Annotated in this window: 53 protein-coding genes, 1 tRNA gene and 2 pseudogenes (1 of these 56 only partly in view); 31 read left to right on the plus strand and 25 right to left on the minus strand. The window is 70.8% G+C overall.

Annotated features, from left to right (window positions below; genetic code table 11):
* On the minus strand, positions 1-605 hold a 605-nt coding region (gene dcd, locus AC3ENQ_RS11550), incomplete at its 3' end, for a dCTP deaminase (RefSeq protein ID WP_431804743.1).
* Positions 606-1,043: 438 nt separating this feature from the next.
* On the minus strand, positions 1,044-1,676 hold the full coding sequence (locus tag AC3ENQ_RS11555) for an NADPH-dependent FMN reductase (protein WP_431804745.1): 633 nt from the start codon (positions 1,674-1,676) through the stop codon (positions 1,044-1,046).
* Between the two features lie 237 nt (positions 1,677-1,913).
* Between AC3ENQ_RS11555 and AC3ENQ_RS11560 the strand changes: the two genes are divergently transcribed.
* Positions 1,914-1,987: transfer RNA gene (locus AC3ENQ_RS11560), tRNA-Gly, on the plus strand.
* Between the two features lie 252 nt (positions 1,988-2,239).
* On the opposite strand, the gene AC3ENQ_RS11565 is transcribed toward AC3ENQ_RS11560, so the two are convergent.
* A complete protein-coding gene (locus tag AC3ENQ_RS11565; RefSeq protein WP_431804747.1) occupies positions 2,240-3,088 on the minus strand; it encodes a Fic family protein in 849 nt (282 codons plus the stop codon).
* A 132-nt stretch (positions 3,089-3,220) separates the two neighbouring features.
* Here AC3ENQ_RS11565 and AC3ENQ_RS11570 point away from each other — a divergent pair, with 132 nt between their 5' ends.
* The 3 genes and pseudogenes from AC3ENQ_RS11570 (at position 3,221) to AC3ENQ_RS11580 (ending at position 6,804) form a co-directional block, all read left to right on the plus strand.
* On the plus strand, positions 3,221-4,183 hold the full coding sequence (locus AC3ENQ_RS11570) for a PKD domain-containing protein (RefSeq protein WP_431804749.1): 963 nt from the start codon (positions 3,221-3,223) through the stop codon (positions 4,181-4,183).
* A 172-nt stretch (positions 4,184-4,355) separates the two neighbouring features.
* Positions 4,356-5,396: pseudogene (locus AC3ENQ_RS11575) on the plus strand (PQQ-dependent sugar dehydrogenase).
* A 79-nt stretch (positions 5,397-5,475) separates the two neighbouring features.
* The gene (locus AC3ENQ_RS11580) at positions 5,476-6,804 is read left to right on the plus strand and encodes an HNH endonuclease signature motif containing protein (RefSeq protein WP_431804751.1); all 1,329 of its coding nucleotides are present in this window, start codon (positions 5,476-5,478) and stop codon (positions 6,802-6,804) included.
* A 124-nt stretch (positions 6,805-6,928) separates the two neighbouring features.
* Here the strand turns inward: AC3ENQ_RS11580 and AC3ENQ_RS11585 are convergent, their stop codons facing one another.
* Together AC3ENQ_RS11585 and AC3ENQ_RS11590 are read right to left on the minus strand one after the other, a co-directional pair.
* Entirely contained in the window at positions 6,929-7,894 is a 966-nt protein-coding gene (locus tag AC3ENQ_RS11585; RefSeq protein ID WP_431804753.1) for a sugar kinase, read from the minus strand.
* Entirely contained in the window at positions 7,894-8,523 is a 630-nt protein-coding gene (locus tag AC3ENQ_RS11590; RefSeq protein ID WP_431804755.1) for a bifunctional 4-hydroxy-2-oxoglutarate aldolase/2-dehydro-3-deoxy-phosphogluconate aldolase, read from the minus strand. The genes AC3ENQ_RS11585 and AC3ENQ_RS11590 overlap by 1 nt, the downstream gene beginning before the upstream one ends.
* 135 nt (positions 8,524-8,658) lie before the next feature.
* Between AC3ENQ_RS11590 and AC3ENQ_RS11595 the strand changes: the two genes are divergently transcribed.
* Entirely contained in the window at positions 8,659-10,584 is a 1,926-nt protein-coding gene (locus AC3ENQ_RS11595; protein ID WP_431804757.1) for a heavy metal translocating P-type ATPase, read from the plus strand.
* A 19-nt stretch (positions 10,585-10,603) separates the two neighbouring features.
* Here the strand turns inward: AC3ENQ_RS11595 and AC3ENQ_RS11600 are convergent, their stop codons facing one another.
* Positions 10,604-10,957 carry a glycoside hydrolase family 2 protein gene (locus AC3ENQ_RS11600; protein WP_431804759.1) on the minus strand — a complete coding sequence of 118 codons (354 nt, stop codon included), beginning with the start codon at positions 10,955-10,957 and terminating at the stop codon, positions 10,604-10,606.
* Positions 10,958-10,969: 12 nt separating this feature from the next.
* On the opposite strand from AC3ENQ_RS11600, the gene AC3ENQ_RS11605 reads away from it, so the two are divergent.
* Positions 10,970-12,247: a putative Ig domain-containing protein gene (locus tag AC3ENQ_RS11605; RefSeq protein ID WP_431804761.1), complete on the plus strand. Its 1,278-nt coding sequence runs from the start codon at positions 10,970-10,972 to the stop codon at positions 12,245-12,247.
* Positions 12,248-12,319: 72 nt separating this feature from the next.
* Here AC3ENQ_RS11605 and AC3ENQ_RS11610 read toward each other — a convergent pair whose 3' ends face one another.
* Both AC3ENQ_RS11610 and AC3ENQ_RS11615 read right to left on the minus strand, forming a co-directional pair.
* Positions 12,320-13,207, minus strand: a complete 888-nt coding sequence (locus AC3ENQ_RS11610) for an EamA family transporter (protein WP_431804763.1) — start codon at positions 13,205-13,207, stop codon at positions 12,320-12,322.
* Entirely contained in the window at positions 13,204-14,460 is a 1,257-nt protein-coding gene (locus AC3ENQ_RS11615; protein ID WP_431804765.1) for a serine hydrolase domain-containing protein, read from the minus strand. The genes AC3ENQ_RS11610 and AC3ENQ_RS11615 overlap by 4 nt, the downstream gene beginning before the upstream one ends.
* A 122-nt stretch (positions 14,461-14,582) precedes the next feature.
* Here AC3ENQ_RS11615 and AC3ENQ_RS11620 point away from each other — a divergent pair, with 122 nt between their 5' ends.
* Both AC3ENQ_RS11620 and AC3ENQ_RS11625 read left to right on the plus strand, forming a co-directional pair.
* A complete protein-coding gene (locus tag AC3ENQ_RS11620) occupies positions 14,583-14,894 on the plus strand; it encodes a DUF2470 domain-containing protein (protein WP_431804767.1) in 312 nt (103 codons plus the stop codon).
* A gap of 143 nt (positions 14,895-15,037) precedes the next feature.
* Positions 15,038-15,688 carry a biliverdin-producing heme oxygenase gene (locus AC3ENQ_RS11625; RefSeq protein ID WP_431804769.1) on the plus strand — a complete coding sequence of 217 codons (651 nt, stop codon included), beginning with the start codon at positions 15,038-15,040 and terminating at the stop codon, positions 15,686-15,688.
* A 46-nt stretch (positions 15,689-15,734) separates the two neighbouring features.
* On the opposite strand, the gene AC3ENQ_RS11630 is transcribed toward AC3ENQ_RS11625, so the two are convergent.
* Positions 15,735-17,174 (minus strand): ATP-dependent DNA helicase, encoded by a 1,440-nt coding sequence (locus AC3ENQ_RS11630; RefSeq protein WP_431804771.1) that lies wholly within the window; start codon positions 17,172-17,174, stop codon positions 15,735-15,737.
* 43 nt (positions 17,175-17,217) lie between these two features.
* On the opposite strand from AC3ENQ_RS11630, the gene AC3ENQ_RS11635 reads away from it, so the two are divergent.
* Positions 17,218-18,369 (plus strand): hypothetical protein, encoded by a 1,152-nt coding sequence (locus AC3ENQ_RS11635; protein WP_431804773.1) that lies wholly within the window; start codon positions 17,218-17,220, stop codon positions 18,367-18,369.
* A gap of 3 nt (positions 18,370-18,372) precedes the next feature.
* Here the strand turns inward: AC3ENQ_RS11635 and AC3ENQ_RS11640 are convergent, their stop codons facing one another.
* Together AC3ENQ_RS11640 and AC3ENQ_RS11645 are read right to left on the minus strand one after the other, a co-directional pair.
* Entirely contained in the window at positions 18,373-20,346 is a 1,974-nt protein-coding gene (locus tag AC3ENQ_RS11640; protein WP_431804775.1) for a bifunctional copper resistance protein CopD/cytochrome c oxidase assembly protein, read from the minus strand.
* Between the two features lie 143 nt (positions 20,347-20,489).
* A complete protein-coding gene (locus AC3ENQ_RS11645; RefSeq protein ID WP_431804777.1) occupies positions 20,490-20,768 on the minus strand; it encodes an HU family DNA-binding protein in 279 nt (92 codons plus the stop codon).
* Positions 20,769-21,198: 430 nt separating this feature from the next.
* On the opposite strand from AC3ENQ_RS11645, the gene AC3ENQ_RS11650 reads away from it, so the two are divergent.
* The 19 genes and pseudogenes from AC3ENQ_RS11650 to AC3ENQ_RS11740 all read left to right on the plus strand — a co-directional run bounded on the left by AC3ENQ_RS11650 (position 21,199) and on the right by AC3ENQ_RS11740 (position 38,749).
* Positions 21,199-22,143, plus strand: a complete 945-nt coding sequence (locus tag AC3ENQ_RS11650; protein ID WP_431804779.1) for a bile acid:sodium symporter — start codon at positions 21,199-21,201, stop codon at positions 22,141-22,143.
* Positions 22,144-22,150: 7 nt separating this feature from the next.
* Positions 22,151-22,486 (plus strand): Cd(II)/Pb(II)-sensing metalloregulatory transcriptional regulator CmtR, encoded by a 336-nt coding sequence (gene cmtR / locus AC3ENQ_RS11655; protein WP_067165134.1) that lies wholly within the window; start codon positions 22,151-22,153, stop codon positions 22,484-22,486.
* Positions 22,483-22,827 (plus strand): hypothetical protein, encoded by a 345-nt coding sequence (locus tag AC3ENQ_RS11660; protein WP_048809235.1) that lies wholly within the window; start codon positions 22,483-22,485, stop codon positions 22,825-22,827. The genes cmtR and AC3ENQ_RS11660 overlap by 4 nt, the downstream gene beginning before the upstream one ends.
* On the plus strand, positions 22,824-24,929 hold the full coding sequence (locus tag AC3ENQ_RS11665) for a heavy metal translocating P-type ATPase (protein WP_048809234.1): 2,106 nt from the start codon (positions 22,824-22,826) through the stop codon (positions 24,927-24,929). The genes AC3ENQ_RS11660 and AC3ENQ_RS11665 overlap by 4 nt, the downstream gene beginning before the upstream one ends.
* A gap of 215 nt (positions 24,930-25,144) precedes the next feature.
* The gene (locus AC3ENQ_RS11670; RefSeq protein ID WP_431804781.1) at positions 25,145-25,597 is read left to right on the plus strand and encodes a hypothetical protein; all 453 of its coding nucleotides are present in this window, start codon (positions 25,145-25,147) and stop codon (positions 25,595-25,597) included.
* A gap of 90 nt (positions 25,598-25,687) precedes the next feature.
* Entirely contained in the window at positions 25,688-26,356 is a 669-nt protein-coding gene (locus tag AC3ENQ_RS11675) for a DsbA family protein (protein ID WP_431804783.1), read from the plus strand.
* Positions 26,356-27,375: a flavin-containing monooxygenase gene (locus AC3ENQ_RS11680; protein WP_431804785.1), complete on the plus strand. Its 1,020-nt coding sequence runs from the start codon at positions 26,356-26,358 to the stop codon at positions 27,373-27,375. Before AC3ENQ_RS11675 ends, AC3ENQ_RS11680 begins: the two co-directional genes overlap by 1 nt.
* 13 nt (positions 27,376-27,388) lie before the next feature.
* A complete protein-coding gene (locus AC3ENQ_RS11685; protein WP_431804787.1) occupies positions 27,389-28,099 on the plus strand; it encodes a copper resistance CopC family protein in 711 nt (236 codons plus the stop codon).
* Positions 28,096-28,371 (plus strand): TFIIB-type zinc ribbon-containing protein, encoded by a 276-nt coding sequence (locus AC3ENQ_RS11690; protein WP_431804789.1) that lies wholly within the window; start codon positions 28,096-28,098, stop codon positions 28,369-28,371. The genes AC3ENQ_RS11685 and AC3ENQ_RS11690 overlap by 4 nt, the downstream gene beginning before the upstream one ends.
* Positions 28,372-28,448: 77 nt before the next feature.
* Positions 28,449-28,982 carry a signal peptidase II gene (locus AC3ENQ_RS11695; RefSeq protein ID WP_431804791.1) on the plus strand — a complete coding sequence of 178 codons (534 nt, stop codon included), beginning with the start codon at positions 28,449-28,451 and terminating at the stop codon, positions 28,980-28,982.
* Positions 28,979-29,314 (plus strand): DUF6804 family protein, encoded by a 336-nt coding sequence (locus AC3ENQ_RS11700; RefSeq protein ID WP_054679000.1) that lies wholly within the window; start codon positions 28,979-28,981, stop codon positions 29,312-29,314. The genes AC3ENQ_RS11695 and AC3ENQ_RS11700 overlap by 4 nt, the downstream gene beginning before the upstream one ends.
* Positions 29,311-29,910 (plus strand): TlpA family protein disulfide reductase, encoded by a 600-nt coding sequence (locus tag AC3ENQ_RS11705; RefSeq protein WP_045246899.1) that lies wholly within the window; start codon positions 29,311-29,313, stop codon positions 29,908-29,910. The genes AC3ENQ_RS11700 and AC3ENQ_RS11705 overlap by 4 nt, the downstream gene beginning before the upstream one ends.
* The gene (locus AC3ENQ_RS11710; RefSeq protein ID WP_045246898.1) at positions 29,907-30,674 is read left to right on the plus strand and encodes a cytochrome c biogenesis CcdA family protein; all 768 of its coding nucleotides are present in this window, start codon (positions 29,907-29,909) and stop codon (positions 30,672-30,674) included. Before AC3ENQ_RS11705 ends, AC3ENQ_RS11710 begins: the two co-directional genes overlap by 4 nt.
* Complete coding sequence (resB, locus tag AC3ENQ_RS11715) at positions 30,655-32,343, plus strand: cytochrome c biogenesis protein ResB (protein ID WP_431804793.1); 1,689 nt, start codon at positions 30,655-30,657, stop codon at positions 32,341-32,343. The genes AC3ENQ_RS11710 and resB overlap by 20 nt, the downstream gene beginning before the upstream one ends.
* On the plus strand, positions 32,340-33,281 hold the full coding sequence (locus AC3ENQ_RS11720) for a cytochrome c oxidase assembly protein (RefSeq protein ID WP_431804795.1): 942 nt from the start codon (positions 32,340-32,342) through the stop codon (positions 33,279-33,281). Before resB ends, AC3ENQ_RS11720 begins: the two co-directional genes overlap by 4 nt.
* 3 nt (positions 33,282-33,284) lie before the next feature.
* On the plus strand, positions 33,285-34,904 hold the full coding sequence (lnt, locus tag AC3ENQ_RS11725; protein ID WP_431804797.1) for an apolipoprotein N-acyltransferase: 1,620 nt from the start codon (positions 33,285-33,287) through the stop codon (positions 34,902-34,904).
* Positions 34,905-35,217: 313 nt separating this feature from the next.
* Complete coding sequence (ccsB, locus tag AC3ENQ_RS11730) at positions 35,218-36,234, plus strand: c-type cytochrome biogenesis protein CcsB (RefSeq protein WP_431804799.1); 1,017 nt, start codon at positions 35,218-35,220, stop codon at positions 36,232-36,234.
* A gap of 129 nt (positions 36,235-36,363) precedes the next feature.
* Positions 36,364-38,343: pseudogene (locus AC3ENQ_RS11735) on the plus strand (bifunctional copper resistance protein CopD/cytochrome c oxidase assembly protein).
* 10 nt (positions 38,344-38,353) lie between these two features.
* Positions 38,354-38,749, plus strand: a complete 396-nt coding sequence (locus AC3ENQ_RS11740; RefSeq protein ID WP_431804801.1) for a DUF4307 domain-containing protein — start codon at positions 38,354-38,356, stop codon at positions 38,747-38,749.
* Between the two features lie 39 nt (positions 38,750-38,788).
* Here the strand turns inward: AC3ENQ_RS11740 and AC3ENQ_RS11745 are convergent, their stop codons facing one another.
* The gene (locus AC3ENQ_RS11745) at positions 38,789-40,825 is read right to left on the minus strand and encodes a heavy metal translocating P-type ATPase (protein ID WP_048809453.1); all 2,037 of its coding nucleotides are present in this window, start codon (positions 40,823-40,825) and stop codon (positions 38,789-38,791) included.
* Between the two features lie 78 nt (positions 40,826-40,903).
* Between AC3ENQ_RS11745 and AC3ENQ_RS11750 the strand changes: the two genes are divergently transcribed.
* Positions 40,904-41,236: an ArsR/SmtB family transcription factor gene (locus AC3ENQ_RS11750; protein WP_045246029.1), complete on the plus strand. Its 333-nt coding sequence runs from the start codon at positions 40,904-40,906 to the stop codon at positions 41,234-41,236.
* Between the two features lie 410 nt (positions 41,237-41,646).
* On the opposite strand, the gene AC3ENQ_RS11755 is transcribed toward AC3ENQ_RS11750, so the two are convergent.
* On the minus strand, positions 41,647-42,234 hold the full coding sequence (locus tag AC3ENQ_RS11755; protein ID WP_431804803.1) for a TetR/AcrR family transcriptional regulator: 588 nt from the start codon (positions 42,232-42,234) through the stop codon (positions 41,647-41,649).
* A 295-nt stretch (positions 42,235-42,529) separates the two neighbouring features.
* On the opposite strand from AC3ENQ_RS11755, the gene AC3ENQ_RS11760 reads away from it, so the two are divergent.
* Positions 42,530-43,117 (plus strand): alpha/beta fold hydrolase, encoded by a 588-nt coding sequence (locus AC3ENQ_RS11760; RefSeq protein WP_431804945.1) that lies wholly within the window; start codon positions 42,530-42,532, stop codon positions 43,115-43,117.
* Positions 43,118-43,148: 31 nt separating this feature from the next.
* Here AC3ENQ_RS11760 and AC3ENQ_RS11765 read toward each other — a convergent pair whose 3' ends face one another.
* From AC3ENQ_RS11765 to rpmB, 5 genes are all read right to left on the minus strand, one after another.
* A complete protein-coding gene (locus AC3ENQ_RS11765) occupies positions 43,149-43,709 on the minus strand; it encodes a hypothetical protein (protein ID WP_431804805.1) in 561 nt (186 codons plus the stop codon).
* Positions 43,710-44,639: a hypothetical protein gene (locus tag AC3ENQ_RS11770; protein ID WP_431804806.1), complete on the minus strand. Its 930-nt coding sequence runs from the start codon at positions 44,637-44,639 to the stop codon at positions 43,710-43,712.
* Positions 44,640-44,738: 99 nt separating this feature from the next.
* Complete coding sequence (rpsN, locus tag AC3ENQ_RS11775) at positions 44,739-45,044, minus strand: 30S ribosomal protein S14 (RefSeq protein WP_431804808.1); 306 nt, start codon at positions 45,042-45,044, stop codon at positions 44,739-44,741.
* Between the two features lie 4 nt (positions 45,045-45,048).
* A complete protein-coding gene (gene rpmG / locus AC3ENQ_RS11780; RefSeq protein WP_005051772.1) occupies positions 45,049-45,219 on the minus strand; it encodes a 50S ribosomal protein L33 in 171 nt (56 codons plus the stop codon).
* Positions 45,219-45,455, minus strand: coding sequence for a 50S ribosomal protein L28 (gene rpmB, locus AC3ENQ_RS11785; protein ID WP_039402457.1), 237 nt, complete (start codon positions 45,453-45,455; stop codon positions 45,219-45,221). Before rpmB ends, rpmG begins: the two co-directional genes overlap by 1 nt.
* A 262-nt stretch (positions 45,456-45,717) precedes the next feature.
* On the opposite strand from rpmB, the gene AC3ENQ_RS11790 reads away from it, so the two are divergent.
* Complete coding sequence (locus AC3ENQ_RS11790; protein WP_431804811.1) at positions 45,718-50,739, plus strand: SCO7613 C-terminal domain-containing membrane protein; 5,022 nt, start codon at positions 45,718-45,720, stop codon at positions 50,737-50,739.
* A 37-nt stretch (positions 50,740-50,776) separates the two neighbouring features.
* Here the strand turns inward: AC3ENQ_RS11790 and AC3ENQ_RS11795 are convergent, their stop codons facing one another.
* The 7 genes from AC3ENQ_RS11795 to AC3ENQ_RS11825 all read right to left on the minus strand — a co-directional run.
* A complete protein-coding gene (locus AC3ENQ_RS11795) occupies positions 50,777-51,490 on the minus strand; it encodes a DNA-3-methyladenine glycosylase (protein WP_431804813.1) in 714 nt (237 codons plus the stop codon).
* Positions 51,483-52,922 (minus strand): hypothetical protein, encoded by a 1,440-nt coding sequence (locus AC3ENQ_RS11800; RefSeq protein ID WP_431804815.1) that lies wholly within the window; start codon positions 52,920-52,922, stop codon positions 51,483-51,485. The genes AC3ENQ_RS11795 and AC3ENQ_RS11800 overlap by 8 nt, the downstream gene beginning before the upstream one ends.
* Entirely contained in the window at positions 52,912-53,718 is an 807-nt protein-coding gene (locus AC3ENQ_RS11805; RefSeq protein WP_431804817.1) for a TIGR03943 family putative permease subunit, read from the minus strand. The genes AC3ENQ_RS11800 and AC3ENQ_RS11805 overlap by 11 nt, the downstream gene beginning before the upstream one ends.
* Positions 53,711-54,640 carry a permease gene (locus tag AC3ENQ_RS11810; RefSeq protein ID WP_431804947.1) on the minus strand — a complete coding sequence of 310 codons (930 nt, stop codon included), beginning with the start codon at positions 54,638-54,640 and terminating at the stop codon, positions 53,711-53,713. The genes AC3ENQ_RS11805 and AC3ENQ_RS11810 overlap by 8 nt, the downstream gene beginning before the upstream one ends.
* A 97-nt stretch (positions 54,641-54,737) precedes the next feature.
* A complete protein-coding gene (locus tag AC3ENQ_RS11815; protein ID WP_431804819.1) occupies positions 54,738-55,190 on the minus strand; it encodes a Fur family transcriptional regulator in 453 nt (150 codons plus the stop codon).
* A 53-nt stretch (positions 55,191-55,243) separates the two neighbouring features.
* Entirely contained in the window at positions 55,244-56,149 is a 906-nt protein-coding gene (locus AC3ENQ_RS11820; RefSeq protein ID WP_431804821.1) for a metal ABC transporter permease, read from the minus strand.
* Positions 56,146-56,352: the 3' end of a metal ABC transporter ATP-binding protein gene (locus tag AC3ENQ_RS11825; RefSeq protein ID WP_431804823.1), read on the minus strand. Its footprint extends 666 nt past the window's final position; only the last 207 of its 873 coding nucleotides appear in the window; its start codon lies beyond the right edge, outside the window — the gene reads right to left on this strand; its stop codon occupies positions 56,146-56,148. The genes AC3ENQ_RS11820 and AC3ENQ_RS11825 overlap by 4 nt, the downstream gene beginning before the upstream one ends.

Genomic DNA, 56,352 nt, shown 5'->3' on the forward strand with positions numbered 1-56,352 from the left:
CAGTTGCCGCGTGCGCCCGCGTCGGTCGAGCCGACGTCGGTGCGGTGGAAATTCTGGAACGAACGGGATGCCGTCGGCCCCCGCTGGCCGTGGTACCGGTTCAAGTACGGGCCGGTGCCGTAGGGGTTCTCGGCGGCGGACGAGAGTCGGAAGAAGCAGAGCTGGCCGATCTTCATCCCGGGCCACAGCTTGATCGGGAGGGTCGCGACGTTCGAGAGCTCGAGCGTCACGTGCCCCGAGAAGCCCGGGTCGATGAACCCCGCGGTCGAGTGCGTGAGCAGGCCCAGGCGCCCCAGCGACGACTTGCCCTCGAGGCGCGCGGCGATGTCGTCGGGGAGGGTCACCTGCTCGAACGTCGAGCCGAGGACGAACTCGCCGGGGTGCAGGATGAACGGCTCGTCGGGCGCCACCTCGATGAGGTGCGTGAGGTCGGGCTGATCCTCGGCAGGGTCGATGAAGGGGTACTTGTGGTTGTCGAACAGCCGGAAGTACCGGTCGAGACGCACGTCGACGCTCGACGGCTGGACCATAGCCGGGTCCCACGGGTCGAGGCCGACCCGTCCGGTCGAGATCTCGGAGCGGATGTCACGGTCGCTGAGGAGCACGCCTTCAGCGTAGTGCGACCGCGTGCTGGCCCGTGCCCCCGCCGCCGCCGCCAGGCGCCGGCGCGCGCGGGGATGATCGCGGCGTCGCGCATGCGCGCGACGAACCGCTCCGCGATGAGGTCGAGGCCCTCCTGGTCGGGGTGGAGCCGGTCGTAGAGCAGCCCGGCATCCCCCTCGCCGAACAACTCGCGGCCGTCGATCACCGTGAGGGCCGGGTCGTCGCGGACGGCGGCGACGTCGGCGAGGATCTCGCGGGTGCGGTCAAGGTCAGCGCGCCGAGATCGCTCTCGAGATCGCGACGCGCGGCGTGCATCACGACCAGCACGGGAGGCACAAGCGAAGCAGGCGATGAAGGCGGAGGTCGCGTTCCTCCGGGAGGTCACGGGAGCGAAGATGCGCGAAGGCGTCTCGGACGGGTGGTGATCCGCTGGTGAAGGATCAGGCTGGGGCGACGACGGCTTCCTTCGCGGCATCCTGAACTCCTGCGGCATCCTGAGCGTTCGCGGCATCCTGGACCTTCGCGACGAGCTCGGCGGCCATCGCCTGGAGCGCCGGGGTGTCGCGGGCCACGACCGCGTCCGGGTCGCCCAGGTGCCAGTCGGGCGTGTAGTCCGTGCGCTCGATCACGAGCTGCGGCTGCGTCTCGGCGAGGTCGATGCCGATGAACTGCAGGACGCCGGTGAGCTGCGCCGCCGACAGAGGTCCGCCCTGGCCGCCGTAGCTGACGATCGCGCCGGGCCGCCCGCGCCATTCGGCGCCGAGGTAGTCGATAGCGTTCTTGAGCGATGCCGGGTAGCCGCCGTTGTACTGCGGGGTGAGGAAGACGACGGCATCCGTGTCGGCGATCTCCGCCGCCCAGCGCTTCGTGTGATCGTGCGCGTACTGGCCCAGGGCGGCCATGACCGGCTCGTCGAGCATGGGCAGGGCGATGTCGCGGAGGTCGAGCACGCGGATGTCGGCGTCCACCGCGTCATCGATGACAGCGGCGATCGAGGCGCCGAGCTGGTCGCCGATGCGGACGGGGCGGGCGCTGCCGACGATGACGGCGATGCGGGGACGGGGGTGCGACATGGGAGGTCCTTTCCTGAGGCGCCCGTGCTTCCGGGGCCGCGGAGTGGAACAGATATATGCAGACGCATATTCCCCGGGTGTGGGCGACGGATGCCATGGAGATCGGCATCTGACCGAACCTCAGAGTCGAGGTCTCGGTGTGGACGACCGAGATCGCGCAGGACCGCGAGCGCCCGACTATGCTGGAGGAACCGAGCAGTGCGCACGGCGTGAGACGCAGGTGCATCGCGAGGCCTCGGGGCTGTAGTTCAATGGCAGAACTTCTGCTTCCCAAGCAGACAGCGCGGGTTCGATTCCCGTCAGCCCCTCCACCATAGAAGACCCCTGGTCGAACGCCTTTCAACGCGTGGCTTGCAGGTTCGCGCAACGGTGCCCCGGCGTCCCCGCTGCACCGCCCCGACGGTATTGGCAACGGCCGATTTCGAGGCGCTACCGCACGGGCCACCGCAATGGCCTGGGCTACACGGCCGGCCGGCCGGCACCCCTTTGCTACGTCGTGAGCGAATGGGTGTCGCGTCCGCGATGAGTTCATCGTGGTGTGCGCGGGACCCTCGACTGATGACTCAGCGATGTTTCATGCGCGCGGCGATGCGACCGTCGAGTGCGGTGAGCTCTCCCATGAGGTCCGTCGCCGCCCACACGCGATTGCGTTTGCGTCCGGTGATCTCCTGGACGATCCCGTCGGCTTCCAGACGAGCGAGCGCGGTGTACACGGACTGGGCGGCGGTGCCGACGATCTGCTCCACCTCGTCGGCGTTCATCACCGGGTTGTCGAAGAACGCGGGCAGGAGCGCGGCGGCCGTCGACCCGCGGCGAGCGCCAGTGCGCTCGGCCCAGTCGGCCGGAAGCTCCTTGATGCGCTGGACGGAGACGCGTCCCTCTTCGGCTGCCACGGTAGCGGAGGTGAGCATCACGGAGAGCAGCGGGGTCAGGTTGCCTTCGCGGTAGTCGCCGAGGGCGTCGAAGTAGCCGTCTCGTCGGGCGAGGAGGCCGCTCGCGACCGGGACGACGGTGTTCGTCGTGACACCGCGGCGGCGAAGGATGGCGCCGATGAGCGCGCGCCCGATGCGTCCGTTTCCGTCTCCGAACGGGTGGATGGATTCGAACTGGGCGTGCGCGACGGTCGCCTGGAGCAGTGTGGGCAGGTCGTCTCTGTTCGCGAAAGCGATGAGGTCGTCCAGCAGTTCGTCGAGGAGGTCTGCGGGCGGGGGAACGTAGATCGCTCCGAGGGGGCTATGGTCACTCCCGCCGATCCAGTTCTGGTCTTCTCGGACCGTCCCTGCGTAGGGGCCCTCGTCGGGGTCGTCCCTCATGAGGGCGGCGTGCGCGCGCACGAGGTCGGAACGTTCGATGCGGCCACTCTGACCGGCGGATTCGACGAGAGCGTTCAGCGCCGCGGCACCAGCGACCATGCTGACTGCCGAGGCATTTGACCTGTTCCCGGCAATCGCGCGTGCGAAATCGTCGACGGATGCCGAGACCCGTTCGATCTTCGATGAGGCGACGGACTCGCTGCGGATCAGAAACCTGGCGAAGGCGCGTGGTTGGCCGGTCGCTTCCGCATCCATCGCTCCGAGCGCACCGAGCGCTCGTTCGTTTGCGGCGATCAGATCCGCAGGGAGCGTGAAGGCTCGCTTCGAAATCTTTGGGGGGACTCGGGTCTCCACCTCGCGGAGCATCCGATCTGCCTTGCTGCCGCCGCGGATCGCCTGCTGCCACGAGACGGTGGGCCGGCCGTGCGGTGGCAGTTCGCCCGCGGGCTCAGACGTCCACCTATCCATGACCAGCCCATTCTTTATTCTGTGTTACGCACTCTAACTCAGATTAGGGATGCCGGTACTCCAACTTTCGGGCGATCTGTCGCAGCGACCATGGGCAACCGCGCGCAGCGGTTCGCGGTGGTGGGTGACCCGGGCGCGCTGCGGCTCGGTTCAGCGGAGACGGTCGAGAGCGCGACGTCGATCGCGATCGCGAACGCGGCACCGGAGGCTGCCGTGACGGGACCGCTCGCCGCCACGGTGAACGTCCCATTCACGGTCGAGGTTTCTGCCGATGATCCCTCATCAGCTGACCTCGCCTCAGAATTCCAGTACCACGTCGACTGGGGCGACGGCTCACCCGTCCAGGTGGTGATCGGCGCAGCCGACCCGCCGATCACCCACACGTACCGTACGCCGGGATCCTTCACCGCGTCGGTCACCGCGACGGACAAGGATGGCAGCACTGGGAAACCCGCGACCGTGACCGTGGTCTCCCGTGCCGCGCCTGCGCTCGGCGGAGGCGCGTCGATGCCGCCCGCGGTCGGCGGAGGCGCGTCGATGCCGCCCGCGGTCGGCTCACAGAGCGGCGGATCAGGCTCTCGGGATACCCCGCCCGGGAACGCGGACAGGACGTTGCCCCGCACAGGATCGACAGCTCCGTCGGCGGTGCTCCTCGGGGCGTTGACTCTGCTGGCAGGCGGATCCGTCGCCCTGGCGTCGTTCCGTCGCCGTACTCGCCGCCGCTGACGGGTGTGCGCTCCGTGCCGCGCCGCAACCCCTTGGACCCCATCGCCTCCCCGGGTGAGGCTGGTGGTCGACGCCCTCTCCGGCGCCGCGGTCGACGAAAGGATCCGCCGTGACCACCCGACGAGCCGCCCTCTCGCTTCTCGCCGCTGCGGCGCTCGTCCTGTCGGCCTGCGTGAGCACGGCGCCCGTCGACCCCGCGCCGAACGGTACTGCGCCCCGCACGGAGGCATCCGCTTCTCCGCCGACGCCACCCCTCTCGGCCGGCGAACCGACGACCGTCGTCGACGGCCTCGACGCGCCGTGGTCGATCGCATTCCGCGGCGACGCGGCGCTGATCAGCGAACGCGACACAGGCGCCGTGCGCGAGGTGGTCGGCGACGGATCGCGCGTCATCGGCACCGTCGACGACGTCGTCCACGGCGGCGAGGGCGGACTTCTCGGGCTCGCGGTCGACGACGACGGACGCCTCTACGCGTATTCGACGGGCCCGTCCGGCAATCGCGTGCAGCGGTTCACCGTGACGGGCGAGCCGGGATCGCTGCGCCTCGGCGCTGCGGAGACGATCATCGACGGCATCCCCTCCGCCCGCACACACAACGGCGGGCGCATCGCCTTCGGACCCGACGGCATGCTGTATGTGACAACAGGGGATGCCGGTGACCGCGGCGCCGCGCAGGATGCTGGCAGCCTTGCGGGGAAGATACTGCGGATGACACCCGATGGCGATGCGCCGGCAGACAACCCTTTCGCCGGGTCGTTCGTCTAGAGTCTCGGCCACCGCAATCCGCAGGGCATCGGCTGGATGACCGACGGCACGATGCTCGCGAGCGAGTTCGGCCAGAACACCTGGGACGAGCTCAATGTCATCACGTCCGGCGGCAACTACGGCTGGCCGGACGTCGAGGGCACGGGCGGGGGCGATCGCTTCATCGACCCGGTGCAGCAGTGGCCCACGGATGCCGCGAGCCCGAGCGGCCTCGCGATCACCCGGGGCGCGGTCGTGATCGCGAACCTCCGGGGCGAGCGCCTGCGCAGCGTGCCGGTCGACGACCTCGGTGGGGCGAGCGAACTGCTCGGCGGGGAGTACGGACGCCTTCGTGACGTGACGGTGGCTCCCGACGGATCGCTGTGGATGCTGACCAACAACACCGACGGGCGCGGATCGCCGCGGGACGGCGACGATCGCGTGTTGCGGGCGGTGGCGGGGTCTTAGGTTCTAGGTTTTAGATTCTCAGGGCCTTCCTGCTTCTCTTCGAGGGTCAATGTCGGAGGGTACCGCTAGTGTCGTATATATGAACGATTTCGAGATGGTCCCGACTGGTGATGGCGACCTCGCCGCGCTGGCGGAGATCGTCGCGGGCGTCGAGAACGTCGACGCGGCGCTGCGTGCGGCGGAGGTCGGTCAGACGAGGCTGCTCGCCCGGGCGGGGCAGCTCGCGGCGGCGCAGGCGTCCGGGTCGCGCGAGTCGGTGCGGGTGCACGAGATGGCGCTGCGATCGATCGCGGCAGAGCTCGGCGGAGTCATGCGGATCACCGACCGGACCGTGCAGCGGCGGATCGACGAGGCTCGCACGATCGTGGAGGACTACCCCGCGACGCTCGCCGCGTGGGAAGAGGGCCGCATCACGCGCGGGCACGTCCGCGTGATCGTGGATGCCGGCTGCGTCGTACCCGCAGACCGGCGTCACGCGTTCGAGGTCGACGCGATCTCCCGGTGCGAACAGGACACCCCGAATCGGGTCAAGCCGGGGCTCGACATCCTCGCCGAGCGATACGCGGAACGCTCCTTCACGGAGCGCCACCGCGACGCCGCCGCGCAGCGATGCGTGCGGTTGGTGCCGGGGCTCGACGGGGTGTGCGAGGTGATCGCGACGGTCCCGACCGTGATCGGCGACGGCATCCTCGACCGCCTCACCCAGCAGGCCCACGCCGTCATCGACTCCCGCGAGAAGGACGACGGCGACACCCGCAAGATCGACGAGGTCCGCACGGACGTGTTCGCCGACCTCCTTCTCACCGGCGCCCCTGCGCTGGACCCCACCGCGAGCGGTGACGGGGCGGGCGCGTTGGGCGCGATCCGCGCGCAGGTGCAGGTCATCGTGCCCGCCCTCACTCTCCTCGGGGCCGACGACGGGCCCGCCGACCTCGTCGGCCGCTCTCCGATCGATGCCGACACCGCCCGCTGCCTCGCCGCAGCGGCACCCAGCTGGACTCGCGTGCTCACCGACCCCGTCGACGGCACCGTCGTCACCATCGACCGTTACCGCACTTCGATCCCACAGCGCCGCTACCTCCGCGCCCGCGACCAGCACTGCCGCTTTCCCGGATGCCGTCGCCCCGCGATCCGCTCAGAGATCGACCACACCATCGACGCCGCCCTCGGCGGACCGACCGCGCTCGGAAACCTCGCCCACCTCTGTCAGCGACACCACTCGATGAAGCAGTTCACCCCCTGGAGAGTGCGACAACTCAGCCACGGCACCCTCGTGTGGACATCCCCCACCGGACGCGAATACCGCGAAGACGCCCCTGCCCCACCCGTCGCCTTCCAACCTGAGACACGGCGCGACACCGTGCGCGCCGGCGGCACCCTGCGCGCCGGCGGCACCGCGCCCTTCTGAATCGCGCGCCGACTCAGGCGGGTTAGTGCAGGTGGGCGACCCGCCCGGGTGATATCAGGTGAGTGAGCCCGTCCACCCGGCGCGGCGCTCCGGGTACCCGACGGGAACGAAACAGTCTCCGCCGTCAGCCCGCGCCGGCGGTGCCGCACTCGGTCACGCCGTCGACGGGACCCGCGCCCACACCCGATAGCGCGGCGCGCACCAGCTCCGGACTCGGCAGATCGCCGTGCGATCCGAGCGCGAGCGCCGCGAAGCGGTGCCCCTCGACCAGGCGATCCGCCTCGGCGGCCCCACCCAGCATCGCGCGCAGGTACCCGGCAGCGAACGCGTCGCCGGCACCGTCGGGTTCGACCACGTCGACGACCGGTGCCGGTACGAAGACCGGGTCGCTCTCCGCAACGAACGACGTCGCGCCGACCTCACCGTCTTTGACGACGAGGTGTCCCACCTCGAGGTACGCCGCGATCTCGTCCGCCGTCGGTGTGCCCCACAGGGCTTCCGCCTCATCGCGGCCGACGAAGACGATATCCGCGGCGCGGGCGAAGCGCCGCAGGACGTTGGCCGCGGTGGCGGCATCCGGCCACAGCGACGGCCGCATGTTGACGTCGAAGCTGATGACGACGCCTTCCGCGCGCGCCGTGGCCATCGCCGCATCCACGAGGTCGGCACACGACGCGGAGAGGGCGGGCGTGATGCCCGTCAGGTGCAGGACACCCGCTCCCGACAGCGGCATCCGCGCGAGATCGACGGGCGACAGAGCCGAGGCCGCCGATCCGGAACGGTAGTAGTGCACTCGTGTCCCCGCCGGCCGCGGGTCCTTGACGTACACGCCCGTCGACCTGTGGGAGTGTTCGGCGAGGGACACCTCGACGCCGTACGCCGCGACGGCGGCGTGCACCCGGTCGCCGAACGGATCGTCGCCGAGCGCGCTCACCCACGTCACGGGCGTGCCCGACGCCGCCAGATAGCACGCAAGATTCGACTCCGCACCGCCGATCCCGACGGCGAGCGCATCTGCCTTGCCCAGCGAGTCGGTTCCCGGCGAGAGCTGAATCATCGTTTCCCCGAGCGTCACGACCCGCGGCGTCATCAACGCCCCGCGAGAAGTTCGGCGAGCGCCGGAATCTGCGCCTCGTCTTCGATCGCCGAGCCGACCGCGACGACGCTGACCCCCGCGTCGAGGAACTCCGCCGCGTTGTGCGCGCTCATCCCCCCGGTGGCGACGAAGCGCACCTCGGGGAACGGACCCCGCATGTCGCGGAACCACGACGCACCCAGGCGCGCCGCCGGAAAGCCCTTCACCCAGCGCACACCGTGTCGGAGCGCCGCGTGGATCTCGGTCGCCGTCGCGACTCCCGGAAGGTGCGGGATGCCGAGATCCACCGACGCCTCGAGCACCTCACGCGACGTTCCCGGCGCCACCGTGAACGCCGCCCCGCACTCTGCCGCGAGCCGCACGCCCTCGGGGTCGAGGATCGTCCCCGCCCCCACGCACAGCCCGCGTTCCGCGGCGCGGGGCGCGAGGGTGCGCAAAGCCTCGGCATCCGTATCGCTCTGCAGCGGGATCTCGACCATGTCGATACCGAGATCCCAGGCACGTTCGGAGAGTTCGACCGATCGTTCGACGCCGAGTCCACGGAGGATCAGCATGAGCGGGGCGGCGGAGAAGGCGTGGTCGAACCAGGCGTTGGAGTCAGCACTGACTTGAGGGGAAGACACGAGTCCATCCTCGCACCCGAGCACAGCCCGAGGGGGCCCGCGCTAGGATGCGCACAACCGGGAGGCTCCTCCGACTCCACCCCGCGAGCACCCTCGACCCCTTGCCGGGCAGCTCCGACGAACTGGACGTACACGATGCACGACTCCGAAAAGCGCGCCGACCGCATCCTCTCCGCCGCGCGCAGCTACCCGTGGGTGACCGCGACGATCGTCGTCGCGATCGTGGGCCTCATCCTCACGTTCGGTCCCCTCACTTTCGGATCCGTCGACGGCAAGACGGTCGCCGCGTGGCTCGTCAGCGCGTACTGCATCCTCGTCGCGGCGGTGCAGGCGTGGGGGATGATCAAGGAGCTGATGTCGGGCGCGGTCGGTCTCGACATCCTCGCCATCACCGCGATCATCAGCACCGTTGCGATCGGCGACTATTGGGCGTCGCTCATGGTGTGCCTCATGATGACGGGCGGCGAGGCCCTCGAGGACTACGCCAATCGCAGCGCCCGCAGCGAAGTCAGCGCCCTCCTCGACCGCACGCCGCGGACGGCGCATCGCGTCGCCGACGACGGCACCATCACCGACATCAGCGTCGATGACGTGGCGGTCGGCGACCTCCTGCTCGTCAAATCCGGCGAGACCATCCCCGTCGACGGCACCCTCGAAGACGACGACGCCGAGCTCGACGAGTCCTCACTCACCGGCGAAAGCCTCCCCGTCACCCACACACGCGGCGACGGCGTGCTCTCCGGCTCGGTCACCGGCGAGAGCCCGGCGCACGTCCGCGCCACCGCACGCGCCGCCGACAGTCAATACCAGCAGATCGTCGCGCTGGTCGAATCGGCATCCAACAGCAAAGCGCCGTTCGTCCGCCTCGCCGACCGATTCTCCATCCCGTTCACGATCGTCGCGTTCCTCATCGCCGGTATCGCCTGGTGGGTCTCGAAGGACCCGACGCGATTCGCCGAAGTCCTCGTCGTCGCCACCCCGTGCCCGCTCCTCATCGCCGCACCCGTCGCGTTCATCGGCGGCATGAGTCGCGCCGCCCACGAGAACATCGTCGTCAAGAGCGGCGGCACCCTCGAGCAGCTCGCAGGAGTGAAGTCCGTCGCGTTCGACAAGACGGGCACCCTCACCTACGGACGCCCCGAAGTCGACCACGTCGATGCCGCCCCCGGCTTCGCCGTCGCCGACGTCAGCCGCTACGTCGCCGCCGCCGAGCAGTACTCGTCGCACGTCCTCGCCCACGCCCTCACCGGACTGACCGACGGCACCCCGGAACCCGCGACCGACATCGAGGAGACCTCCGGCAACGGTGTCGCCGCCACCGTCGACGGACATCGCGTCGTCGTCGGCAAGCGCTCCTGGGTGATTGACGAGGCGTTGGATGCCGACACATCGTCACTCCCGGCGGAGACGCCCCTCGAAGCCGGGCAGATGGCGGTCTCCGTCGCCGTCGACGGCGTCGCGGCCGGCCGCGTCGTCCTCACCGACCACGTCCGCGCTAACGCCGCCGACACCGTTCACAGGCTCCACGACCTCGGCATCCGCAACACCGTCATGCTCACCGGCGACGCGCAGGCGACCGCCGACCGCATCGCCGGCGTCGTCGGCATCTCCGACGTCCGCGCCGGGCTCCTCCCCGCCGACAAGGTGGAGGCCGTGTCGAATCTCACCGACCGCCCCGTCATGATGGTCGGCGACGGCGTCAACGACGCGCCCGTCCTTGCCGCTGCCGACGTCGGCGTCGCGATGGGCGCCAAGGGATCGACCGCCGCCAGTCAGTCCGCCGACGTCGTCATCATGGTCGACGACCTCGGCAAGGTCCCGCAGTCGATCACGATCGCGCGCCGCACCGTCCACATCGCGACGCAGAGCATCGTCATCGGCATCTCGCTGAGCGTCATCCTCATGGTGATCGCCGCCTTCGGCGTCATCCCCGCCGTCATCGGCGCCGCCCTGCAGGAGAGCGTCGACCTCGTGTCGATCCTCAACGGCCTGCGCGCGTCGAAGGCTCCTCGTCGGAAGCGCGAGGCAGCGCGCGCCGAAGCGCCCGCCCACGCCGCCTGAAGCCGCGCCCGCGCTCCGCTCAGACCAGCTGCCCGGCGCTGCGCAGCACCCGCGGGTCGGCGAGTCGCTCGGCGAACGACTCCGCGTCGGCGTCGGCGGGCAGACCCCTCACCCGCACGGTCGTCGATTCCCCCGGCAGCAGTGTCACGAGGGCGCGCTCGGCGACGGCATCCGGTGCCGCCTTGTCGACGAGCAACGTGACGTCCCGCGCGAAGGTGCGCGCCGCGAGCGTCACATCGACCGCGCCCTCCTCCGCCGGCGAGACGGTCACGTCGAGCTCCGGTGCCGGCAGCGCGCTGTCGCGCGGCTCGGCGAAGTACCAGAACCCACGCTCCTCACCGAGGGTCGCGACGAGGAGCTCCGCGGCGACCACGGGGACGGGCGCGTGACGCTGAAGGGATCCGCTCCCGCGGACCTCCGCGCACCCACGACGCTGCAGGTCGCCGCCGTGAACTCGCTGACACCGAACCCCGCCGCGATGCAACTGTCCATCACGGTCCACCCGGTCGCGACGGGCCTCCCCGCTCCCGCCCTCACCGCAACCGACCTCCCCGCGGGCCTGACGTTCACCGACAACGGCGACGGCACGGGGCGCATCGCCGGCACGCCGACCGCGCCGGGACGCTCGACGGCCACCCTGACGGCGACCAACCGCGTCGGCAGCGCATCGGCGCCGTGGACCATCGAGACGACGGCAGCTCCGTCGTTCACCTCGCCGGCGACCGCGCGCGGCGCACTCGGCGACGCGCTCTCGGTCGCGGTCACCACGACCGGCTACCCCGTCGCAACGCTCGCCGCGACCGGCCTCCCGGCGGGCGTGACGTTCACTGACCGCGGAGACGGCACCGGCGTGATCGGCGGCATCCCGACCGTCGCGGGCGTGCACGAGATCGAGATCACCGCGGCATCCTCCACGGGGTCGGCCACCCAGGCACTGAAGCTCACCGTCACGCAGGCGCCGTCCTTCGCCCTCCTCCCGCAGGTGGCCTTCACCGCGGGGACCGCCGGGTCGTTCACGTTCTCGGCCGCCGGGTTCCCGCCGCCCGCGCTGACCCTCACCGGAGCGCTGCCGCGCGGCGTCACCTTCACCGACAACGGCGACGGCACGGGAACCCTCGCGGGCACCCCTGCGCCAGATGCCGCCGGACACTACTCCGTCACCATCACCGCCGCCGCGCTCCCGACCATGCCGAACCCGGTCGCCCGGCTCGCCCGGGTCGCGCCGCTCGAAGCCGCCGCCGGCACCGACAGCATCGTCGTCGAGTTCACCGTCGCCCCGGCCGCGGTGACACCGACGCCCACACCTACACCCACACCGACGCCGACACCCACACCGACGCCGACGCCGACACCCACCCCGACGCCGACGCCCACCCCGACGCAGACGCCCACCCCGACACCCACACCGACGCCCACACCGACGCCGACGCCGACACCTACACCGAGCGCCTCGCCGACACCCACCCCGGCACCGACGCCGACACCCACACCGAGCGCCTCGCCGGCAGCCACCCCGGCCCCGACCGCGACGCCCGCGGCATCCTCCTCCCTCGCCGCCACCGGCGCGACGCTCGGGGGCGGGCTCGGGTGGGCGCTCGCGGTCCTGCTCTTCGGCCTTGCGCTCTTCCTCGCCCCGCGCGCCACGTCGCGGATTCGGAGATAAGGCACGCATTCGGATGCCTGGGCTTCAGGCATCCGAATCCGTCGCACATCTCCGAATCCACGACAGCCCCGCTCAGGCGACCGGCTCGACACCCTTCCGCGCGCGGCGCCCGGCGGCGCGCACCGCGCCGATCGACGCCGCGATCACGAGGGCGATCCCGACGATCTCCAGCGCCGCGAGGTGCTGGCCGAGCAGCACGAAGCCTGCGAGTGCGGCGACGGCCGGCGCGAGGCTCATGAGGATCGCGAAGGCGGATGCCGGGAGCCTCCGCAGCGCGACGAGTTCGAACGCATAGGGCAGCGTCGACGAAAGGATCGCCACGGCCGCCCCCAGCGCGAGGATGTCGATGCGCAGCAGCGCGCCCTGCGCCTGCACGATGCCGAAGGGCAGCGACACGAGCGCGCCGATCGTCATCGCCAGGGCGAGCCCGTCGAGCTTCGGGAAGGCCGCCCCTACCCGCGCCGACGACAGGATGTAGTACGCCCACGCCGCCGCGGCGCCCAGAGCGAACACGACACCGAGCGCGTCGAGCCTGTCCCACCCGCCTCCGGCGAGCGCGACCACACCGGCGAGGGCGAGTCCCGCCCACAGCCACGACGACGCGCGCCGTCCGGCGATGATCGACAACGCAAGCGGACCGAGCACCTCGATCGTCACCGTCACTCCGAGCAGCAGCCGCTCGAGCGCGAGGTAGAACAGCCCATTCATGACGGCCAGAACGAGGCCGAACTGCACGACAGCCGCCCAGTCACGCCGCGAATGTCCGCGCAGTGCAGGCCGCGCGATGAGCATCAGCACCAGCGCCGAGAACAGGAGTCGCAGCATCACCATGCCGAGAGGGCCGACTCGATCGAACAGGAGCACCGCGACCGACGCCCCGACCTCCTGGCAGGCCAGGCCCGCGACTACCAGCCCAACGGCGCCCGTCGCCGAGCCGCGCGCAGCCGCGCCGCGCGTCACGGAATCGGGCAGACGGCGTTCGCCGTCACCTGCGCGCCCATGTCCTCGGCCGTCCAGGGGAGGCCCGCGTCGGGCGTCGTCTGCCCCGACGCCGCCGGAGCCTTCGACGCGATCGCCGCGAGCTCCCACGCAAGGCTCCGCACCAGCACGTCCGAGGCGCGCGAGTTGTTCAGCACGACGACGATCGTCATCCCCGTGTTCCGGTCCGCGAACGCCGCCGTCAGGTACCCGGGGATCGACCCGTACTGTCCGATGAGGGAGCCCGCCTGGTAGGCGCCGCCCGTCGCAGTGAACCACGACGGGGCATCCGCGCCCGCCGGCAGCGGATCGTTCCAGCGCGCCTCACTGTCGAAGGGCCGCTTCGCCATCGCGAGTCCCTGCGTGTAGCGCCCGAGGTCGGCCACGTCGGAGACGACACCGGATGCCGTGAACCCGGCGCTCGACGACAGTGCGGTGACGTCGACGGGGGCGGCGCACGCGACACTCCCGTCTTCCGCGTTCGGCGACCACAGCCCGTGCAGATCGAGGTCGACCGACCGCGTCGGCAGCGAGCTCGCCGTCATGCCGTTCGGCCCGAACACATACTCCTGGAAGAGGTCGGCCGCAGAGCGCCGCGACGCGTGCTCGAGCGCGATCCCGAGCAGCACGTACCCGGTGTCAGAGTCGGCAAACGCGGCGCCCGGCTGCGTGTCACCGGTCGCGGCGAGCCCGTAGGACAGGAGTTCGCGCGGGTTCCAGACGCGCTCGGGGTTCTTGAAGAACCTGTCGGTGAGCGCGGGCGTGTACGAGGCGATGCCGCTCGTCGAGTCGCACAGCTGCCCGAGCGTCACCGGTGTCTGCGATGCGAGGCTCGCGACGTACTTCGAGGCGGGGTCGTCGAGCTCGACGACGTCGTCGGCGACGAGACCGTAGAGCACGTCGCAGGTCATGGAGCGCGTCACGGCGCCGGCCTTGAAGGAGCTCGTCGTCCCCGCGGCCGCTCCGCCCGGCATCAGCGATCCCGACCCGGCGACCCAGGTCCCCGACCAGGGCGCCCACACGCCGACCACCGCGCCGGAGGCGCCCGACCCGGCAACCGCCCGCTCGACCGCGGTCTGGAGCTGGGTCTGCACGTCGGCGGGCAGATCCGCGTCGACCTGCGCCGGCAGTTCGACCGTCGCTGAGGCATCCGCCGAGCACGCCGCGAGCGTCAGGGCCAGTGCGGTGGCGCACGCCAGAGCGACCAGTCGTCGCCCGCGAACGGAACGCGGCATCCCTCACCCCCGAAGTCTCCTCCCCAGCGTAGGCCACGGCGCGCACGCGCCCGTGAGCGGCGACACGCAGATGAGAGGTCTGTCATGAAGGGGTCCTCCGCCGGGATGCCTAGGCTGAAGCCATGACCCACGCCTTCGACGACGCCGCCCTCGCCGGCGTGCTCGGCCACATGAACGACGACCACGCCGACGACAACCTCCTCATCGCCCGCGCGTTCTCGCCGCTCGCCGACGTCATCCGCGCCGACATGGTCACCTTCGACGGCGGTGCCGGGCAGTGGCACGTCTACACGGCCGACGGCGGCGAGGACGTCATCCGCGTGCCGTGGCCGGGCGGCCCGATCACCGAGCGCCGCGAGGTGCGCCGCGAGATCGTCGCGCTCTACGATGCGGCGTGCGCGCGCCTCGGCGTCGCCGCCCGCCCCCACGTCTGAGCCTTCGCGCGTCCCGGCCCTCCGCCGATCGAGTGCGCCGCGGAGCGGGCGTGTAGCGAGATCACCGCCGTTCAGCCGTCACATAACGACTCCCTCACAACCTTCAGTTTAGGTGAGCCTTAGTTTCAGTTATGCTGACGCTCATGGTCGACCTCACCCCGTTTTCGACCGCGCTCCGCGAGCGCTCCCGCACCGCGCACTCCGGCAGCGAAGGCGCCGGCTTCATGAGCGATCTCATGAAGGGCGAGGGCACCCGCGACGACTACATCGCCCTCGTCGCGCAGCATTGGTTCATCTACGCCGCGCTCGAAGCCGGCGCCGAGCGGATGAAGAGCGACCCCGTCGCCGCCCCCTTCATCACCGAGAAGCTCACGCGCCTGCCGGCCCTCGAGGCCGACCTCGCGTTCCTCCTCGGGCCCGACTGGCGCGAGCGCATCGCCCCGCTCCCCACCACCGAGCGCTACGTCGCGCGCATCGAGGAGGTCTCGCGGAACTGGGCGGGCGGCTACGTCGCGCACCACTACACCCGCTACCTCGGCGACCTGTCCGGAGGCCTGTTCATCGGCAAGCTCATGGCCCGTCGCTTCGGATTCGAGACGAACGGCATCGGCTTCTACATCTTCGACGAGATCGCCGACCCCGCCGCGTTCAAGGACGTCTACCGCGCCCAGCTCGACGCCGCGCCGTGGGATGCCGCGGAATCCGAGCGCGTCATCGACGAGGTCCTCGCCGCCTACCAGCTGAACACCGACCTGTTCGTCGACCTCGCCGCCGCCAAGGCATCCGCCGCCTGAACATCCCGCCGCAACCCCCGCCGTGGGGGGGGGTGCGGCGCGGGGGTCAGAACCCGGCGGCGCGGACCCCGGCCATGAACCGGCGGACGTCGGCATCCACCAGGATGTCGCTCGGTCGGAGCGGGCGGGTCAGGTACAGCCCGTCGAGCGAGGTCAAGCGCGACAGCGCGACGTAGGTCTGGCCGGGCGCGAACGCGCCCGAGCCGAGGTCGATCACGGCGCGGTCGTACGTCTTGCCCTGCGACTTGTGGATCGTCACGGCCCACGCGAGCCGCAGCGGGAACTGCGTGAACTCCGCCGCGATCTCGCGCGTCAGCTTCCGCGACCCCGGGTCGTAGGCGTAGCGGAACCTCTCCCACACCGTCGGCTCGACGTCGTGCTCCTCACCGTCGATCTCGACGCGCACCGTTCCCCCGGCGATCCGCGTGACCGTCCCGATCGACCCGTTCACCCACCGCGGACCGCCGCCACCAGAGCCGCTGCCAGGCCCGAACCCCGGGACGTCGTTGCGGAGGAACATCACCTGCGCACCGACCTTCAGCTGCAATTCGGCGTCGGCCGGGTACGCGGCATCCCCTCGCCCGAAGTCGCCGGAGATCTCGGCGCGCGCCGTCTGGACGGGGCCCGGCAGCGCGTCGAGGTGGCGCTGGTTGATGCGGTTCACGATGTCGTTGCGCGTCGCGAGCGTGATGATCGGCGGCTCACCGTCGGCGGGCTCGGGTACGGGCCGGGCGCCGGCAGCGTTGAGCATTCCGGCGATGTCCGCCGTGACGACGCCGTACCGCACGGCATTGAGCATCGCCTTGAAGCCGTCGTCGGACTGACGGTGGATCTCGCGCAGCTCGCGGATGTTCAGCGGCGCCCCGACCCGACCGAGGTCGAGCAGGCCGTCCGAGCGCACCGCGCCCTGCGCCACCGTGCCGCCCAGGCCCGTGCCCGACCCCGACGAGGGACCGGCCCACACCTGCGCGTCGAAGAACCAGAACGACCGGTAGTGGTCGTCGACGTAGCGCCGCTCGTCGCCCCGCGGCGGAACGGGTGAGAGCTGATACGGGTCGCCGAACATCACGATCTGCACGCCGCCGAACGGCTCCGCGCGGCGCCGACGCGCCTGCCGGAGCGAGCGGTCGATGGCATCCATCAGGTCGGCGTTCACCATCGAGATCTCGTCGATGACGAGCGTGTCGATCGCGTTCAGGATCTTCCGCGTCGGCTCCGACTGCTCGAGCTCGCTGTCGGCGATGAGCCCGATCGGCAGGCGGAACAGCGAGTGGATCGTCTGCCCCTCGACGTTCAGCGCCGCGACACCCGTCGGCGCGCACACGGCGATCTGCTTGTCGGTGTTCCACGCCAGGTGCTGCAGCAGCGTCGACTTGCCGGTGCCCGCGCGTCCCGTCACGAAGACGTGCTCGCGGGTATCTTCGATGAGACGGTAGAGCTCCTCCTGCTCGCGCGACAGCGACGTCGGCGACGGGGGCGTACTCACCGGACCATGCTAGCTACCAGGGTGGGTTTCCTAGACTGGGCGCGTGGGGAGGGCGACAGACGTGACGGACGCGGGCGGCGTGACGGATGCCGATTCGGCGCGCCCCGTCGCTGCACCGTCGCTCCCGACGACGCAGACGGATGCCGTCGCCGCCCCGCCCCGCCGACGCCGCCGTACGCTCGGCCGCGACCTCCTGGCGCTGGGCATCGTCGGCATCCTGCTCGTGGGTGCATTCGGGGCGACGGCGGCGGCCCTGTACCGAGACCTCTACAGCCCGGCGGCGTTCGTCGAGCGTTACCTCGATCTCCTCAGCCGCGGTCAGGCTGCGGAGGCCCTCGCTCTCCCGGGCGTCGCGGTCGATTCGGCCCAGCTCGCGGCGTCGGGTCTGCCGCCGGACGCGAGCGAGGCACTCCTGCGGCAGGCGGCCCTCGCCCCGTTGACGGACATCGTCGTGACGGAGGAGCGCGTCGACGGCAGCGTGACGGTCGTCACGGCCACCTACGGCGCCGGACGGCACGAAGGCAGGACGACCTTCCGCGTCGAGCAGGCCGGACAGGTGGGACTCGCGCCGACGTGGCGTTTCGCGACCAGCCCCCTCGCGGTGATCGACCTCTCGCTCCGCGGCGCGACCGCGTTCTCGGTCAACGGCTTCGCACTCGACACCCGACAGGTCTCCCCCGACGGCGTCGACGCCGATCCGCTCGAGCCGGTCGATCTTCTCGTGTTCTCCCCCGGCCTGTATTCGATCTCGGTCGACACGGCGGTCTCGACGAGCCCCGGCGTCGCGGTGCTGTCGGACTCCCCCCAGGCGAGCATCCCCGTGTCGGTGCAGACGCAGCCCACCGAGAAGTTCACCGCGGCCGTGCAGACCGAGGTCGACGCCTTCCTCACCGCGTGCGCGACACAGGAGGTCCTCCAGCCCACGGGATGCCCGTTCGGCCTCGTCGTGCAGAACCGCATCGTGAGCCCGCCGGCGTGGACGATCGAACAGCAGCCCACGATCAGCCTCGCCCCCGACGGCGCCCAGTGGAAGATCGACCGCACGCAGGCGGTCGCGCACATCAAGGTCGACATCCGCTCGATCTACGACGGCAGCATCCGGACCCTCGACGAAGCCGTCCCGTTCTTCGTCGGCGGCACGGTGACGATCCTCCCCGACGGCACCGCCTCGATCCAGGTCACCGACGGCAGCTGACACTCAGCGCCGTGTGCGCGCGTCGCGCTCGGCGAGGCGCGCGAGGCGCGCGTTGTACTCCTCGAGCTCCGCGTCACCCGTCCGATCGGCCTGACGGTCGGCGCGCTTCTGCAGCCGGGCATCCGACCGGCTCCACTGGATCGCGACGGTGATCGCAAGGATGAGGGTCGGGATCTCGCCGATCGACCACGCGACCCCGCCGCCGGTGTACTGGTCGACCAGCGGCGGGTCTCCCCACGTACGCCCCATCGACCCGAACCACTCCGCGACGAACAGGCCCTGCGCCATCATGATCGCGATGCCGAAGAAGGCGTGCATCGCCATCACGCCGATGAGCATGAGCAGCCGGAACGGATGCGGCAGGCGGTAGGGCACCGGGTCGACGCCGACGAGCGACTGCACGAACAGGTACCCCGAGATCAGGAAGTGCGCGATCATCCACTCGTGCCCGAGGTGGTCGTACAGGCTCCACCGGAAGAGCTCGGAATAGTAGAACGCCCAGAGCGACCCGATGAACATCGCCGCCGCGAAGAAGGGGTTCGTCACCACGCGCGCGAACGGCGTGTGCACCGCCCAGAGGATCCACTCGCGGCCGCCGCGTGTGCCGTCCGAGCGCTTCGCGATGGCACGGGATGCCAGGGTCACCGGCGCCCCGAAGACCAGCATCATCGGAATCGCCATCGACAGCAGCATGTGCCCGACCATGTGCATGCTGAACAGGTAGTCCTGGTAGGCGTTGACCGCACCGCTGGTCACCCAGAACAGGAGCGCGAGACCCGCGAGCCACAGCACCGTGCGGTAGACCGGCCAGGTGTCGCCGCGGCGGCGGAGCCGCCAGACGCCGACGAGGTAGAAGAACACGCCGAATCCGACCGCGAACGTCCAGAGCAGGTCGATGTCCCACATCGTGAACCAGCGCGCCGGGGTGAGCTCCGGCGGCAGCGGAGAGCCGGTCAGGCGCTCGGCGGGCGTCGGCGTCCTGATCACCGTGTCGACCGGCGGGGGTGTGCGGGCGAGCGCGACCGCCGCACCCGACGCGATGCCCATGAACACGAACTCGAGCGCGATGAGCCCCCAGAAGCGGCGCGCCGCGGCATCCGTGCGGATGCGGGCGATGAGCACGCGCCGGTACGTCGCGCCGAGCACGCCGAGAAGAAGGAGCGCCGCGACCTTCGCCCCGAGGATCATCCCGTACGGCGACAGGAGGTTCTGCCACGACACGACGCCGACGACCGCGCGCGCGACGCCGGAGAGCGCGACGACGACGAACGCGGCGAGCGCGAGCGTCGAGTAGCGCGCGAGCACGGTAGCGAGGTCGTCGCCGTCGAGCTTCGGTCGCAGCACGACGAGCAGGAGCAGCCCGCCGAGCCAGACCGCCGCCCCGATGATGTGAAGGGCCAGCGCGATGACGGCGGTGTCGTGCCCAGCCTCATCGCCGGAGTGCCCCTGCGTCGCCATCGGGATGAGCGCGGCGATGGCGAGGCCCGCGACGATGAGCGTCGAGGTCCACCCGCGTACCGCGAAGGTGAGCACCGTGAGGCCGGCGCCGGCGATGGTCGTGATCGCCCACGCGCGCCCCGGCTCGGTGTCGACGAGGAAGCGTCCGAGCTGTTGGCCGAACTCCGCGCCCGCGCTCGGCGTCGCGTTGAAGATGTTGAGGAAGGTGAGGAATGCGACGGCGGCGCTTGCGACCGTGAAGACGGCCGCAGAGACGGATGCCGTGTCCAGCGCGGCGTCGAACGGCTTCGTCTCGGCCTTCAGCGCGAACAGCGCGAGCACGAGCGATCCGACGAGGCCCGCGGCGGTCAGGTTGACCGCGAGCGTCGCGATGGGAAGGCCCCAGCGAACGACCGGTCCGGAGTCCTGGAGCAGCTGCGGCGCCGCCCCGCCGCCATAGAGGAGCCCGACGATCAGCGCCGCGAGCGCGGCGACGACGAGGATCGCGGGACCCGCGACCCGAAAGGCTCGGGATGACACCCGTCCAGCCTACGCGGACGCGTTCCCCCCGCTCGTCGAGTGCCGCGCGGCGGCGTCCAGCGGCGGTGCATCAAGACCCCCAGGCACCACGAAGGGGGACACCGCAGACCCGCAGGCCCGAGGCATCCCCCTCCGGAAGCGACTTACTTGACCGAAGCCTTGAGCTTCGAGCCCGCGGTCACCTTGACGCGCTTGCCGGCCGGGATGGCGATCTCGGCACCGGTCTGCGGGTTGCGGCCCGTGCGCGCGGAGGTCTCCACCGTCTCGAACGAGAGGAAGCCGGGGATGGTGACCTTCTCGCCCTTGGCGACGGCCTCGGACACGGCGGAGAACAGGCCGTCGATCACGCGGGTGACGGTGGCCTGGCTCTCGCCCGTGGCGCTGGCGATGCTGGCGACGAGCTCGGTCTTGGTGATAGCCATAGGGTTTCCTCCAGACGGCAGCGTGTGCCGCCTTCAGTTACATCGGACCGGGCGACTGCCCGGGTTGGTCGGAAGGACCGGTCCCGAATATACCCACGAACCGCGGATTCCCGCGGATTTCCGGGCGTTCGACGTCATCTTCCCCGGCGTGTCGCGGTGCGTGTAGGTTCTCGGCGAAGATGGCGGATTCTTAGATGAAGTGGCGGACAAGTGGCGGATCCGAAAGATTGGTGAGAACGATGCGTGTAAGTGCCGTGTCGGTTCCTATCCGAAATGACAGATTCCGCGGGTAGTTGGCATGCACCTAGCAGTCCTGCCATTGGCTGGGGGTGAAGGGTTACTCGCTCACTCGATTAGGGGCGAACCGGCTACATTCGACAGGCTTGTGCTCGTGTGCACAGCTGTGGAGTGGTGGGAGCGGCATCAGGTAGTGCTCTACCTCGCAGCGATCGCCGTGGGTGCGGTGGTCGGTCTACTCGTGCCGGCGGTGGCGGATCCGCTCGAGTCGGCGATCAATCCCGTGCTCGGGTTGTTGCTGTACGCGACGTTCCTGGGGGTGCCGTTCACGGCGATCGGCCGGGCCTTCACGGATTGGCGGTTCCTGGGCGTCGTGCTCGTCCTGAACTTCGTCGTCGTGCCGGTGGTCGTGTTCGGGTTGAGTCGCGCCGTGGCGGCTGATCAGGCGGTGCTCGTTGGGGTGTTGTTCGTGCTGCTGACGCCGTGTGTGGATTACGTGATTGTGTTCACTGGCCTGGCTGGCGGTGCACGTGCGCGGCTGCTTGCTGCCACGCCCCTGCTGATGCTTCTGCAGATCGTGTTGCTGCCGGTGTACCTGTGGCTGATGGCCGGCGCCGAGGTGGTGGGTGCGTTCGACCCGCATCCGTTCGTGGAGGCACTTCTGTTGTTGATCGTGCTGCCGCTCGTTCTCGCCGCCGCCACGCAGCTGCTGGCGAAACGGTTCCGTGCCGGCCGCGCGATCGAGGGCGTGGTGCTGGCGGCAATGGTGCCGCTGATGATGCTGACTCTCGCCGTGGTGATCGGCTCGCAGGTCTTCGGCGTGAGCAGCGCTCTCGGCCAGCTGCTAATCGCGGTTCCCGTGTTCGTCGTGTTCGTCCTAATCGTGGCACCACTCGGTGCGCTCCTCGGGAGCGCGGCACGCTTGGATGTTCCCAGCCGCCGGGCGGCCACGTTCAGCGGGGTCACCCGCAACTCGCTGGTCGTGCTCCCGCTCGCTCTCGCGCTGCCGGCATCTTTCGCTCTGACGCCGTTGGTTGTAGTGACTCAGACCTTGGTGGAGCTCGTCGCAATGGTGGTCATGGTCGCCGGGGTACCGCGACTCATCCGCCCTCGCATTAGTACAGCGGAGAATGTATAGTCAGCCTGTGCTGACTCTTACTTCTCGCCTCGATGTGATGAACCGGCTGGGTCGGGCGATGGCCGACCCGACCCGTTCCCGGATCCTCCTCACACTGCTGGACGCTCCCGGCTACCCGGCTGAGCTGGCACGAGATCTCGAGCTGACCCGCACGAACGTCTCGAATCATCTGACGTGCCTGCGGGGCTGCGGGTTGATCGTCGCCACACCGGAAGGTCGGCGCACCCGGTATGAGATCGCCGACCCGCATCTGACCCAGGGGTTGCGACAGCTGCTCGAGGCGGTCGTCGCCGTCGACGAGGGCGCCCCGTGCATGGACGATCAGTGCGAGTGCTGCGCATGAGCCTCATCGACCGTGACCTGCTGCCGGTGGCCTGCACGCTGACGCCCGGCGCTGGTGCTGCACAGCTAGCCGCGTGGCAGGAATTCAACGACGACTACCTCCTCGACATCGACAGGACGGCCGCCCAGATCACCGTCCACTACCCAAAGATCGACGACGCGACCGCCCGGCTGACGGAGCTGGTCCGCACCGAGCAGTCCTGCTGCGCGTTCGCGACTTGGGCGATCGACACGACCCACCCCGACCTGCGCCTTTCCGTTACCGGCACCGATGACGCACTGGCCGCGCTCACGTTCCTAGAGCAGACGCCCGCCCCCGCAACGAAGGAGAGCGTGCAGTGAGCGAAGAGTGTTGCGGCCCCAACGAGCCGCGCAAGCCCGGTACGGTCCGGCGCATCGAACTGTCCCGGCCGCTCTCGACCGGTGACGCCTGCTGCGCCGCGGAACCCTCCTCCAAGACCGCGGCGCCAAGCGCGGTGCACGATGCGGGCGATGCCTGCTGCGGCCCCGACCTCGCCACCACCCCCACCGAGGCGGACGAGGAGCCGGAGGTCCGCCCGCCCTGGTGGCGCGACTTCGCGTTGCTTCCCTCCGCGCTGTCCGGGCTGTTCCTCCTCGCCGGATACACGTTCGAGTGGACTGGTCTGCACATCCCGGCGCTGGTGCTGCAGTGGGCGGCGCTGCTCGCCGGCGCCTACACCTTCGTCCCCGGCGCGATCCGCCGCCTCATCCGCGGTCGCCTCGGGGTCGGGCTGCTGATGACCATCGCCGCGATCGGCGCGGTCCTGCTCGGCCACGTTGGCGAGGCCGCGACCCTGGCGTTCCTGTTCTCCCTGGCCGAGGCGCTTGAAGACCGGGCGATGGACCGCGCCAAGGAAGGCTTGCGCGCCCTTCTGTCCCTCATCCCCGACACTGTCCGCGTCTCCCGCCTAACCAGCGACGTCACGATCCCCGCCGCGGACGTGCGTGAGCTGGACATCCTCGTCATCGGTGCCGGCGATCGCATCGCCACAGACGGCGTGGTCGTGGAGGGTAGGTCGAGCCTGGACACGTCGGCGATCACGGGCGAGTCGATCCCGGTCGAGGTCGGCCCCGGCGATCCGGTCGCCGCCGGTTCGGTCAACGGGGCGGCGACGTTGCGGATCGAGGCAACTGCGGACGGCCGCGACAACTCCCTCACCCAGATCGTCGCCCTCGTGGAGCAGGCCCACGCCCGCAAGGGCAACCGGGCACGCCTCGCCGACCGGATCGCGAAGCCGCTCGTTCCCGTCGTCCTGATCGCCGCTGCCGTGGTCGCCCTGTTCGGGCTGCTGGTCGGCGACCCGTGGACCTGGATCGAACGCGCCCTCGTCGTCCTGGTTGCGGCATCCCCGTGCGCGCTGGCCATCGCGGTGCCCGTGACGGTGATCAGCGCGATCGGAGCGGCGTCAAAGTTCGGCGTCGTCATCAAGTCAGGTGAAGCGTTCGAGCAGCTCGGCACGATCCGCGCCGTCGCCCTCGACAAGACCGGCACCCTCACCCGCAACGAGCCCACCGTCGTCGACGTCCAGCCCGCACCCGGTATCACCCGCGACGACCTGCTCGCCTGGGCCGCCGCCGTGGAGGCCACCAGCACCCACCCCCTCGCCGCGGCCATCATCGCGGCCGCACCCGTCGCCAGCCCCGCAACGGAGGTGGTCGAGGAGGCCGGGCATGGCATCACCGGGACCGTCGACGGCCGGGCGATCCGGGTCGGCAATGTCCGCTGGCTCCATCCCGCCGGCCAGCAGTTGAACGCGGAGGCGATTGCCGCGCAGGGCATGACCGTCGTCGTGGTCGAGGCGGACGGGCAGATCGCCGGCCTGATCGGCGTGCGGGACGAGCTGCGCCCGGAGTCGGCCGAGACGGTCCGGATGCTGCAGTCGCAGGGCATTGAGACCATCATGCTCACCGGCGACAACACCCGCACCGCCCACGCCATCGCCGCCGAGGCGGGCGTAACCGACGTTCGCGCCGAGCAGCTGCCCGCCGACAAGGCCGCCGCGATTGAGGCGCTCGTCACGCAGCAACCGACCGCGATGGTCGGCGACGGCATCAACGACGCCCCGGCACTGGCGACGGCGACGGTCGGGATCGCGATGGGTGTGAAAGGCTCCGCGGCGGCGATCGAGTCCGCCGACGTCGCCTTCATCGGCCACGACCTCCGCCTCATCCCCGGCGCCCTCGCCCACGCCCGCCGCGGCCGACGCATCATGACCGCCAACATCGGTCTGGCTCTGGCGATCATCGTCGCGCTGTTCCCGCTCGCCCTGTTCGGCATCCTCGGGCTCGCCGGCGTCGTGCTGGTGCATGAGATCGCCGAGGTCGTCGTCATCCTCAATGGCGTCCGCGCCGCCCGTCGCCCCGCTGCGCTACGGCAACTCGCCACGGTGCCCGCTCGCCAGCCCGAACCCGCCCACGCCTGACCACCGACCCCTCGCCCCGCGGTGGCAGAACACCGCCCGACTTGGAACCGGCCCTTGTGAAGACCCCCATCAAAGCCACCTTCGCCACCGTTGCCGTCGTCATCGTCCTGGTTGACCGGCTAGCCGCGCCGGACCCGGCCGGCGCTGCCGGCGCTCCCGTGCTCGGGTGAACCGGGCTCCGAATGGGTTTAGGTGCGCACGGTAGGCTGTGGGCGATGGTCTCTTCGGCCCGGACTCCGCAATCCGTGACGCTGAATGAGCAGTTGTTGATAATGAGGCTCATTACCAGCGTCGGTTTGGCGTTGCTGCTGATGCTGGGTCTGGCAGCGACGGGTCACACAGAGGCGGACGGTTCGACTCCTGTCCCGCTGGTGATTTCTGGGTTGATGGACCCGCATGTCGAGCCCGTGGCAGACGCCCCGGCCGAGCATGAGGCGGTCGCCGGTGCCGTCGCTTCTGGGCCGGACGCGTTGGTGGGCGCTGCGCTGTGCATACTCGGCGTGTTGTGCGGGCTGACGTTCATGGTGGTGCCGCGAGGACTGTGGCGTCGGCGGATACCTCCGGTGCTCGGTGACGGACCACGAATGCCTTCGCTGCTTCCGGCGCCGGCCGCCCGTGCTCACCCGATCGTCTTCTCGCTGACTCAGTTGGGCCTTTCCCGAACCTGACATCTGGCACGCCGCCCTTCCGGGTGGCGCTTCGTCCCGGGCTGCGTGCCCGGGTTCTGTCCTGTGCCGTGTCTTGGTTTGGAGTACCCGATGAAAACCCCTGTGAAGGCGACGCTCGTCACCATTGCCGTTGTGGTGGTGATGGTGATCGCCGCGTTGATCTATGTCCTTGTCAATCAGAGCCAGTCCGCTCCACCTTCATCTGGGGGCGGTGACGCATCCCCGCAGGTGGTGCGGGAGAGCTCGCATGTCCTCGACGACGGCGGGGAGGGCGCTGTCACCCTGGTGGAGTTCCTCGACTTCGAGTGCGAGGCGTGTGGCGCGTTCTTCCCGATCGTGGAGGATATGCGGGAGCAGTTCGCTGGGGAGATCACGTATGTGGTCCGCTACTTCCCGCTGCCCGGTCACTTCAATTCGAAGAACGCGGCGGTCGCAGCGGAAGCGGCCGCGCAACAGGACCGGTTCGAGGACATGTATGTCCGGCTGTTCGAGACTCAAGCGGAGTGGGGAGAGGCGCAGGAATCTCGCGCCGACCTGTTCCGCGGCTTCGCGGAGGAGATCGGTCTGGACATGGCCGCCTATGACGCCGCCGTGGCGGACCCGGCCACGACGGAGCGGGTGGAGCTGGACTTCGAGGAGGGCCAGGCGCTCGGCGTGAGCAGCACACCGACGTTCTTCCTCGACGGTGAGCTGCTCGAGCTGCAGGAGTGGGACGACCTCGAGAACGCCATCCAGGCTGCGGTGAACGGTGGCCAGTGATGAGGGCGGGTTTGACGCATCGGCGGGCGATCATCGTCGGCGCCGGGCAGTCCGGGCTCGCGGTTGCCGCGGCTCTGAGCGCGGAAGGGCTGCGGCCGCAGCACGAGTTCGTGGTGATCGACGCCGCCAGCACGGGGCAGCGTTCCTGGTCCTCACGGTGGCATTCGATGGAGCTTCTCAGCGACGCCCGGCATAGCGCGCTGTCTCCGCGGCGGCTGCTGGGGGACCAGCGCCGGCATCCGCGAGTGGACGAGATGGCGGACTACCTCACCTTCGTGGAAGCCGGGCTGGGCGTGGAGACGGTCTGGGGCATCCAGGCGACCGGGGTGGAGCACCGCGGGAATGGTTCGACTTTGCTGCTGTCGACGACGGCAGGGGAGGTGCAGACCCGCAACGTGATCTGCGCGACGGGCGCGGCCGCGCACCCGCGGATTCCGGAATGGGCACCCCGATTGACGGTGCCCGGGGTAGTGCTGCACAGCAGCGAGTACCTGTACCCGAAGCAGATCCCCGTCGGCGACCTCCTCATCGTGGGCGGCGGGAACAGCGGCGTGCAGCTGGCCCGCGAACTGTCCGCGTCGCACACCGTGACGCTGTCCGTGCGAACCCGGCGGCAGCATCGCCCCGCGATGAGCTATCCCGCCGCAGCGGGGGAGAGGGTGCCGCTGTTCTCGCGGGAGCGTCGCCCCGAGCCGGTCTTCGGCGACAGCTATGAGCAGCTGCGCCGCGCCGGGGTCACGATCGCAGCTGCGGTGGAGGACGCTACCGGCGCCGTGGTGATCTTCGCTGACGGCACGCAGGCATCCCCCCGCTCGGTGATCCTCGCCACCGGCTACACCCCAGGCGACGATTGGCTCCCGGAACCGGCCCGCGTCGACCGGCCGCGGCGCACCCTGACCGGGCTGCCCGGGCTGTTCGTGGCGGGGATGCCGCAGTACGGCGGCCGCGGCTCCGACACCCTCGCCGGGGTGTGGAAAGACGCGACGACGATCGCCCAGCACATCATCAACCGGCCCTGAAAGGACCACCGCTTTGACCACCGTCACCGACCACGAACACCCGCACCGATCCGGCCCACGGAGACGCGTCCTTCTCCTGCCCACTCTGACGACGCTGTTGCTGGCCGCCGGGCTCCTGTTCGCCACCGCGGCGCCCGCCGCCGCGCACGATGAGATCGTCTCCTCCTCCCCGGAAGCCGGATCCACGGTCAGCGTGGTCCCGGAGGAGATCTCGCTGACGTTCAGCGGCGAGATCCTCACCGATTTCAGCGCCGTGATCATCGAGGTGGTCGCCCCGGACGGGCAGAACATCGCATCGGGGGATCCGGTCATCGACGGGACCACGGTCACCCAGGCGGTGACGCCCGGTCAGGCGGGCGTGCACACGGTGCGATGGCGGGTCGTCTCCAGCGACGGGCACCCGATCAGCAACGAGTACCAGTACACCGTCGAAGCGATCACCGTCCCCACCAGCGCCCCCACCCCCGAAGCGACCGAGGAGCAGACACCCGACCCGTCTCCGACGTCCACCGACACCACCGGGAACCCCGGTCACGGTGAGCCCTCCGGGGGTGGGGAGCTTCTGCCGATCTTGGCCGTCGCCAGCGGCGTGATCGTGCTGGGCGGCGCGCTGGTGGTCGTGCTCATGGTGGCCAGAGAGCGTCGTCGCCGCGACCGAGCAGCCGCGGCCGCCGCGGATGGTGGACCCGCCGACGACCAGCAACAGAAGGAGAACCCCTCATGAAATGTCCGGTCGACGGGACCGCCCTGCTGATCACGGAACGCTCCGGGGTCGAGATCGACTACTGCCCGCAGTGCCGGGGCGTCTGGCTGGACCGTGGCGAGCTCGACAAGATCATCGACCGTGCCGCCGACCTCGCCGGCGGCGGCCGGCAAACCAGCACCGCCCCCTATTCGCGGGAGGGCGACCACCGTTCTGACCGCGACAGGGATCATCACGGTCGCTCCGGGCGTCGGCGGAAGGAAGGGTTCCTCGGTGACCTCTTCGACTTCTGACACCAAAGGTCTCTTCCTGATCGCCGGTCTGATGGCCGGGGTATCAGCGGCCCCCGCGAACGCACGAGGAGCCGCTGATGGTTCGTGAGCAGACCCGGCGGTTCGCGGTCGCGTGCCTGGCCGCCGCTGTGGTGGTCCTGGTCGACCAGGCGACGAAGGCGGCCGCACTGGGAGGGTTGAGTCAGGAGGAGCGGATCCCGCTGCTGGGGGATCTGCTCGGGCTGCAACTCGCGTTCAACCCCGGCGCGATCCTCTCCCTCGGAGCCGGGGTCACCGGGCTGCTCACCCTCCTCGGGGTCGGTGCCGTGGTGCTGCTGCTCGTCGCCGCCGCGCGGGCGCGGACCGGAGGGTGGGCGCTGGGGATCGGCCTGATCCTCGGAGGCGCGATCGGGAACCTGATCGACCGGCTGTTCTCCCCCCCTGGGTTCGGGGTCGGGCACGTCACCGACTTCCTCGCCTACGGGAACCTGTTCATCGGCAACCTCGCCGACGTCGCCCTCGGCGCCGGCGTCATCGTCCTCGGCCTGAGCCTGTGGACCCGACACCGCCGCTCCCGCGCCAGTGCGGACAGCGCGGCGCCTGCGACGGGCTCCGTGGTGAGCGGGTCATGATGGCGAAGCAGCGGACCCCGTCCGTATACCAGCGCAACGCGTTCGCGCCGGGGCTGCTCGCGGCGGCGGTATTGTTCCTCGCGCCGGTACTGATGGGCGGGGACTGGTTCACCGTGGTGCTGTTCGTCGCGGCGATCTTCGCGGTCATCGTGGGGTGGTTCGCGATCCAGGCGCGGCAGTGGTGGTGGTTGCCGGTGTTCGTCGTGATCGCCGTGATCTGGAACCCGGTGTTCCCGTTCCCGTTCACCGGCCCGGTGTGGACTGCGGCGCAGCCGGTCGCCGCGGTCGTGTTCCTGGTCGCCGGCGCCCTGATCAAGGTCAAGCGCGCATGATCCGCCGCCGCGTCCTTGCCGCCATGACGCTGGTCGCGGCGCTGCTGCTGGCCGGGTGCACGTCCAGCGACTCGCTCGCGCAGCAGTACCGGGACGGAAGCGAGAAGGGCTACATCGCCGGTGACTTCCAGATCGTCGAGATCCCGGATGCCGACCGCGGGGAGCCGGTGGTGTTCGAGGGCGTCACCGAGACCGGGGAGACGGTGTCCAGTGACGACTACCGCGGCGGGGTGCTGGTGGTGAACTTCTGGTACGCCGCGTGCGGGCCGTGCATCGTCGAAGCCCCGATGCTCGAGGAGGTCTGGCAGGAGTATCAGGACCAGGGCGTCGCGTTCCTCGGGGTGAACACCTACGACCAGCCAGCCACCGCACTGTCGTTCGCCCGTGACAACAACGTCACCTACCCGAGCGTGATCGACGTGAACGACGGACGGGTCAAGCTCGCGTTCGCGCAGGTCACTCCGATCCAGGCCACCCCCACCACCTTGGTCATCGACCAGGAGGGGCGGGTCGCGGCGCGGATCATCGGGCAGTTGGCCAGCGCGTCGATCCTGTCCACCCTGGTCGCCGACACCCTCGCCGAGGACACCTCATGAATCCGGGAGCGGTGATCGTCGACGGCGCCCTGTGGGTCGCGATCCCGGTCGCGATCCTCGCCGGGCTGGTGTCGTTCGTGTCCCCGTGCGTGCTGCCGCTGGTGCCTGGCTACCTCGGCTACCTCGGCAGCACCACCACGACGACCGCGGCCCCCACGCTGGACGGGGGGCGCACGGTGACGGCGGAGCGCGCGCGGCTGCTGCTGGGCGTGACATTGTTCATCGCCGGGTTCACCGTGGTGTTCGTCGCCGTCACGATCCTCGGCGGCACCTTCGGGTACCTGCTGCTGCAATACGCCAATGTGCTCACTCGCGTCTTCGGGGTCGTCATCATCGCCCTCGGCCTGGTGTTCCTCGGCTTCTTCGGCATTGCCCAGCGCACCCTCCGCCCTCGCGCCCAGGGTAGGACCGGGCTGATCGGGGCGCCGCTTCTCGGGTTCGCGCTCGGCGTCGGCTGGACCCCCTGTATCGGCCCGACGCTCGCAGCGATCATCTCTATGTCGTGGAACCTCGGTGACCCCGCCCGCGCGGGCCTGCTCGGGCTCGCGTACTCGCTGGGCCTGGGCATCCCGTTCCTGATCCTCGCGGCCGGATGGGGGTGGGCGTCCCGATCGGTGACGTTCCTGCGCCGCCACATCCGCGCCCTGAACATCATCGGCGGGGCCATGCTCATCGCCCTCGGCCTGCTGATGGTGACCGGGCTGTGGACGGCACTGATGTCGCAGCTGCAACAGGTGGTGATCAATGTCCCCCTCCCGCTCTGACACCGGCATCGACGTCACCGCCGACCCGCTACGCCCCGGCGACCACGCCGACAGCGAATCCGCGACGGAGATCACCCAGCCGGCGCTGGGCATCACCGGGTGGTTGCGGTGGGCATGGCGGCAGCTGACCAGCATGCGCACCGCATTGGTCCTGCTGCTGTTCCTCGCGATCGCCGCCGTCCCCGGGTCCCTGTTCCCGCAGCGCAGCGCCGACCCCAACGGTGTCATCCAGTGGGAGCGGGACAACCCTGACGTGTTCCCCCTCGCCGATGCGGTCGGCCTGTTCGACGTGTACCTGTCGCCGTGGTTCTCCGCGATCTATCTGCTGCTGTTCACCTCCCTGATCGGCTGCGTGATCCCGCGCGCCAAGCACCACTACAAGGCGCTCCGCTCCCGCCCGCCGCGCACCCCGGCCCGGCTGTCGCGGCTCTCGGACTACCGGGAACTGACCTTGCCGAAAGAGGAAGGGCAGACCGACCCGGGCGCGCACGCGATCGACGTTGCCGCAGAGCAGCTGCGGAAGGCCGGGTACCGGGTGGAGCGCTACGACGCGCGCGGAGCCGCGTCGGTGTCGGCCGAGCGCGGCTACCTGCGCGAGACCGGCAACCTGATCTTCCACGTCGCCCTCGTCGGCGTGCTCGTCTCGGTCGCGATCGGCGGGTCGTTCGCGTACACCGGGCAGCGGGTGGTGGTGGAGGGCACCACGTTCGTGAACGCGCTCAGCGACTACTCCTCGTTCAACCCCGGCCGGTTCATCGACGGCACCGGCCTTGCCCCCTATTCGCTCACCCTCGACAACTTCCAGGTCTCCTACCGGCTGCCCGGCACACCCGGCGCAGGCCAGGCCGGCGACTTCTCCGCCGACATCACCATCCGCCAACCCGGGCAGGACGACCGGGCGCAGAGCGTGATCGTGAACTACCCGATCACCGTCGACGGCGACCGGATCTACCTGCTCGGCAACGGCTACGCTCCCACGCTCACGATCCGCGACACCGCCGGCGAGGTGGTGTACAGCGAGTCGCAGCCGTTCCTGCCGCAGGACTCCAACATGACCTCGCTGGGGATCATCAAGATCCCGGACGGGCTGCCCGAACAGGTCGGGCTGGTCGGATTCTTCTACCCCACCCAGGGGGTGCTGCCCTCCGGCGCGTTCACCTCCGTCTACCCCGACGTGGTCAACCCGATGCTGACTCTCAACGTGTTCAGCGGGGATCTCGGCATCGACGACGGCACTCCGAGGTCGGTGTACACGCTCGAGGTCGACGGTCTCACCCAACACACCGGCGGCGACACCGCCGCCGACTCCCTCGAGCTCACCCCCGGCGCCACCGTCGACCTGCCGAACGGATGGGGCACCATCACCTGGGAGGAGGTTACGGCGGAGGAACCGGTGAAGCGGTTCGCGTCGCTGCAGATCCAACGCGACCCCAGCAGCGGCTGGGTGCTCGCGTTCTCCGTGCTCGCCACCCTCGGCCTGTTCGCCGGCCTGTTCGTGCCCCGCCGCCGGCTCTGGGTGAAAGCCCGCACCGGCCCGGACGGTGTGCACCTCGAGTACGCGGGACTGGCCCGCGGCGAAGACCCCGCTCTGGCGCGCGCCGTCGACGAGTTCGCGACCCGCCACGCGCACGCCCTCGGCGTAGACCAGCCTGCGAAGGACACACCGTGACGACCGTGTGGATCCCGGACGCCCCGCCGACCCTCGGCGGGTTCCTCACCCCGGCCCCGCTTCCGGCTCCGGTGCTACCGCTCCTCGCGGGACTCCTCGCGGTCGCCTACCTGGCCGGTGCGATCCGGATGTGGGTCCGCGGCCGCGGCTGGCCGGTGTGGCGGACGGTCAGCTTCCTGCTCGGCTGCGTCGCCCTCGCCGCGGTCACCGGCCTGGCGGTGGAGAACTTCGGGTACGCCCTGTTCTCGGTGTTCATGTTCCAGCAGCTCACCCTGATGATGGCGATCCCGCCGCTGCTGGTCCTCGGCTCTCCCGGCACCCTGCTGCTGCGCGCCACCCCGCACCACGGCCCAGGTCTCCTGGTGCTCCGCGCCGCGCACGCCGGGCTACGCAGTCGCACCGCACGGTGGCTGCTCAGCCCGTGGCTGGCGGTGCCGCTATACCTGGCCGCGTTTTACGGTCTGTACCTGGCGAACTTCGCCGATCCGATCCTGTCCACCGTCACCGGCCATACCCTCCTCGAGGTCGGGTTCCTGGTCGCCGGGATGCTGTTCACCATCCCGATCCTGTCGTCGGACCCGCTGCCGGTGCGGATGAGCCACGGCGGCCGCGCCCTGGACGTGTTCGCCGAGGCCGCCCTGCACGCCTTCTTCGGCGTCTTCCTGATGATGGCCACCACTACCCTCATCGACGGGTTCGCCGGCCCGACGAGCGCGCTGGGCATCGACCCGATCGAAGACCAGCGCCTCGCCGGCGGGCTGGCCTGGTCCTACGGCGAGGCCCCCACCTTTCTGATGCTCATCTACGTCATGCACCGCTGGTTCCGCGACGACACCGCCCAAGCGGTCGCCGCCGACCGTCGCGCCGACGCACACGGCGACCCTGAGCTCGACGCGTACAACGACTACCTCACCCGACTCCACCAGAAAGACACCTGACCGATGCGCACGCCTTTGCCGACACCCGTCCCGGCCGCCGCGCCGGAGCAGGAGACGCCGCGCCGCACCGTGGCGGCATGGTCGCTGCCGGTGTGGGCGGCGGTGCTGGCATCCGCGGCCGCCGGCCTGCTGCTGGATCTCGCCTCCGCACCGGTGGGGTGGTGGCCGTTGACGTTCGTGAGTGTCACGGTCGCCCTGGTGGCCCTGATCGGCCGCAGCATCGGCGGGGCGCTGCTGGTCGGCACTGTGTTCGGCGCCGTGTTCTACACGACCCATCTGGTGTGGGTGGGGGAGTTCCTCGGCCCGGTGCCGTGGCTTGCCCTCGCCGGGCTGGAAGCGGTCCTGTTCGGCGCGGGCGCGGTGCCGATCGCGCTCGCCTACCGGTGGACCGCCCGCTATCCGGCCCGCGGCCTCGTGCAGCTGCTCGCGGTACCGCCGCTGATCGGGGTTCTGTGGACGGCCCGTGAGGTGGTGATGGGTGCGTGGCCGTACTCCGGGTTCCCGTGGGCGCGCCTCGGGATGACCCAGGTGGGCGGCCCGCTCGCGGAGGCCGTGTCGTGGACGAGCGTGACCGGCCTGTCCCTGCTGATCGTCATTCTGTGCGCCTCTGTGGTGCAGTGGATCCGCGCCGGCGGCATCCGCTTCATGCTCGGGTTGCACCCTGCTGTGAGCGTCGCCGCTCTCCTGGTGATAGCGCCGCAGTTCCCCACCGCGCCGGCCGGGGAGTTCCGCGTGGGATGGGTGCAGGGCAACGGCCCCACCGGGTACTTCGACGACAAGGTGCCCGGCGACGTCCTGGCCGCGCAGACCGCCGCCACGGTGCCGCTGTACGGGCAGCCGATGGATCTGCTGGCCTGGCCGGAGGGCGGCGTCGACGCCGACCCGCTCAGTGATCCCGCCGCCGCCGAGGCGTTGGACCGGGTCGTGCGCTCGGCCGGGGCGCCGTTGCTGATGAACGCCGCCACCACCCGCGGCGACGATGTCTTCAACACGTCCCTGCTGTGGACCGCGGATCCCACGGGCCGGCAGTGGCACGACAAGGTCAACCCGGTCCCGTTCGGCGAGTACGTGCCGGACCGGTGGTTCTACGAGCTGATCGTCCCCGACCTGGTGGGCTTGATCCAACGCGAATACACCCCCGGCAGCAACCCGCCGCTCGTGCAGGTCGGCGACGTCGGGGTGGGGTTGGCGATCTGCTTCGACGTGATCTACGACGCCGTGATCTGGGACGGTGCCCGCGCCGGCGCAGAGGTGTTCGTGTTCCAGACCAACAACGCCGACTTCCGCGGCACCGACGAGAACCTGCAGCAGCTCGCGTTCGCCCGGATGCGCGCCATCGAAACCGGCCGCGCGGTCGTCAACGTCTCCACGGTGGGCACCAGCCAGGTCATCACCCCGGACGGCACCACCGTCGACAGCATCGGCGTCGACACCGTTGACGCGTCGATCACCACCGTCCCGCTGCGCACCGGACTCACCCCGGCGGTGATCCTCGGTCCCTGGCTCACCGCTCTCATCGTCCTCGCTGCCGCCGGCGCTCTCACCGCGGCGGGGTTCTCCCACCGTGCCCGCACGCGTGCGGCCGCCGCAGATCGTTCGACTGATCCGGGGAGGCACCCATGAACACGCCACGGATGAGGCCTGCCGGAGGTCGACTGGCCTGGTCGCTGCGAACGCTGGCGACGGGCAGCGATCTCACCCTTCCTGGTGACCTGACGGCGGAGGAGTGTGGGTGCGCGCCCACGCCCGCGGAGAGCCGCGCATTCCGGGCCGGGGTGAGCCGGCGCACTCTGCTGACGGCGGGAACATTGAGCGCGGCCGTGGACTCGCTGGCCTGGCTGGAAGCGAACGCGGGCTGACCGATGTGCACGGATCTACCGCGCCACCCCGCTCGCGGGCACCCCCTGACCGCAACGACGAAGAGGACGACCCTGCCATGACCGGAACCGACGCGCTCTCCCTCGACGGCATCTCACTGCTGCTGGTGTGGACGGCGATCGCCACCTACCTGCTCGCGTTCATCGCGTACACCATCGACCTGGCCGGGCGCTCCGTCCCCGCCAGCGTCCCGCAGCGGGAGCCGGTCCTGGCCGGCGCTACCGCACGGGCGGGCCAGCAGACGGACAACGCCCAGAGTGGGTCGGTGGACAGTGTTCGCACGCCGCCCGCGCAGCGTCAACGGCTGCTGTGGGCGCGGATCGGGACGTCGCTGACGGTCCTCGCGTTCCTGTTCCACCTGGCCGGCACCATCCTGCGCGGCATCGCCGCGGAGCGGGTGCCGTGGGCGAACATGTACGAGTTCGCGCTGACCGGCACGGTCTTGATCGTGGCCGTCTACCTGCTGGTGCTGCGCCGCTACGACCTCCGCTTCCTCGGTGCGTTCCTGATCGGCATGGTGGTGCTGCTGCTGGGTGGCGCGACGGTCTCGTTCTACGTCGAGGTCGTTCCGCTGATGGATCCGCTCAAGAGCGTGTGGCTGGTCATCCACGTCTTCGTCGCGTCCCCGGCCACCGCCCTGTTCGCGATCGCCTGCGGCATCTCCATCACCCAGCTCCTGCAGGCCCGCCGGGAGCGCCGCACCCGAGCATCCTCGGACACTGCCCGCGCCGACGGTCTTGGGTTTCTGCGCACTCTGCCCGCCGCCGACGTGCTCGAGTCCCTCGCGTACCGGTTCGCGATCGTGGGGTTCGTGTTCTGGACGTTCACCCTGATCGCCGGCGCGATCTGGGCCAACGACTCCTGGGGTCGCTACTGGGGCTTCGATGTCAAGGAGGTGTGGACGTTCGTGATCTGGGTGCTCTACGCCGGCTACATCCACGCCCGCGCGACCCGCGGCTGGCGCGGCACCCGCTCCGCCTGGCTGTCCATCATCGGGTTCGTCGCGGTGCTGTTCAACTTCACGATCGTGAACATGTTCTTCCAGGGCCTCCACTCCTACTCCGGGCTCACATGACCCCGCACCCCTGCCCCGCCCTCTTGCCCGAGCCGAAAGCACGCACATGACCCCGATACTCTCGATTCCCGCCACCACGGGTGCGGATGCCACTGAACGCGGACAGCGGTCACTCCGACCGCGACAGGAATGACTCCTCGCGTCTTGCGGGTCGCAGGGCCTGCGATCCTCGGCGGGGTCGCACTCATCGCCTTGGTCGGGGCGTTGTGGTTCGGTGGGGGTGCTGCGCAGATCCCACTCGGCGACGCCGGCCCTGTTGTGCGCTGGGGGCTTCCGGTCACGAAACTGGTCGTGAATCTCGCCGCCGCGGGCATGGTCGGTGTGCTCGTGACCGCCTTGTTCACGCTGCGGGCCGGTGAGCGCGAGTTCGACGTCGCCCTCGATACCGCGTCGATCTCTGCAGCCCTGTTCACCGTGGCCGCGGGCGCGACCGGGTTCCTCACGCTTCTCAGCGTGTTCAACCCGGCCATCGACGCAGGCCCCCAGTTCGGTGCCCAGCTCGGCCGGTTCCTCGTCGAGCTCGAGGTCGGCAGGACATGGCTGATCACGACGGTCGCCGGCGCCGCCCTCACCGTCCTGACATTCGCCGTGCGGTCCTGGGTCGGGACGCTTCTGGTCGCCCTGGTGGCGGTGGCCTCGCTCGTGCCGATGGGCACGCAGGGGCACTCCGGCGATGACGCCTTCCACCACGAGGCGATGATGGCGCTCATCCTGCACATCATCGGCGCCGCGGTGTGGCTCGGCGGGCTCCTGCTGCTCATCGCCGTCCGTCCAGCCCTCGACCGTCGCCGCATCCCCGATCTCGTCGCCCGCTACTCGAGCATCGCTCTGGCCGCGTTCGTGCTCGTCGCCGTGTCCGGCACGGTGCGCGCCGCCATCGGCCTGCAGGAGTGGTCCGATCTGCTCTCGCCCTATGGCGCGATCTTGGGCATCAAGGTCGTCGCGCTCGTCGGCCTCGGCCTCTTCGGGGCGTGGTACCGCACCCGCCTGATCGGCAGGATGCGCAGCTCCGACGCGGCATCCCGCCCTTTCTGGATGCTCATCGCGTTCGAGCTGGCACTGATGGGTGTGGCCAGCGGCGCCGCCGCAGCGCTGGCCCGCACTCCGCCACCGAACCCGGCCCCGCTTCCCGAGATCCCCTCGCCGGCAGAACGCCTCACCGGTGCCCCGCTGCCCCCGGAGCTCACGATCGAACGGTGGGTCACCGCGTGGAACGTGGACATGTTGTGGGCGGTGCTCGCCGGGTTCGCGATCTTCTTCTACCTCGCCGGGGTGTGGCGGCTGCGCCGGCGCGGCGACGCGTGGCCTGTGTATCGCACGATCATGTGGGTCGCCGGCATGGTGCTGCTGGTCTGGGTCACCGGCGGCGTCGTCAACGTCTACCAGGACTACCTGTTCAGCATGCACATGGTGGGGCACATGCTGCTCACGATGGCGATCCCGGTGCTGCTGGTCGCCGGCGCCCCGGTGACCCTCGCCGCCCGGGCGATCCGCAAACGCGACGACGGCACCCGCGGCGGGCGGGAGTAGATCCTGTGGGCGGTGCATTCGCCCGTCGCCCGCATCCTGACGAACCCGTTCGTCGCGGCCGCCCTGTTCATCGGCTCACTGTGGGTGTTCTATTACACCGACCTGTTCCGCTGGTCGCTGTACGACCACCTCGGCCACCAGTGGATGATCGCGCACTTCCTCATCACCGGCTACCTGTTCGCGCTCTCCCTGATCGGCATCGACCCGGTGCCGTGGCGGCTTCCCTACGCCGGCAGGCTGCTGCTGCTCATCGGCGTGATGGCGATGCACGCGTTCTTCGGTATCGCGATCATGATGCAGTCGGGGCTGATGGTCGCCGACTGGTTCGGGTCGATGGGCCGCACCTGGGGTGCCACACCGCTCGAGGATCAGTACACCGGCGGCGGTATCGCGTGGTCGATCGGTGAGATCCCCACCCTGATCCTCGCGATCACGGTCGCGATTCAGTGGAGTCGCAGCGACGCCCGCGAGACCAAGCGCCGAGACCGGCACGCCGACCGCACCGGCGAAGCCGAGCTCGAGGCCTACAACGCACGCCTCACCGAGCTCGCCGACCGCGATGCTCGCAGCCGCAGATAGGGCGCACTACGTGACGACGAAAGAGGAGCTCGCCGACCGCTACGGTCGGGGACCGCGGCCCATCCGCCGCCGCGTGTTCGGGGTCACCGTCGCGACGGCGGCAATCCTGTCTGTCGCCGGGCTTTCGTGGCTGACTGTCTCGAACTCGCTTGACGACGTCGGATTCGACGAGACGGGTTACGAGCTGGTCGATGCGCGCACCGTGACGGTGTCGTTCCAAGCCACCCCGCCCGCTGGGACGTCGTTCGCATGCGCGGTGCAGGCATTGGATGAGGACTTCGGCATCGTCGGTTGGCGGGTCATCGAGTACCCCGCGTCCGAGGAGATCACACGAGCACTCGTGGAGACGATCCCGACCGTCGCGCAGGCAACGACTGGCACCGTGCAATCCTGCTGGGCCACATAGCCGCGCAAGGGAGGCCGTCGCCTGCGCCGGCTGAGTCTCTCAAGCGGTGGGCCTGTCTTCGTGGTCGATGCCGTGGTGCTCTTTGCCGCGCTCGAAGTTGAGCAGGCGGAGTGCGTTGCCGACGACGATCAGGGTGGAGCCTTCGTGGATGAGTACGACCGCGCCGATGTTCAGGCCGAGGAAGGTGGCGAGGATGAGGAACGCGACGATCGCGAGGCTGGCGATGAGGTTCTGCCGGATGATGCGGCTGGTGGCGCGGCTGAGCCGCACGGCGAACGGGACGCGGCCGAGGTCGTCGCTCATCAGCGCGATGTCGCAGGTTTCCAACGCGACGGTGGAGCCGGCGGCGCCCATCGCGATGCCGACGTCGGCGCGGGCCATCGCGGGGGCGTCGTTGACGCCGTCGCCGACCATCGCGATCGGTCGGTGGGTTTCGGCGAGGCGGGTGATCTGAGCGACTTTGTCCTCGGGGAGCAGTTCGCCGATCGCGGTGTCGACGCCGACTTCCCGGCCGACCGCGTCGGCGACGCGCTGGTTGTCGCCGGAGATCATCACGAGCTGCCCCACGTTCGCGCCCCGGAGCGCGCTGAGCACCTGGGCGGACTCCGCGCGGGACGCATCCATCACGCCGACGATGCCGAGGAACCGGTCGCCACGGCGGATGATCATCAGCGTCTGCCCGGAGTCCCGCGCCTGCGTGTACGCGTCGGCGAGCGTGCCGGTCAGCGCGAGTTGCTGCTCGTCGAACATGCGCAGGTTGCCGACGTCGACCCGCTCGCCGTCGATCGTCGCCGTGACGCCACGCCCGACGACCGCGTTCAGGTCTGTCGCGGTGAGGCGCTCGGCCTGGGGGACGCGGGGCTCGAGGTCGCGGACGATCGCCTCGGCCAGCGGGTGATCGCTGAGCGCTTCGACAGCGACCAGAGTGCGGATCAGCTCGGACTCGGGCACGTCGGCGGCGGGGGTGACGGACGTCACCCGGGGGGCACCCCAGGTCAGGGTGCCGGTCTTGTCGAACGCCATCGCCTTGACCCGCCCGAGCGTCTCGAGCGGGGCGCCGCCCTTGACGAGCACCCCGGCACGCGCAGCACGGGCGACCCCTGCCAGCACCGCGGCCGGGGTTGCGATCGCGAGCGCGCAGGGGCTGGCGGCGACGAGCACGGTCATGGCGAGGTAGAACGCGTCGGGGAACGGTTGCGCGAACGCGAGCCAGGAGATCAGGAGGGTGACGGCGACCCCGAGGATCACGGCGGGCACGTACCAACGCTGGAACCGGTCGATGAACTGCTGTGTGGGGGAGGCGGCCTGGTCGGCGGAGCGGACGAGCTCGACGACCTTGCTGAGCGTCGAGTCCGCGGAGGTCGCGGTGACCTCGACCTCGAGCACGCCGGACCCGTTCACGGTGCCGGCGAACACACGGTTGGCGGCGGGCAGGGTGTCGACGGTGCGCATCGCCCGCTCCGGGTCGGCCACCGGCTCCTTCTCCACCGGAATCGACTCCCCGGTGACCGCGGACTGATCCACCGCGGACACCCCGGAGATCACGAACCCGTCTGAGGGAATGCGGGAGTTCGGGCGGATGACGACGATGTCCCCGACGACGATCTCCTCCACCGGCACCTCCACCGGCTCGTCCCCGCCGCGGCGCACCAGGGCGCTGCGGGGAGCGAGCTCGGCCAGGGACTCGATGGACTTGCTGGCACGGCTGAGGGCGTATTCCTCGAGCGCGTGGCCGAGGCTGAACAGGAACAGCAGCACCGCCCCTTCCGCCCACCGGCCGATGAGGGCGGCGCCGATCGCGGCCACCAGCATGAGGAAGTCGACCTCGAACTTCCCTCGCATCGTCGAGGCGATCGCGGTGCGGAACGTGAAGAACCCACCGAAGAAGTAGGTGGCGAGGAAGAACACCAACGGCCACCCGACCATCGGCAGCCCCAACGCGAACTCGGCGATCATCCCGCCGGCGTAGGTCACGCCCGCGGCGATCGCGAACCACAGCTCCCACCGGGCCGAACCGTGGGAATGGTCGTGCGTCTCCGCAGCGGGCGCGGTAGTCGTCGGGGAAGAAGCAGTCATGCGACCAGGATACATCACAAGATCATGATATATTGTAGTTGTGAATGATTATCGTGGTCGGAGGGCACAATGGTGAGCATGGCCGGTACTGAGACGCGTCGGGAAGCAGGCACCCTGTCCGTAGCGGATGCTGAGCGTCTCGCCGAGATCATGCAGGCACTGGCGTCACCTGTGCGGCTGCGCATTCTGAGCGCGCTGAGTGTTCAGCCGAGCACCGTGACCGACCTCAGCGAACAGCTGCACATCGGACAGACGACCACATCGAACCATTTGCGGCTGCTGCGGCATCTGAGCCTGGTCCTTGGCACGCGCGACGGCCGGCACATCCACTACTCGCTCTTCGACGACCACGTCTCCGAACTGCTCGAGGAGGCCATCGGGCACCTCGAGCATCTGCCCGGCGGAGGATGACGCCTGCCGGAGCTCCCCGATTGACGAGAGTATTCCCGTTCACGTCGGGGGGCGCTGCTGCGGCCGGGGAGAGCGCGTCGCTGCCGGTTCGGACACGCTGCATGGTGTGTAGCCGATCGCCGCGACGGCCATGAGCTCTTGTAAGAATCCGCCACTACTCGCGGAATCCTGAACCCGAAACCCCAGCCAACTACCGTGGAATCGCGGCATTCCTCGCCATCTCGAGCGGGAACCTACAGTGCGGATGCGATCCGTGTGACGCGTGTGACTCACGGATTCCGCCGCTCGCCGCGGAATCGGATGAGCGACGCAGATTCGGATGCCGGTGGCCCCGGCATCCGAATCCGGTGCTCATCTCCGATTCTGCGCACTCCCGCTGGGTTCCGAAGGCGGGCGAAGGAGCGGGCGAGTCAGGCGGCCAGGACGGCGCGGGCCGTCTCGGCGAACGCGGGCGCGACCCGGTCCGGCCCGTCGAGATACCCGCCGACCAGCGCGGCGTCGCGCAGCAGCACGAGCGAGGCGGCGGTGCCGGCGGCATCCGGATATCCCGCATCGTCTGCGAGCCGGCGCAACGCCTCGCGGAACCACTCGCGGTGCTGGGCGATGAGCTCCCGCACCGGCCCCCGGTCGGGATACTCCGCGGCCGCGTTGATGAAGGGGCATCCGCGGGTGTGGCGCTCGCGGATGTCGGCGGAGATCGCCTCGATGACGAGCTCCAGCAGCGCGCGCGGGTCGTCGGTGACGGCGGCTGCGTCGACGAACGTCGCCCGCAGGCGCTCGTCCTCACCGCCGAGGTACGCCAGAACGAGGTTCTCCTTGCCGCCGAACTGCTTGTACATGGTCGCCCGCGTCACGCCCGCGACCTCGAGGATGCGGTCGACGCCCACCGAATGGATGCCTTCGGCGTAGAACAGGGCGGTCGCGGCGTGCAGCAGGCGATCGCGCGCGGACATCCCGGAGAGTGCGATCCGGTCGACGGCGACATCCGGTGTGCTCATCCACACATTCTCGATCATCTCGTCCGATCCTTGCCTAGATAGAACGTTCGGTCTACCATCTGACCATGACCACCGCGGCGAAGACCCCCATCGTCCTGATCCACGGCCTGTGGATGACCCCGAAGAGCTGGGACACGTGGGCGGGGCGCTTCCGGGCGGCCGGCCACGAGGTGATCGTGCTGGGCTGGCCCGGCGTCGGTGATCGCTCGGTCGAGGACATCCGCCGCGACCCCTCGGCGCTGCGCGACCACGGCATCCGCGAGATCGTCGACCACATGACGCGATCATCCGGGCGCTGCCGGTCGCGCCCATCATCATGGGGCACTCGTTCGGCGGCCTGTTCACCCAGATGCTCGCCGATCGCGGGCTCGGCGCGGCGTACGTCGCCGTCACGCCCGGCCAGCCCGCGGGCATCACGACACTGCCGGCATCCACCATCTGGACGGGTACGCCGATCCTCGCGAACCCCTTCGGCAAGCGCGGTGCGAAGCCGATCTCGAAGAGCCACTTCCACTTCACGTTCGGCAACGACCTCACGCGCGCCGCGTCCGACGCGATCTGGGAGGAGTATGCGATCCCCTCGGTGAACCGCGTGTTCTTCGAGGGCGTCGCGGCCGCCTTCAACGAGAAGGGCGGCGCATCGCACGTCGACTTCGGACGCACCGACCGCGCGCCGCTGCTCGTGATCGTCGGCGAGCGCGACCACGTCGTGCCCCCCGCGATCGGCCGCGCGATCGTGAAGAAGTACCACGCGAGCGGCAGCCCCGCTGTCGTGGACTACCGGGAGTACCCCGGTCGCACCCACCGCATCGTCAGCCAGGACGGCTGGGAGGAGGTCGCCGACGACGCCCTCGAGTGGGCGACAAGGCACGCGGCATCCTGACCTGCCCGCGCGGTCCGCGGCGATATCGCGCTCACCGAGAGCCCAGCAGGACGATCCGTTCGTCTCCCTGACCGTCGGCGACGCGCAGGACGACGTGCTCGCCGGCGGTCCGGACGACCTTCCGCTCCGGAGCCGCGTAGCGCAGCGAATCGACCATCTCGCCCGTCACGGCGTCGAACACCCGGATGTACGCGGCATCGCCGTCGTGGGGCGCGAAGATCTCGTGCAGGGGGAAGGGCGCCGCCGGTTCGACGATCGTCACCAGCTCGTCGCGCGCGCTGATCGTGGCGCCGTCGGCGACGCCCGTCTCCCACCGGGCGTCGCCGGTCAGGGCGTCGCCGACGACCACACGCCCGCCCTCGAGGCGAAGCTCGCTGCCCGCGCCGAATCCGATCGCGTCAGCCGGTGCGTCCAGGTCGCTCACCGCGAAATCGTCGGCGGCAACCTCGCGGATTCCGCCGGTCGTCGCGTCGAACACGGTCACGACCTCATCGCCCGAGAGCACCCACGCGTCCCCCGTGACGAAGGCCGTATCGCCGGGGAGCCGCTCGCACGCGATCTCGCTCTCGAGGAGCTCGGCGGGAAGCGCCACCTACAGACGACACTGCGAGCCCTGCGTCGAAGCGATCACCACGTGCGAGGAGGATGCCAGGACCACCGCCTGCTCAGGAACGGTCCGCACGACCTCACCCGTCGCCACCGACCGCACCTCGGTCGACCCGTCGGTGCCGCGGGTGGCGAACCAGGCCGGCGGTGCGGAGAAGCGCATCGTGGTGCCTCGCAGCACATCCACGCCGTCGAGGAGCGCGCCGATGTCGACCACCTCACGATCGGTGAGCGTCCACTGCGCCGCGGCCTCTTCGGAGTCGGCGTCGCTCCACGAGCGCCCGACGACGGGGCACGGCCCCCTCCCCGGGCACGTCGCGACGACGAAGCCGTCGTCGCTCGCCGCGATGATCCTTTGGCGCTCGGCGACGGCGACGATCGTCGGGCTCCCTGACCCCTCCTTCGGGTCGTACTGCGGGCCGATCGCCGACCACCCCCGCGAAAGCGGCATGATCCACGAGGGCGCGTTGTAAGCGTAGAACCCTGCCACCCAGACCTGCCGTGCCCGCGGATCAAGCAGTGCCGCCGCCCGCGGGTCGAGCAGCACGAGGCTGTCTCCCTGAGGGGCAGCGGCGAAATCGGACGTGTCGTCGACCCACGTCGCACCGTCGGCAGTCTTCGTCGCATACGCCGCGGCGGTCACCGCCCACGGCACCGCGACGCCGACGGCCAGCACCGCCACCGGCGCCAACCACGCCCACCACCGCGCACGGCCGACGAGAGCGCGCACCATCAGGAAGACACCGATCGCGAATAGCACGAGACCCGAGACATACCACCCGGTCCCGAACCTCCACCCGGCGATCAGTGCGGCGAGCCCCGCCGCCGACAGAGTCACGCCGAGGATCAGCACGGTGCGGCGTCGACGTGCGGCCGCGGCATCCGAGTGCGGCGTCTCTTCCGTGGCGTCGTCCATGGGGCGTCACCCTAGCGCGACCCCTCCTCCGGACGCCAGAGACGCGAAACGCCCGCCCCGGCGCAGAGGCCGGAGACGGGCGTTTCGTGAAGCGGGTGCTTACCAGCTCGACTTGGTCACGCCGGGGAGCTCCCCGCGGTGGGCCATGTCGCGGAAGCGGACGCGCGAGATGCCGAACTTCGAGAGGTGGCCACGGGGGCGACCGTCGATGGCGTCGCGGTTGCGCACGCGCACCGGCGATGCGTTGCGCGGGAGCTTCTGCAGGCCGACGCGGGCGGCCTCGCGGGCCTCGTCGGTCGCGTTCGGGTCGACGAGGGTCTTCTTCAGCTCGGCACGCTTCTCGGCGTAACGGGCGACGACCTCCTCGCGCTGCTTGTTGCGCGCGATCTTGCTCTTCTTGGCCATGAGATCAGCGCTCCTCTCGGAATTCGACGTGCTTGCGGATCACCGGGTCGTACTTCTTCAGCACGATGCGGTCGGGGTTGTTGCGGCGGTTCTTGCGCGTCACGTAGGTGTACCCCGTGCCGGCGGTCGAGCGCAGCTTGATGATCGGACGGACGTCCTGAGCCTTCTTCGCCATTAGAGCTTCACACCCTTCGCGATGAGGTCCTTCACGACCGATTCGATGCCGCGGGCGTCGATGACCTTGATGCCCTTGGCCGAGACGTTCAGCGTGACCTTACGGCCGAGCGACGGAACGAAGTAGGTCTTCTTCTGCACGTTCGGGTCGAAGCGGCGCTTCGTCCGGCGGTGCGAGTGCGAGATGTTGTGACCGAAGCCGGGAACCGCTCCGGTCACCTGGCACACTGCTGCCATGGTGATTACTCCTTCTGTACCGTGAGGCCGGACGGCCCCACCCAAGATCCCTTGTCTGCACCCCGCTCGAGACCGCACGCGATCTCCGGTCGTCGAGCGAGCCGGGGTCGAGTCGGAACGAGAGGGGTACGAACTGCGTGCTGGAGTGCGCGCAGACAAAGAGTCAGTCTAGCACGGCGCGACTTGTGGATGAATTCCGCGCCCGGCATCCGCTTCCTGCCACGCTGTGCTCAGGCCGCGGGCGCGGCCACGGGAGGACGCGATGAGCCAGCTCGAGCCGGATGCCGGGACGACCACGACCGCGGGTCACGATGCCCCCCGCTGGCCGAGCACTCCCTACGCCCTCGCCGACACGACACGGTGTCCGGCCTGCTTCTCCGCGATCGCGGCGACCGAGACAGGCGCCGCCCCGACCACCTGCACGACGTGCGGGCTCTCCCTCGTCGACGGTCGTCTGGCATCGGTGCTGCGCGCCGGCCAGGACATGCTGAGCCTCGAGCTGCACCGCCGTGCGCTGATCGGTGCGGTGCGGCACGATCAGCGCACGGCCGAACGTGCCGAGCGCGCCGCCGCCGAGGCGGTCACGGTCACCCCGGCGCCCACCACCCCGGCTCCCGTCGCGCCGCCGCCCGTCGCGCCGCCGCCCGTCGCGCCGCCGCCCGTCGCGCCGCCCGCCGTCGCCGCGCCTCCCTCGCCTCCGCAGACTCCCCCTCCGGCGCCTCGCCGAGAGCGCCCGCGCATCTCGGTGCCGGTGCTGCTGCTCACCATCGGCGTCGTGCTGGTCGGCATCGCGGCGATCTTCTTCCTGACGCTCGCGTGGTTCGTCGCGAGCATCGCCGTCCGCGCGCTCATCATCGGCGTCATCACCCTCGCGACGATCGTCACGGCCTCGCTCCTGCGCCGGCGCGGCCTCGTCGCCACCGCCGAGGCGGTCGCCGTCGTCGGGATCGTCCTGGTGGCGCTGGATGCCTGGGCCGTCCGCGCCAACGACCTGTTCGGCGCCGCGGGCGTCGACCCCGTCCTCTACGCCGGCATCGCGACGCTCGGCGTAGGCATCCTCTTCCGTGCGTGGGCACGGGCCTCGACGCTGCGGGCGCCCGACATCGCGTCGATCCTCGCCCTGCCGACCGGCGTCGCTCTCATCGCCGCAGGCCTCTCCGACCTTCCGACCGGGCCCGCGACCGTCGTCGCCTTCCTCGCCGCATCGGTGGGATGTCTGGCCTTCGCCCTTCCCGCGCCCTGGTCGAGCGCGCGCGAAGAGTCCGGCGCCGAGCGCACCGCCCTCGCCCTCATCGGCGTCACCGTCCTCGTCGTCGCCGCCGCGACCGAGTTCGTCGCCGGTGACACCGCGTTCGTCCTCTGGGCCGTGCCGCTGACGGTCGTCGCCGCCGGGGCCTGGTGGCGCATCCTCACCCTCCGGAGCGACCGCATCCGCGGCGGCATCGCGGGCCCGCTCGGGGCCGTGGCCGTCTGCACCGGCGTCGCGGCTGCGGCCGCGATCGGCTGGCAGCTCGCCCTGCGCGACCCGTCGCCGTGGTTGTGGGCGCTGCTCGGTCCGCTCGTCGCGGTCGCGGTCGCGGTCGCCGTTGATCGCGTACGGGCCCGGGCGCACCTCCCGGTCGCCGCGCTCGTCACCGCCGGCGCGATCGCCGCGCTCAGCCTCCTCGTCGCGATCGTCGCCTGGCTCGCGCGTGTGGGCCCCGCGACCGCCGACTGGGTGGCCTGGCGGACGCCCGCCGTGCGTCCTGCTCCCGACGCCGACGCCTGGGTGCCCCTCATCGCCGCCGTGCTCCTCAGTCTCACCCTGGCGGCTTCAACGACGCTCCGCAGACGCGAGCTCCGCGGCATCCTCCCGGCCACAGCGACGGTCCTCTTCATCGCCGGGGCCGCCGTCACGGGCATCCCGCTCGTCATGGTCGCCGGCGGCGCACTCACCGCGGCGGGCGGCGTCCTGCTGGCACGCCGCGACGGCTCACCGGTGAGCTGGGGCGCGCCGGTCGGCGTCGGCGCCGCCGCGATGTACGTCGCGGGCGCGGCGCACCCCGCGCTCTGGACCGGCGCGGCAGCACTCGTCATCGTCCTTCCGCTCGCACTCTCCCGGGCGATCCGCGCCCGGGGCGCCGCGCAGGCGGCGTTCGCCGTCGTGTCCGTGTTCCTCGCCGCTCTCTCCGCCGTCGTCGCCCCTCAGGCGATCGCGACCGTCCTCTCGGGCCGCGGCGGCGACGCGGGCGGAACGCTCCTCGCTGCGATCGCCCTCCTCGGCTGGGTCGCGGCGATCACCCTCGCGATCTGCCTGGCACTCGCCGCTCGTCGTCCGTCCTCGGTCGAGGCCGCCACGGTGCGGTCGCTGACCCTCACGGGGCTGCTTCTCGCGACGCTCTCCGTCCTGCCGCTTCTTCTCGCCGCAGTCCCCCTCCTCTCCCCCGCTGCCTTCTCGACGGGCGCCGGCGCGGGAGGCGCCTTCGCGTCGGGCGCGGTCTCGGTCGCGATCGGCGAACCCGCCGCGGGCCTCGCGCGCGCCATCGTCCTGTGCGCGGCGCTCGCCCTTCTCGCGCTCGGTCTTCCCGACCGTCGGCGAGAGCCGCAGACCGCCGACGGCGTCGAGAGTGTCGCGCGGCCGGACGGCATCCGCATCTTCGCCGCCGCCCTCCTCGGCCCCGCTCTCGCCACGGCTGTCAACGCGCTGGGCCAGCTCGCCGGCGGGACCGACGCGACGCCGATCGTCGCCGTCGGAGCGCTCGCGCTCCTGTGCGGCGCTGCCGCCCTCGCCGAGTACCGCACGTCCCCGTCCGGCCGCCGGGCGGCGTCGGCGGTGCGTACCGGCGCCGACTCCGGCGCCGCGTTCGCCACCCTGCTCACCGCCACACAGGCGCGTGCCGATCTGGCCTGGCTCGTGCTGCTGCTGATCGCCGTCGGCATCGGCGCGACGAGCATCACCCGCGGGTGGGCCGCGCCCCGCAGCGACGCGCTCCCGGGCGTCCCCACGACGCGGAGCGCCGGGGCATCCCTCCTCGCCGCCCCCCGTCGAGTGCTCGTGTGGCCCGCTTTCGCCGTCGCCACCGCGGCGCTGTGGACGGCGCTGACGGATGCCGCGCGTTCGGCGCTCGCCGGCGGGGCCGCCGTTCCCGCACTCGAGGCCTACACCGTCCCGCCCGCCGTCGGCCTCGTCGTGCTCGCGCTCGTCCTCACCTGGCTCCGCCGCCACGCCGAGGCGACGGTCGCGGGCGCTCTCGCCGGCGTCGTCGGGCTCGGGGCCGCCGCGCTCGGCATCGTCCCCGGCGAGGTGATGCCGACGGCGTCGGCGCGAACCGTCGTGGCTCTGCTCATCGGCGCGGTGGTGTGCGCCGCGCTTCCGTGGACACCCGCGCGCCGCGTGCCGGGCGTGTCGCTCGCGGCCACGACGACCGGACTCGCCGCTGCGCTCCTCGCGACCCTGACCCTCACGCTCACCGCCTCGAACGCGTCGACGAGTCCCGCCGTTGCCTCATGGACGGCGGTGCCCGTCGCCGCTGCCCTCCTCGGTGCATCGGGATTCGCGTCCGGATTCGCGACGGGATTCGCGTCGGGATTCGCGACGGAGCGCCGCGCCGGCCCCCACGCCGTGACGGCGCAACGCGAGTTCGCCGCCATCGCTCCGGGCGTCGCGATCGTCTTCTCGTCCGGGATCTGTGCCGCATTCCTGCTCGGACGCGAACTCCCGCTCGTCGCCACGATCGCCCTCGCGGCGCTCCTCGTGCTGTCGATCGTCGCCGCGGCCGTCGGGCGCGCGCCGTGGAACGCGTCGACGCGCTGGTGCGCCCTCGGGGGCGCCGCGCTCATCGCCGCCGTCACGGCGCCGCGCGTCGACGCGATCGAGATCCTGAGCCTCCCCGTCGCGCTCACCCTCCTCGCGGGGGCGGCCCTCGCGATGCGGCGCCTCTCGCGCACCGGCTCCCCCTGGCCCGGCATCGAGACGGTGCCGTGGCTCGCGGGCGTCACCCTCGCGATCGTCCCGAGCCTCCTCGTGCCGCCGACGCCTGTCCGTTCGTGGCTCCTCGTCGCCGCGTGCCTCCTCGCCGCCGTCGGCGTCGCCGCCGTGACCCCCGCCCGGACGCGCGACCTCGCGGCATCCACCGTCGGCATCCTGCTCGGCGGCACCGTCATCGCCGGATGGTTCGGCATCCTCTCGCTCAGCGACCCGCACGGCCTCGCCGTCGGACTGGTCGCCGGGGCGGGCGTCGCCGCGGTCGGCGCCGTCCTCACCTGGCGACGCATCCCTCCCGTCGGCCTCTCCGTCGGGGCGGCGACGGCCGGCGCGGTGGTCGTCGCCCTCGCCGTCGTGACGCGCGGTTCGGGCTCCATCGGAGAGACGCTGCTGATCGCGGGCCTCGCGGGGCTCGGGGCGCTCGTCGCGGCGACATCGCTCGGCCGCGCCGGCTGGATGCCGACGGGGGCCGCGCTCGCGATCGGCGGCGTCGCCGTCGCGATCATCGCGATCGGCGTGCGCCTGGTCGCGCTCGCACCGATCGCCGATGCCGGGCTCGAGCCTGATGTCTGGTTCCTCGCCGCAGCGCTGCTCGTCGCCGCCGTGGCCCTCATCGCACTCCGCGCGAACGCCGCGACGGCGCCCCTGGTCGGCATCGCGCTCGCGACCGCCCTCGCCGGCGTCGCGTTCGGCGAAGCGTGGTCGATCGCCGCCGGCGACGCGTCGCTCCAGACCGCTCGCGCCGCGGTCACCGTCATCCTGCTCACGGCGGCCTCCGTCGCCGCCTCGCTCTGCCGGGAACGGATCGGCGTCGTTCCCGCGATCACCGGCGCGATCTCGGTCGCCGTCGTCGCGGTGGCCGCGCTCACCGTTGGCGCCGCCGATCCGATCGAGATCGTCACTGTCGTGCCGGCGCTCGGCCTCCTCATGCTCGGTGTGCGGCGTCTGCGCACCGACCCGGCGGCGCGCACGTGGCCGGCGCTCGGCCCGGGGCTGCTGCTCGCGACGGTGCCCTCGCTGATGCTCGACTTCGGCCCCAACGAGCTCTGGCGGATCGTCGCCCTCGGCGTCGCGGCCGTGACGCTCGTCGTCATCGGCGCCACCCGTCGCCTTCAGGCGCCGCTCGTCGTCGGGTCGATCGTGCTCCTCATCCACGCGCTCGCGCAGCTGTGGCCGTGGGTTGCGAGCGCCTACGACGCCGTGCCGTGGTGGCTGTGGGTCGGCCTCGGCGGCATCCTGCTGATCGTCATCGCGGCGCGGTACGAGAAGCAGCTCGGCGCGCTGCGCGCGGCCTACGCGACGGTCGCCGGGCTGCGCTGACGCGCCGGAGTGCGCGCGCTCCCGCGTCGTCCGTCGCTCAGGGCGTCGGCCCGGCGCCGCGGCCCCAGCGGAACACCGACACGGTCGGATCGCCCGCGATCCAGAACCGCCACGGGAAGGCATCCGTCCCCGCGACGCCCGCCACCCCCACGCGCGGACCCGAGGAGACCTCGCCCACCGGCATCTCCGGCAGCCACAGCCGGGCGAGCGCGCCCGCCCGCGGCTCGCCCGTGACGGCATCGATCCCGTCGTGGTCCGGATGCCGAAGGCCCACGGCATCTCCCAGCCGCCCCGGTCCGCGCGCGAGGTCGCGCGACGAACGTGCCGCCCGGCGCCGAGCGAACGCGGCATCCTCCCCCTCGATCACTTCGCCGGCGCGCAACAGAATTCCGCCCGCGACGCCCTCCGGGCCGGTCACGACATTGACGCACGAATGGATGCCGTGACTGAGGTACACGTAGAGATGCCCGGGCTCTCCCCACATCGTCGCGTTCCTCGCCGTCGGCCCCATGCGGGCGTGCGAGCCGGGGTCGGCCACCTCGCCCGTCCCGGCGCCGTGGTACGCCTCGACCTCGGTGAGGCGCACCGCGACGGTCGCCTCCGCGAGCGCCGCACCGGTCGTCACCTCGAGCACGCCGCCCAGGAGGCGCGGCGCGACCTCGACCGGCAACCCGGCGAGTGCGGCCCGGGTCGCGGGGACGAGCCCCACGCGTCGGTCCGCGGAGCCCGCGCGCCCGCCGCGCTCAGCCACGCGGGGGCACCTGGCACCAGGAGATGTCGAACCCCTGCAGCGCGACGACCTCCTCACCGCGCTCGTCGCCGGCGATCGAGACGACGTGCGTCTGGACCGTCTGCGGGAGCGGCAGCAGGTGCCCGTCGTACGGGTTGTCGACCGCGTTCGGTGCGACGAGGAACGCGGCGTAGCGCCCGCTCGGCGAGACGCACGTCTCGATCAGCGTGTCGGCGGGGGCGACCTCGAACACGGGATCGGCGGCGCCCTGCGCATCGACGACGTTCACGGTCGTCGAGCGCACCGTGAACCCGTCGAGGATCGCGAGTGCCCGCAGCGTCGTGCCGTCGGCGAGCGGGGTCACCGTGTTGACCTGGCCGAGCGCCGGATCGGTCGCGGGGAGCGGAACCTCCTGCGCGGTCGCGAGGTCGATCGCGACGGGTCCCTCGACGCGCTCGACCACGACGGTCGTCGAGCCACGGGCGATCCCGTCGATCGCGACGGCGTTGCCGAGGGCGACGGGGGCGGTCTGCGCGGCGTCGGCCGTGGGAGGGGTCACGAGGGTCAGCGCGCCGTCGAACGTGAGCATCAGGAGGGTGTCGGTGCCCGGCACGAAGCGCCAGTCGTCGACGCGCGACTCCCCGCCCGTGCGGACGATCTCGGTCGGCGCAGCGTCGTCGCCGGACGACCCGATCGGGACGGTGAACAGCAGGCTCTCGCGGGCGCCGGCCGTCCCGATCGTCGCGTCGGTGAAGGTGTAGCCGATGAGGTTGCCGCGATCGGCGCTCTGCAGGTTCGAGATCGTTCCCGTGCCGGGGAGGGTGAGCTCGCGCGCCCCCTCGCCGTCTCGGTCGGTCACGATGAGGTGGGAGTGGCCGTCGTCGTCGAGCGTCGAGATGACCAGGTGCGACGCCGTGGCGCGGAAGTCCTCGATCTGCGGGTCGGAGAAGACCGGCACCGCGGCATCCCCCTTGAGATCCGTCCGGAAGATCGTGTCGCCGTCGCTCCCGCGCTGGAGCAGGAAGGTCTCGAGCGGCGGCGTCGTGAAAGTCTTCGTGAGGGTGGTGGATGCCCCGCCGCCGAGCCCCCGCACGTCCGTGATGGTGACCGTGTACTCGGTGTCGTCCCAGAGGGGCAGCGCGAAGCGGATGCCGACGCTCCGCCCCGACGTGTCGACGGTGACGTCCGCCGCGGGCGAGACGTGCACCTGGTCGGGCGTCACCTCGGCGAGCGACTGCGTCGTCGTGAAGATGAGGCGGGCGCCGGCGGCGTTGATCGCCGCGTCGGGGTCGACGCTCACGCGCGTGACGCGCGGGCCCTGCGCGACCGAGACGGCAGCGGTGGTGAGCCCCACGACGGCGAGGAGCGCGACGACCGCGACGAACGCCGAGAGGAATGCCCGCGAGCGGCGTCGGCGGGTGCGCGCTCGGCGCGTGGAAGCGTCAGTACTCATACGGATCGCGGGGCTCGTCGACCTGCTCGACCGACGTCGGGTGGATCGCGAGGCGCCCGCCGTCGTCGCGGATGGTGCCGGTGACCGTCACCCACTGCCCCGTCTCGACGTCGCCACCGGTGGCGATCGGGACGCTCGCCGGCTGCGCGTCGATGACGCAGTGCGTGATGACGAGCCGCGTCAGCGCGAATCCGCCGTCGGCGGGCGTGGCGAAGCCCGTCAGGGTGACCTGGTCGCCGTCGAACGCCTCGGGGTTCGTCGCCGTCGCGAACACGCTCGCCCACTCGCCGACGCCGAACGTCGCGGTGTCGCCCGTCGCGGCGAGCGCGACGGTGTCGGCGCCCTGGAAGAGCGGCGCCGACCCGGTGTCGCGCTGCATCGCGATCTCCGCCGAGAGGGTCGCGGGAGGAGTGAGGAGGATCACCGCGACGACGCCGGTCGCGACGATGCCTCCGCTCACGGTCGCGGCCGTCGACCACGGTGTGGCGACGGGATGCGCGTGATCATCGTGCGCGTGGCCGTCGTGCGCGTGGCCGTCGTGCGCGTGCCCGCCGGAGCCGTGGTCGTGCCCGTGGTCGAGCTCGGCGCCGCGCGGCAGCGCGAAGCTCACCGCGCAGCCCACGAGCGCGACGATCGCCATCGACACGGCGAACCAGGTGGATGCCGGGTTGATGTACAGCGCCAGCTGCCCCGTCAGCCACAGCGCGATCGTCACCGCCGACAGCGCCGCCGCGAGCCCGACGCCGAGCAGGCGCGACCCGGTGAACTCGCGGACAGAACGCTTCTCGTCAGACAAGGACGTTCACCACCGATCCGAGCGCGGCGGCGAAGAGCACGACGATCACGACCAAGCCGACGAGCACCTTCGTGCGGAACGTCGTCCGCAACAGCGCCAGCATCTTGACGTCGACGAGCGGACCGACGATGAGGAACGCCACGAGCGACCCCGGCGTGAAGGTCGACGCGAACGACAGCGCGAAGAACGAGTCGACATTCGAGCAGATCGCGACGATCATCGCGAGCGCGATCATCGCAACGATCGACAGGGCCGGGTTCGATCCGATCGCGAGCAGCGCATCACGCGGAACGACCACCTGCACGGCGCCCGCGAGCGCCGACCCGATGATGAGCGCGGGCATGACGGCGCGCAGCTCGATGACGAACTGCGCGAGGCTCTTCCGCCCCCGATTGCGCGGCAGCGCGGCATCCCTCTCATGGGTCAGCTCGCACGTGGCGGCGAAGCGCTCCGTGAGGAGGGCGTCGGGGTCGGGATGCCGACTGTACAGCCACCCGATGAGGTTCGCGACGGCGAAACCGCCGAGCAGGCGCGCGACGAGGATGCCGTCGTCGAAGCCGAACGCCTGATGCGTCGTGATGATCACGATCGGGTTCACGATCGGCGCCGCGATGAGGAAGGTCAGCGTCTCGGGCACCGTGAACCCGCGGATCATCAGCCCCCGGGCGAAGGGGACGTTGCCGCACTCGCACACCGGCACGAGCATGCCGAGGAGCGAGAGGACCATCCGGCGCGCCCACGCGCGGCGCGGCATCCAGCGCTCGATGACGCCCGGCGGCACCCACACCTGCACGACGATCGACAGGAGAACACCCAACACGACGAACGGCATCGACTCGACGAGCACGCTGATCGAGAGGGTCAGGCCGTCCTGCAGGCGCGTCGGCAGCGCCGGTCCGGGTGAGAGGAGCGCGACGACCACGAGGCCGGCCGCGACGAGGGCGCCCGCCGTGAGCAGTCCCCCGCGACGGAGCGTCGGGTCGCGTTCGAGACGGCTCGTGCGCGGCGCGAACGTCTGCTCAGGCACGCTCACTCGCGGCGGCACGTTCACCCGCGGTGGCGGCGAGAGCCTCGAAGGCGGAGCACTCGGCGCACAGACCGAAGATGTCCACGACGTGCTCGGCGTGCGTGAAGCCGTGGGCGCTCGCGGTGCGCTGCGCCCATTCCTCGACCTCGTGCGCTTCGATCTCCACCGCTTTCCCGCAGGAACGGCAGATCAGATGGTGGTGGTGGCCGGTCGTCGTGCAGGCGCGGTAGATCGCCTCGCCGTCGGGACTCTGCAGCTGGTCGGCCTCGCCCGACGCGGCGAGGGTCGCGAGCGCGCGGTAGACGGTTGCGAGCCCGATGCCCGTGTTGTCGTCACGGAGCGCCGCGTGCAGGTCCTGCGCGCTGATGAAGCCGCCGGCGTCGCCGAGCGCCGTGCGCACGCGATCGCGCTGCCACGTGTTCCGCTGGGCCTTCGGCTGGGGCATGACGCGAGTCTACCGACGGGCCTTCGGAGAGGGCTGGGAACCGAGCATGCGGCTCACGCGGCGCTTCCGGCGTTCTCGGCCGCGACGACGTCGGGCGCGGCCGGGCCGCGCGAGACGCGTCCGCGCCGGTTCCCGACGATGCGGCAGACGAGGTAGATGAGGAACGACAGCGTCGTGATGTACGGGCTCACCGGCAGGGTGCCCATGACCGCGAGCAGGATGCCTCCGACCGCCGACACGATCCCGAACAGCGCCGCGAGCAGCGGCACCGACACCGGCCCCGACGCGACGCGGAGCGCTGCGGCGGCGGGCGTGACGACGAGGGCCATGACCAGCAGCGCGCCGATGATGTGGACGGCGGCTGCGACGACGAGACCGAGCAGCAGCATGAAGCCGAGCGACACCGCGACGGTCGGCACCCCGCGCGCGGCCGCCGACTGCGGATCGAGCGAGTCGAAGGTCAGCGGTCGCCAGATGATCAAGAGCGCGACGAGCACGAATGCCGAGATCGCGATGAGCCAGCCGAGTTGGTCGTTCTGCACGGACACGATCTGCCCGGTCAGCAGGCCGAAGCGGTTGGCGCTGCGGCCCTGGTAGAGCGACAGGAACAGGATGCCGAGGCCGAGCCCGAACGGCATGAGCACCCCGATGATCGAGTTGCGGTCTCGCGCGCGGGCACCGAGGACGCCGATGAGCGCCGCCGCGATCACGGACCCGACGATCGATCCCGTCACGACGTCGAAACCGAACAGGAGCGCGGCCGCGGCCCCCGCGAACGACAGCTCGCTGATGCCGTGCACCGCGAAGGCCATGTCGCGCTGCATGACGAAGACGCCGATGAGGCCGCCGACGAGACCGAGGACGGCGCCCGCCCAGATCGAGTTCTGCACGAGGGCGAGGATCTCGAGGTAATCCGAAGCCCCGCCGAAGAACGCGGTGCCGATGTCGTCCCAGCTCACGCGTCATCCTCGTGGTGATGATCGAGCTCGTGATGATGATGCGCGCCCTGCTCGGCATCCGGCGCACCGACGACGACCAGTCGCCCGCCCGCCCGCAGCACGAACACGGGTGTGCCGTACAGCGCCGAGAGCACCTCGGAGGTCAGCACCTCGGCGGGCGATCCGAGGGTGAATCGCCCGTTCGCGAGGTACAGGATGCGGTC

This window comes from Microbacterium sp. bgisy203 (assembly GCF_057706945.1).

Excerpts from the sequence above, each read along its gene's own strand:
- AC3ENQ_RS11705 (WP_045246899.1), top strand. The coding sequence starts at position 29,311 with ATGATCCGCCGCCGCGTCCTTGCCGCCATGACGCTGGTCGCGGCGCTG.
- AC3ENQ_RS11695 (WP_431804791.1), top strand. The coding sequence starts at position 28,449 with ATGGTTCGTGAGCAGACCCGGCGGTTCGCGGTCGCGTGCCTGGCCGCC.
- AC3ENQ_RS11675 (WP_431804783.1), top strand. The coding sequence starts at position 25,688 with ATGAAAACCCCTGTGAAGGCGACGCTCGTCACCATTGCCGTTGTGGTG.
- AC3ENQ_RS11680 (WP_431804785.1), top strand. The coding sequence starts at position 26,356 with ATGAGGGCGGGTTTGACGCATCGGCGGGCGATCATCGTCGGCGCCGGG.
- AC3ENQ_RS11660 (WP_048809235.1), top strand. The coding sequence starts at position 22,483 with ATGAGCCTCATCGACCGTGACCTGCTGCCGGTGGCCTGCACGCTGACG.
- AC3ENQ_RS11585 (WP_431804753.1), bottom strand. The coding sequence starts at position 7,894 with ATGACGCCGCGGGTCGTGACGCTCGGGGAAACGATGATTCAGCTCTCG.
- AC3ENQ_RS11710 (WP_045246898.1), top strand. The coding sequence starts at position 29,907 with ATGAATCCGGGAGCGGTGATCGTCGACGGCGCCCTGTGGGTCGCGATC.
- AC3ENQ_RS11615 (WP_431804765.1), bottom strand. The coding sequence starts at position 14,460 with ATGCCGCGTTCCGTTCGCGGGCGACGACTGGTCGCTCTGGCGTGCGCC.
- AC3ENQ_RS11620 (WP_431804767.1), top strand. The coding sequence starts at position 14,583 with ATGACCCACGCCTTCGACGACGCCGCCCTCGCCGGCGTGCTCGGCCAC.
- AC3ENQ_RS11815 (WP_431804819.1), bottom strand. The coding sequence starts at position 55,190 with ATGCCCCAGCCGAAGGCCCAGCGGAACACGTGGCAGCGCGATCGCGTG.
- AC3ENQ_RS11800 (WP_431804815.1), bottom strand. The coding sequence starts at position 52,922 with ATGAGTACTGACGCTTCCACGCGCCGAGCGCGCACCCGCCGACGCCGC.
- rpmB (WP_039402457.1), bottom strand. The coding sequence starts at position 45,455 with ATGGCAGCAGTGTGCCAGGTGACCGGAGCGGTTCCCGGCTTCGGTCAC.
- AC3ENQ_RS11555 (WP_431804745.1), bottom strand. The coding sequence starts at position 1,676 with ATGTCGCACCCCCGTCCCCGCATCGCCGTCATCGTCGGCAGCGCCCGC.
- AC3ENQ_RS11670 (WP_431804781.1), top strand. The coding sequence starts at position 25,145 with ATGGTCTCTTCGGCCCGGACTCCGCAATCCGTGACGCTGAATGAGCAG.
- AC3ENQ_RS11580 (WP_431804751.1), top strand. The coding sequence starts at position 5,476 with ATGAACGATTTCGAGATGGTCCCGACTGGTGATGGCGACCTCGCCGCG.
- rpmG (WP_005051772.1), bottom strand. The coding sequence starts at position 45,219 with ATGGCGAAGAAGGCTCAGGACGTCCGTCCGATCATCAAGCTGCGCTCG.
- AC3ENQ_RS11645 (WP_431804777.1), bottom strand. The coding sequence starts at position 20,768 with ATGGCTATCACCAAGACCGAGCTCGTCGCCAGCATCGCCAGCGCCACG.
- ccsB (WP_431804799.1), top strand. The coding sequence starts at position 35,218 with ATGACCGGAACCGACGCGCTCTCCCTCGACGGCATCTCACTGCTGCTG.
- AC3ENQ_RS11690 (WP_431804789.1), top strand. The coding sequence starts at position 28,096 with ATGAAATGTCCGGTCGACGGGACCGCCCTGCTGATCACGGAACGCTCC.
- AC3ENQ_RS11770 (WP_431804806.1), bottom strand. The coding sequence starts at position 44,639 with ATGGACGACGCCACGGAAGAGACGCCGCACTCGGATGCCGCGGCCGCA.
- AC3ENQ_RS11745 (WP_048809453.1), bottom strand. The coding sequence starts at position 40,825 with ATGACTGCTTCTTCCCCGACGACTACCGCGCCCGCTGCGGAGACGCAC.
- AC3ENQ_RS11755 (WP_431804803.1), bottom strand. The coding sequence starts at position 42,234 with ATGAGCACACCGGATGTCGCCGTCGACCGGATCGCACTCTCCGGGATG.
- AC3ENQ_RS11565 (WP_431804747.1), bottom strand. The coding sequence starts at position 3,088 with ATGGTCGCTGGTGCCGCGGCGCTGAACGCTCTCGTCGAATCCGCCGGT.
- AC3ENQ_RS11700 (WP_054679000.1), top strand. The coding sequence starts at position 28,979 with ATGATGGCGAAGCAGCGGACCCCGTCCGTATACCAGCGCAACGCGTTC.
- AC3ENQ_RS11750 (WP_045246029.1), top strand. The coding sequence starts at position 40,904 with ATGGCCGGTACTGAGACGCGTCGGGAAGCAGGCACCCTGTCCGTAGCG.
- rpsN (WP_431804808.1), bottom strand. The coding sequence starts at position 45,044 with ATGGCCAAGAAGAGCAAGATCGCGCGCAACAAGCAGCGCGAGGAGGTC.
- AC3ENQ_RS11625 (WP_431804769.1), top strand. The coding sequence starts at position 15,038 with ATGGTCGACCTCACCCCGTTTTCGACCGCGCTCCGCGAGCGCTCCCGC.
- AC3ENQ_RS11790 (WP_431804811.1), top strand. The coding sequence starts at position 45,718 with ATGAGCCAGCTCGAGCCGGATGCCGGGACGACCACGACCGCGGGTCAC.
- resB (WP_431804793.1), top strand. The coding sequence starts at position 30,655 with ATGTCCCCCTCCCGCTCTGACACCGGCATCGACGTCACCGCCGACCCG.
- lnt (WP_431804797.1), top strand. The coding sequence starts at position 33,285 with ATGCGCACGCCTTTGCCGACACCCGTCCCGGCCGCCGCGCCGGAGCAG.
- AC3ENQ_RS11595 (WP_431804757.1), top strand. The coding sequence starts at position 8,659 with ATGCACGACTCCGAAAAGCGCGCCGACCGCATCCTCTCCGCCGCGCGC.